Source organism: Paenibacillus wenxiniae (assembly GCF_039822605.1).
GTDB lineage: Bacteria > Bacillota > Bacilli > Paenibacillales > Paenibacillaceae > Saccharibacillus > Saccharibacillus wenxiniae.
The window spans coordinates 1-57671 of sequence record NZ_JBCGUH010000020.1; the positions used below are offsets into that span (position 1 = coordinate 1).

The 57671-nt window shown below is 46.5% G+C and carries 49 protein-coding genes, 4 tRNA genes and 1 other RNA gene (1 of these 54 running past the window's edge); 47 read left to right on the forward strand and 7 right to left on the reverse strand.

The genetic code is table 11. The annotated features are described in order from the left end of the window. The 20 genes from AAHF22_RS21630 to hisJ all read left to right on the forward strand — a co-directional run bounded on the left by AAHF22_RS21630 (position 1) and on the right by hisJ (position 17633). Positions 1 to 73 (forward strand) — tRNA-Phe (locus tag AAHF22_RS21630). An 11-nt stretch (positions 74 to 84) separates the two neighbouring features. After that, positions 85 to 169 (forward strand) — tRNA-Tyr (locus AAHF22_RS21635). Between the two features lie 10 nt (positions 170 to 179). Then, positions 180 to 252: transfer RNA gene (locus tag AAHF22_RS21640), tRNA-Lys, on the forward strand. 712 nt (positions 253 to 964) lie between these two features. Further along, on the forward strand, positions 965 to 1174 hold the full coding sequence (locus AAHF22_RS21645; RefSeq protein WP_347327076.1) for a hypothetical protein: 210 nt from the start codon (positions 965 to 967) through the stop codon (positions 1172 to 1174). Positions 1175 to 1278: 104 nt separating this feature from the next. Further along, positions 1279 to 2610, forward strand: a complete 1332-nt coding sequence (locus AAHF22_RS21650) for a PucR family transcriptional regulator (RefSeq protein WP_347327077.1) — start codon at positions 1279 to 1281, stop codon at positions 2608 to 2610. 364 nt (positions 2611 to 2974) lie between these two features. Further along, positions 2975 to 4111: an ABC transporter ATP-binding protein gene (locus AAHF22_RS21655; RefSeq protein WP_347327078.1), complete on the forward strand. Its 1137-nt coding sequence runs from the start codon at positions 2975 to 2977 to the stop codon at positions 4109 to 4111. 222 nt (positions 4112 to 4333) lie between these two features. Then, positions 4334 to 5272 (forward strand): HPr(Ser) kinase/phosphatase, encoded by a 939-nt coding sequence (gene hprK / locus AAHF22_RS21660; RefSeq protein WP_347327079.1) that lies wholly within the window; start codon positions 4334 to 4336, stop codon positions 5270 to 5272. 14 nt (positions 5273 to 5286) lie between these two features. Next, on the forward strand, positions 5287 to 6315 hold the full coding sequence (lgt, locus tag AAHF22_RS21665; protein ID WP_347327080.1) for a prolipoprotein diacylglyceryl transferase: 1029 nt from the start codon (positions 5287 to 5289) through the stop codon (positions 6313 to 6315). 6 nt (positions 6316 to 6321) lie between these two features. Then, complete coding sequence (ppaX, locus tag AAHF22_RS21670; RefSeq protein ID WP_347327081.1) at positions 6322 to 6963, forward strand: pyrophosphatase PpaX; 642 nt, start codon at positions 6322 to 6324, stop codon at positions 6961 to 6963. Beyond that, on the forward strand, positions 6960 to 7478 hold the full coding sequence (locus AAHF22_RS21675) for an acyltransferase (RefSeq protein WP_347327082.1): 519 nt from the start codon (positions 6960 to 6962) through the stop codon (positions 7476 to 7478). The genes ppaX and AAHF22_RS21675 overlap by 4 nt, the downstream gene beginning before the upstream one ends. A 218-nt stretch (positions 7479 to 7696) precedes the next feature. Next, complete coding sequence (locus AAHF22_RS21680) at positions 7697 to 8905, forward strand: acyltransferase (RefSeq protein WP_347327083.1); 1209 nt, start codon at positions 7697 to 7699, stop codon at positions 8903 to 8905. Positions 8906 to 9526: 621 nt separating this feature from the next. Further along, on the forward strand, positions 9527 to 10711 hold the full coding sequence (locus AAHF22_RS21685; RefSeq protein WP_347327084.1) for an ATP phosphoribosyltransferase regulatory subunit: 1185 nt from the start codon (positions 9527 to 9529) through the stop codon (positions 10709 to 10711). Between the two features lie 63 nt (positions 10712 to 10774). Then, positions 10775 to 11410: an ATP phosphoribosyltransferase gene (gene hisG / locus AAHF22_RS21690; protein WP_347327085.1), complete on the forward strand. Its 636-nt coding sequence runs from the start codon at positions 10775 to 10777 to the stop codon at positions 11408 to 11410. A 117-nt stretch (positions 11411 to 11527) separates the two neighbouring features. After that, positions 11528 to 12814: a histidinol dehydrogenase gene (gene hisD / locus AAHF22_RS21695; RefSeq protein ID WP_347327086.1), complete on the forward strand. Its 1287-nt coding sequence runs from the start codon at positions 11528 to 11530 to the stop codon at positions 12812 to 12814. 71 nt (positions 12815 to 12885) lie between these two features. After that, the gene (gene hisB / locus AAHF22_RS21700; RefSeq protein WP_347327087.1) at positions 12886 to 13491 is read left to right on the forward strand and encodes an imidazoleglycerol-phosphate dehydratase HisB; all 606 of its coding nucleotides are present in this window, start codon (positions 12886 to 12888) and stop codon (positions 13489 to 13491) included. Positions 13492 to 13494: 3 nt separating this feature from the next. Beyond that, complete coding sequence (gene hisH / locus AAHF22_RS21705; protein WP_347327088.1) at positions 13495 to 14124, forward strand: imidazole glycerol phosphate synthase subunit HisH; 630 nt, start codon at positions 13495 to 13497, stop codon at positions 14122 to 14124. A 290-nt stretch (positions 14125 to 14414) separates the two neighbouring features. Beyond that, positions 14415 to 15146: a 1-(5-phosphoribosyl)-5-[(5-phosphoribosylamino)methylideneamino]imidazole-4-carboxamide isomerase gene (gene hisA / locus AAHF22_RS21710; RefSeq protein WP_347327089.1), complete on the forward strand. Its 732-nt coding sequence runs from the start codon at positions 14415 to 14417 to the stop codon at positions 15144 to 15146. 27 nt (positions 15147 to 15173) lie between these two features. Then, positions 15174 to 15932 (forward strand): imidazole glycerol phosphate synthase subunit HisF, encoded by a 759-nt coding sequence (hisF, locus tag AAHF22_RS21715; RefSeq protein WP_347327090.1) that lies wholly within the window; start codon positions 15174 to 15176, stop codon positions 15930 to 15932. Positions 15933 to 15988: 56 nt separating this feature from the next. Further along, complete coding sequence (gene hisIE, locus AAHF22_RS21720) at positions 15989 to 16693, forward strand: bifunctional phosphoribosyl-AMP cyclohydrolase/phosphoribosyl-ATP diphosphatase HisIE (RefSeq protein WP_347327128.1); 705 nt, start codon at positions 15989 to 15991, stop codon at positions 16691 to 16693. 115 nt (positions 16694 to 16808) lie between these two features. Next, positions 16809 to 17633: a histidinol-phosphatase HisJ gene (gene hisJ, locus AAHF22_RS21725; protein ID WP_347327091.1), complete on the forward strand. Its 825-nt coding sequence runs from the start codon at positions 16809 to 16811 to the stop codon at positions 17631 to 17633. Positions 17634 to 17800: 167 nt separating this feature from the next. Here hisJ and AAHF22_RS21730 read toward each other — a convergent pair whose 3' ends face one another. The 3 genes from AAHF22_RS21730 to AAHF22_RS21740 form a co-directional block, all read right to left on the reverse strand. Then, positions 17801 to 19060 (reverse strand): ABC transporter permease, encoded by a 1260-nt coding sequence (locus AAHF22_RS21730; RefSeq protein ID WP_347327092.1) that lies wholly within the window; start codon positions 19058 to 19060, stop codon positions 17801 to 17803. Beyond that, a complete protein-coding gene (locus tag AAHF22_RS21735; RefSeq protein WP_347327093.1) occupies positions 19044 to 20354 on the reverse strand; it encodes an HlyD family secretion protein in 1311 nt (436 codons plus the stop codon). The genes AAHF22_RS21730 and AAHF22_RS21735 overlap by 17 nt, the downstream gene beginning before the upstream one ends. A gap of 119 nt (positions 20355 to 20473) precedes the next feature. After that, on the reverse strand, positions 20474 to 20998 hold the full coding sequence (locus AAHF22_RS21740; RefSeq protein WP_347327094.1) for a MarR family winged helix-turn-helix transcriptional regulator: 525 nt from the start codon (positions 20996 to 20998) through the stop codon (positions 20474 to 20476). 298 nt (positions 20999 to 21296) lie between these two features. Between AAHF22_RS21740 and AAHF22_RS21745 the strand changes: the two genes are divergently transcribed. The 8 genes from AAHF22_RS21745 (at position 21297) to AAHF22_RS21780 (ending at position 29973) form a co-directional block, all read left to right on the forward strand. Further along, a complete protein-coding gene (locus AAHF22_RS21745) occupies positions 21297 to 22244 on the forward strand; it encodes a ribose-phosphate diphosphokinase (RefSeq protein WP_347327095.1) in 948 nt (315 codons plus the stop codon). Between the two features lie 178 nt (positions 22245 to 22422). Next, positions 22423 to 24153 (forward strand): tetratricopeptide repeat protein, encoded by a 1731-nt coding sequence (locus tag AAHF22_RS21750; protein WP_347327096.1) that lies wholly within the window; start codon positions 22423 to 22425, stop codon positions 24151 to 24153. A gap of 181 nt (positions 24154 to 24334) precedes the next feature. Beyond that, entirely contained in the window at positions 24335 to 25288 is a 954-nt protein-coding gene (gene trxB, locus AAHF22_RS21755) for a thioredoxin-disulfide reductase (protein WP_347327097.1), read from the forward strand. A 409-nt stretch (positions 25289 to 25697) separates the two neighbouring features. Further along, the gene (locus tag AAHF22_RS21760) at positions 25698 to 26645 is read left to right on the forward strand and encodes an ROK family glucokinase (protein WP_347327098.1); all 948 of its coding nucleotides are present in this window, start codon (positions 25698 to 25700) and stop codon (positions 26643 to 26645) included. A gap of 64 nt (positions 26646 to 26709) precedes the next feature. Next, positions 26710 to 27603: an RNase adapter RapZ gene (gene rapZ, locus AAHF22_RS21765; RefSeq protein WP_347327099.1), complete on the forward strand. Its 894-nt coding sequence runs from the start codon at positions 26710 to 26712 to the stop codon at positions 27601 to 27603. Positions 27604 to 27615: 12 nt separating this feature from the next. Next, the gene (gene mgfK / locus AAHF22_RS21770; protein ID WP_347327100.1) at positions 27616 to 28608 is read left to right on the forward strand and encodes a gluconeogenesis morphogenetic factor MgfK; all 993 of its coding nucleotides are present in this window, start codon (positions 27616 to 27618) and stop codon (positions 28606 to 28608) included. A 5-nt stretch (positions 28609 to 28613) separates the two neighbouring features. Continuing rightward, positions 28614 to 29552, forward strand: a complete 939-nt coding sequence (gene whiA / locus AAHF22_RS21775) for a DNA-binding protein WhiA (protein WP_347327101.1) — start codon at positions 28614 to 28616, stop codon at positions 29550 to 29552. Positions 29553 to 29703: 151 nt separating this feature from the next. Continuing rightward, entirely contained in the window at positions 29704 to 29973 is a 270-nt protein-coding gene (locus AAHF22_RS21780) for an HPr family phosphocarrier protein (protein WP_188778021.1), read from the forward strand. Between the two features lie 245 nt (positions 29974 to 30218). Here AAHF22_RS21780 and AAHF22_RS21785 read toward each other — a convergent pair whose 3' ends face one another. Next, entirely contained in the window at positions 30219 to 30692 is a 474-nt protein-coding gene (locus AAHF22_RS21785; RefSeq protein WP_347327102.1) for a stalk domain-containing protein, read from the reverse strand. Between the two features lie 281 nt (positions 30693 to 30973). Between AAHF22_RS21785 and AAHF22_RS21790 the strand changes: the two genes are divergently transcribed. From AAHF22_RS21790 to AAHF22_RS21800, 3 genes are all read left to right on the forward strand, one after another. Next, a complete protein-coding gene (locus AAHF22_RS21790; RefSeq protein WP_347327103.1) occupies positions 30974 to 31729 on the forward strand; it encodes an SIMPL domain-containing protein in 756 nt (251 codons plus the stop codon). A gap of 385 nt (positions 31730 to 32114) precedes the next feature. After that, positions 32115 to 33293, forward strand: coding sequence for a PdaC/SigV domain-containing protein (locus AAHF22_RS21795; protein WP_347327104.1), 1179 nt, complete (start codon positions 32115 to 32117; stop codon positions 33291 to 33293). A gap of 307 nt (positions 33294 to 33600) precedes the next feature. Then, a complete protein-coding gene (locus tag AAHF22_RS21800) occupies positions 33601 to 34782 on the forward strand; it encodes a DUF3298 domain-containing protein (RefSeq protein ID WP_347327105.1) in 1182 nt (393 codons plus the stop codon). Positions 34783 to 34971: 189 nt separating this feature from the next. Here the strand turns inward: AAHF22_RS21800 and clpP are convergent, their stop codons facing one another. Both clpP and AAHF22_RS21810 read right to left on the reverse strand, forming a co-directional pair. Continuing rightward, a complete protein-coding gene (gene clpP, locus AAHF22_RS21805; protein WP_347327106.1) occupies positions 34972 to 35568 on the reverse strand; it encodes an ATP-dependent Clp endopeptidase proteolytic subunit ClpP in 597 nt (198 codons plus the stop codon). A gap of 376 nt (positions 35569 to 35944) precedes the next feature. Beyond that, positions 35945 to 36019: transfer RNA gene (locus AAHF22_RS21810), tRNA-Arg, on the reverse strand. Positions 36020 to 36263: 244 nt separating this feature from the next. Here AAHF22_RS21810 and AAHF22_RS21815 point away from each other — a divergent pair. From AAHF22_RS21815 to AAHF22_RS21885, 15 genes are all read left to right on the forward strand, one after another. Next, positions 36264 to 37292 carry a sugar-binding transcriptional regulator gene (locus AAHF22_RS21815; protein ID WP_347327107.1) on the forward strand — a complete coding sequence of 343 codons (1029 nt, stop codon included), beginning with the start codon at positions 36264 to 36266 and terminating at the stop codon, positions 37290 to 37292. A 349-nt stretch (positions 37293 to 37641) separates the two neighbouring features. Next, positions 37642 to 38646, forward strand: coding sequence for a type I glyceraldehyde-3-phosphate dehydrogenase (gap, locus tag AAHF22_RS21820; RefSeq protein WP_347327108.1), 1005 nt, complete (start codon positions 37642 to 37644; stop codon positions 38644 to 38646). Positions 38647 to 38926: 280 nt separating this feature from the next. Beyond that, a complete protein-coding gene (locus AAHF22_RS21825; RefSeq protein ID WP_347327109.1) occupies positions 38927 to 40108 on the forward strand; it encodes a phosphoglycerate kinase in 1182 nt (393 codons plus the stop codon). A gap of 80 nt (positions 40109 to 40188) precedes the next feature. Further along, the gene (gene tpiA / locus AAHF22_RS21830; RefSeq protein WP_188778012.1) at positions 40189 to 40941 is read left to right on the forward strand and encodes a triose-phosphate isomerase; all 753 of its coding nucleotides are present in this window, start codon (positions 40189 to 40191) and stop codon (positions 40939 to 40941) included. Beyond that, on the forward strand, positions 40942 to 42483 hold the full coding sequence (gene gpmI, locus AAHF22_RS21835; RefSeq protein WP_347327110.1) for a 2,3-bisphosphoglycerate-independent phosphoglycerate mutase: 1542 nt from the start codon (positions 40942 to 40944) through the stop codon (positions 42481 to 42483). It abuts the gene before it with no gap. A 205-nt stretch (positions 42484 to 42688) separates the two neighbouring features. Next, entirely contained in the window at positions 42689 to 43993 is a 1305-nt protein-coding gene (gene eno, locus AAHF22_RS21840; protein WP_347327111.1) for a phosphopyruvate hydratase, read from the forward strand. A 125-nt stretch (positions 43994 to 44118) separates the two neighbouring features. Continuing rightward, entirely contained in the window at positions 44119 to 44307 is a 189-nt protein-coding gene (locus tag AAHF22_RS21845) for a hypothetical protein (RefSeq protein WP_347327112.1), read from the forward strand. 203 nt (positions 44308 to 44510) lie between these two features. Then, positions 44511 to 44636 (forward strand): hypothetical protein, encoded by a 126-nt coding sequence (locus tag AAHF22_RS21850; RefSeq protein ID WP_347327113.1) that lies wholly within the window; start codon positions 44511 to 44513, stop codon positions 44634 to 44636. Positions 44637 to 44867: 231 nt separating this feature from the next. Continuing rightward, entirely contained in the window at positions 44868 to 45098 is a 231-nt protein-coding gene (gene secG, locus AAHF22_RS21855) for a preprotein translocase subunit SecG (RefSeq protein WP_188778005.1), read from the forward strand. Between the two features lie 892 nt (positions 45099 to 45990). Next, the gene (gene rnr / locus AAHF22_RS21860; protein ID WP_347327114.1) at positions 45991 to 48828 is read left to right on the forward strand and encodes a ribonuclease R; all 2838 of its coding nucleotides are present in this window, start codon (positions 45991 to 45993) and stop codon (positions 48826 to 48828) included. A gap of 832 nt (positions 48829 to 49660) precedes the next feature. Then, positions 49661 to 50137 (forward strand): SsrA-binding protein SmpB, encoded by a 477-nt coding sequence (gene smpB, locus AAHF22_RS21865; protein ID WP_347327115.1) that lies wholly within the window; start codon positions 49661 to 49663, stop codon positions 50135 to 50137. A 340-nt stretch (positions 50138 to 50477) separates the two neighbouring features. Further along, positions 50478 to 50843, forward strand: a transfer-messenger RNA (tmRNA) gene (gene ssrA, locus AAHF22_RS21870). A gap of 172 nt (positions 50844 to 51015) precedes the next feature. After that, complete coding sequence (locus AAHF22_RS21875; protein ID WP_347327116.1) at positions 51016 to 52152, forward strand: protein kinase family protein; 1137 nt, start codon at positions 51016 to 51018, stop codon at positions 52150 to 52152. Positions 52153 to 52176: 24 nt separating this feature from the next. Continuing rightward, positions 52177 to 52950 carry a hypothetical protein gene (locus tag AAHF22_RS21880; RefSeq protein ID WP_347327117.1) on the forward strand — a complete coding sequence of 258 codons (774 nt, stop codon included), beginning with the start codon at positions 52177 to 52179 and terminating at the stop codon, positions 52948 to 52950. A 267-nt stretch (positions 52951 to 53217) separates the two neighbouring features. Beyond that, a complete protein-coding gene (locus tag AAHF22_RS21885) occupies positions 53218 to 54378 on the forward strand; it encodes a cobalamin-independent methionine synthase II family protein (RefSeq protein ID WP_347327118.1) in 1161 nt (386 codons plus the stop codon). A 1448-nt stretch (positions 54379 to 55826) separates the two neighbouring features. Here the strand turns inward: AAHF22_RS21885 and AAHF22_RS21890 are convergent. Next, entirely contained in the window at positions 55827 to 56393 is a 567-nt protein-coding gene (locus AAHF22_RS21890) for an SMI1/KNR4 family protein (protein WP_347327119.1), read from the reverse strand. A gap of 127 nt (positions 56394 to 56520) precedes the next feature. Between AAHF22_RS21890 and AAHF22_RS21895 the strand changes: the two genes are divergently transcribed. Continuing rightward, positions 56521 to 57671, forward strand: partial view of a mechanosensitive ion channel family protein gene (locus AAHF22_RS21895; protein ID WP_347327120.1) — the 5' portion only. It continues 106 nt past the right edge of the window; 1151 of the gene's 1257 nt are visible here — the first part of the coding sequence; the start codon lies at positions 56521 to 56523; its stop codon lies off the right edge, out of view.

Consider the following 57671-nt stretch of genomic DNA (forward strand, 5'->3'; position numbering starts at 1 on the left):
GGCTCGGTAGCTCAGTCGGTAGAGCAGAGGACTGAAAATCCTCGTGTCGGCGGTTCGATTCCGTCCCGAGCCATCTTTTATTGTGGAGGCTTAGCGAAGTGGCCAAACGCAGCAGACTGTAAATCTGTTCTCTCCGAGTTCGGTGGTTCGAATCCATCAGCCTCCACCAGTTTTATTTTGAGCCATTAGCTCAGTTGGTAGAGCACCTGACTTTTAATCAGGGTGTCGAAGGTTCGAGTCCTTCATGGCTCATCACATCAAAGCATCTTGCCTTAGGGCAGGGTGCTTTTTTTGTTATACGTAGTTACATATTGGAGTTATCCCTTTTGAATGGTAGTATGGTGTCAGGGGGGCATCAGGATTAAAAATTTGCATCTTTAGCTGTCCTTATCGGTTGATTATCAATCGGTTGATTACCAGTTAGATGGGTCTTGAGTTATTGTAGCGGTTGAATAGGTCTTAAGTTATTTTACTAAGGGCGTGTACGCAAACTATTTGGCTGGGATATACACCAGGCTAGGATAAACACCATGCTGGGATAAACATCACTTTGGGAAAGAAGAAGGGGAAAGGCTCCGGTCTCGCACGGAAGTTTATCGATTAGGAGTAAATCCCCAAAAAATAGTAAAACAATATGAAAAGAGCGCAAGAAACCATATGAGCAACTGCATGTTAAGTCATCCGATTAGAGCATTGCACCATAGGATGATCGAATTTGGTAGTGAAAGGATATGTATGATGGATATTAACGAGTTGCGTCAGAGTATTGAGCAGATTATGGGAATCATGATTCGTGAACATCATATGAGTGAAGAAGAGTGGGAGGGTATCCATGCTGCTCATAATGCCGAAGATTCATCGCAAAGAAAGATACAGATCAATCCAGAGCAGGTCAATAAGAAATTAATACCACGATCTGAACCACTACATGAGAATAATGCTGCACCACTATATGAGAGTAATAATGAAAGAAATAGTAGTGAAAGAAACAGTAGTGAGAGAAACAGTAGTGAGAGAAACAGTAGTGAAAGAAACAGTAGTGAAAGAAACAGTAGTGAAAGAAACCATAACGAAAGAAACAATAATGAGAAAAACAATGAGAAAAACAATGATGAAGAAAATGAGCATACTGGTCATTCTTCACGCGAACAAGCATCTAAACCAATATCTATAAAACCACTAGCCAAGCTATCAACTAAAAAACAAACCTTGAGTGAAACAGAATCGAGCAAGCAGGGATTAACAAAGCAAGTCATATCAGGAAATACATTAGGGAATATGAGCGTAAGGGAAACGTTGGGACAAGCTGAGTCGTCAGCCGAATGGCCTACCATAATGCACGATCAAGTGATGATTCCAGTATGGCAAGGGAATGGTAGGGTAGTCGTATGGGAACCGTCTATTCCTGTAGCTTTATCCTCCTCTTCATTTTCATCTACTGAATATTCATCTACTGGATCTTCATCTGCTGAATATTTGTCTGTTGTATCTTCACCTGAATATGACTCTTCGATAGATCATTCTTTGAATGAGCATGCAGATCCTATCGAAGTTGCACACGATAGAGGGATTGGTGAAGAAGAGCTTTACCGTCTTTATCAATTGCTGGAGTTATTATTGCCATCGGTGACCGGGATGCAGCCGATTGTGATGGCGACTCCGGTATCGGGACCAGAGCAGGAAGCTAGAGAGCTGGGACAATGGCTTGTACGGCAGCTGAGTTTACGCAGTCTATCGTCAGATATACCAGAGGACATGGCGATTCGACGCCGACTGCATCGAGCGATGGTACCGTTTGTATTGCTGGCGGATAGTTTGCCGTCAGGCACACTTCATCCGAAACAACTGGGTAAGCTGTTATCGAGCTATTTTGACCGGACGGTGCTATTGATTCCATTGCAGGAAAACGAATGGCTGATTTTGGCTAATCACGGTTTGATTGAGGATGAAGATCATGGGGAGCAACAGCAGCTTGTCTCCTCCAGCAAATCGCGACACTCTTCTATAGAAGAAAAGAGTAGTAAATCATCCCGAACGAGCGGTAGTCACCATAGCAAAGAGGCACGTGAGTCTAGTCGCGATAGCTGGGATGGTAACGGAGAGGGCGAGGATACAGAGGAAGATTTGCTGACAGCGTTTGCGCTTGGTCTGCATGAGCTTGTTGCCAGCGAATGGGTCGGTAGCTTCCATATTAGTGTAGGGTTGCCATTACACCCTCTGCACGAATTGGCGCAGACAGTGAGCCAGTTGCGCGAAACGATTCATTTAGGTCGGTTGTTCCATGTGACCGAGCATATCCATTTACCGTGGGAGTTGCGGCTGGAAAGTTTGCTGTACCGTATACCGGAAGAAGAGCGTCTTCGCTTTGTAGAGGCGGCTGATCGGTACGCTCAGTTATTCGATGATGCGGAGACGGTAGCTACGCTGGAAACCTTTTTCAAAATGGATTGCAATGTGAGTGAAACGGCCAAGCAATTGTATATCCACCGTAATACATTGCTATACCGGTTAGATCGGATCAAACAGGATACGCAATTGGATGTACGGCGATTTGAAGATGCGGTGCTTATGCGTCTGACACTGCTATTGTATAAAGTAACAAAAAGCTAAAACTTTTTTTGTATAGTTTGTCGATAGAGTTCGCAAGCAGATTAGGGTAAGATAGAAACAGATCAAGAAACCGGTTACAAAACAGTGCATATCGCGCTGCTAGGTAATATCGATCTAACATCCATATTCGGCTATATGATGGCTGAATTTACAAGTTTTGGACATGTTGAATCGAGCCGGTCGTTCTGTCTATGACATCTGCTTGCAAGCTTCCTATCATTCCTCGCTGAATGAACAGGTACATAATCGGTAGCGAAATGGGCAACCGGAGCAGTCAGATGACAAGCGTGATGGTCCCAATGAATAGGTGCTTTACCGTGATGAATGAAACAAACCACATTTATATTCAGGGAGGTTTTTTATTATGGCAGGTGTACGCTTAGAGCATATTTTCAAAAAATATCCGGGTTCTGACAAAGCAACAGTAGTTGATGTCAACCTCGACATTAAAGATAAAGAGTTTCTCGTTCTGGTAGGTCCATCCGGTTGTGGTAAATCCACAACACTGCGTATGATCGCAGGTCTGGAAGAAATCTCCGAAGGTAAACTGTACATCGGCGATCGCGTCGTGAATGACGTAGCTCCAAAAGACCGCGATATCGCGATGGTGTTCCAGTCCTACGCCCTGTATCCACACATGGATGTATACTCGAACATGGCATTTGGTCTGAAACTGCGTAAAGTGAAAAAAGACGAAATCGACAAACGCGTTCGCGAAGCAGCGAAGATCCTCGACATCGAGCATTTGCTGGATCGTAAACCAAAAGCACTTTCCGGTGGTCAGCGTCAGCGTGTTGCCCTCGGTCGTGCGATTGTCCGTGATCCACAAGTCTTCCTGATGGATGAGCCGCTGTCCAACTTGGATGCGAAACTGCGCGGTCAGATGCGTGCGGAAATTACAAAACTGGCTAAACGTTTGCAAACTACTGTTATCTACGTAACGCATGATCAGATCGAAGCCATGACAATGGGCGATCGGATCGTCGTTATGAAAGATGGTATTATTCAGCAAGCTGCTTCTCCAGAAGAGCTGTACAACCACCCACGTAACATGTTCGTAGCGGGCTTTATCGGTTCCCCTACAATGAACTTTATCCGTGGTACACTGTCTGAGAAAAACGGCGGTACTGTATTCTCCGCAACAGGTTTGGAACTGAGCTTGCCTGGCGGTAAAGCACAGGTACTGAAAGATCAAGGTTACAGCGGTAAAGAAGTGATTCTGGGTGTTCGTCCTGAGGATATCCACGAAGAACCAGTATTCCTGGAAGCTTCTCCGAACAGTGTGTTCACTGCTAAAGTGGACGTATCTGAGAACCTCGGTCACGAAACATTGCTATACCTGAGCGGTATTAGCTCTGACACCGTTATCGCACGTGTAGACGGCCGTTCGACTACACGCGACAACGCTACAGTAACGATGGCTATCGACATGAACAAAGTTCATATCTTCGATCCAGCATCGGAAGATAACCTGTTCTACGCAGAGCCTGCAACTGTATAATCCACTTGTATGTAAAGCCTGCTGTATCTGGCCGTGTGCCAGAACAGCAGGCTTTTTTGATAGGTGCTCGTATAGAGCAGGTTTCTTTCCAGTAGGATAAAGGCGTTATAATTGATTTTATAGGCGTATTCCATTACCATTGGTACATTGGGAGCAATATGTATAGCAATTCAGACTTACCCGATCAAGACAAGTGACCTACTCAGGGAAAGGAAGAATAGAATGGCCAAACATGTTAAAGTTTCGGAATTAGTACAAATGTTCCAACTTGAAGTAGTATCCGGGGGACTTGGATTAAAACGAAACATTACCGTAGATGATCTGAACCGTCCCGGTCTGGAGATGGCAGGTTATTTTGAGTATTACCCGACAGAACGTGTACAAATTCTAGGTCGTACCGAGCTTGCATTTTTCCAGATGCTCACGCATGAGGAGAAGGCAGAGCGGATGGGCAAAATATGTGATGAAGCAACACCATGTATTGTAGTTACGCGAGGCTTGGAAGTGCCGGAAGAGCTAATCGAAGCAAGTGATTTGCACGGATTGCCTGTATTGCGCAGCAATCTAGCGACAACGATTCTGTCCAGCCGGATTACGAACTTCCTGGAGAAAAAGCTTGCGCCTACCGCAACGATTCATGGTGTGCTGGTGGACATTTACGGCGTAGGGATGCTGATCACAGGTAGCAGCGGTATCGGTAAAAGTGAAACCGCTCTGGAACTCGTCAAACGTGGACATCGTCTGATTGCCGATGATGCGGTTGAAATTCGTCAAACGTCAGACAATCAGCTGCACGGTACAGCGCCTGAGCTGATTCGTCATCTGCTCGAAATTCGCGGCGTTGGTATTATTAACGTGATGACGCTGTTTGGTGCCGGTGCGATTCGTAATAACAAACGGATTACGCTTGTGGTGCGTCTGGAAGCATGGCAGCAGGACAAGCAATATGATCGCATTGGTCTGGATGAGGAAACGACGAAGATTATCGATACCGATGTACCTCTCGTTACGATTCCAGTACGACCAGGTCGAAATCTGGCCGTTATTATTGAAGTAGCAGCGATGAATTTCCGTCTGAAGCGGATGGGTTATAACGCCGCTCTCCAATTCACGCATAAATTGACCGAGACCATTGCTGAAGATCTCGATGAAATGGATTAAGGAGAGGGTAAGGAATGGGGACATCACTAATTAATCCGATCGCTTTTTCGCTTGGACCGCTTCAAGTTCACTGGTATGGTCTGATTTTGGGTCTGGGTGCATTAATGGGCTTGCTGCTTATTATTCGCGAGGGACGACGTTATGGTATTCCGCAGGAGTTTTTTATGGATCTGCTCCTGTTCGGCGTACCGTCGGCGATTATCGCAGCACGGATCTATTATGTCGCTTTCCGTTGGCCAGATTACAAAAATAATTGGGTCGATGTGTTCAAAATATGGAACGGTGGTATTGCGATCTATGGCGCGCTGATCGGCGCGATTATTTGTGCGGTCATTTACACACGCTATAAAGGATATAATTTCTGGCGTATCGCGGATATTTGTGGGCCTGGTTTGCTGATTGGTCAGGCGATTGGGCGCTGGGGGAACTTTGTGAATCAAGAAGCCTATGGTGGGCCGACCGATGAAGCATTCCTGCGCGGTAATTTGCATCTGCCAGACTTTATCGTCAATCAGATGAATGTGAATGGTGTATACCATCATCCAACCTTCCTGTATGAGTCGGTGTGGAATCTGGTCGGAATACTGGTGCTGATGTTTTTCCGCCGCCGTCATTTTGTACGTGCGGGTGAGATTTTTATGGGCTATTTTATCTGGTACGGGATCGGTCGATTCTTTATTGAAGCGCTGCGTACCGATAGTCTGACTTTTGACGGCCCCGCATGGCTCGTTTCGATCGTGAATAGTCTGTGGTCGCCAATGACCTGGTTTGGATTCCAGCAAGGTGCGATTGAGCCAGGCTACGGTAATATTCGCGTATCTCAGCTGTTGTCGCTGGTGCTGATCATTGTGGCGATCATCTTTATTATCGTTCGTCGCAAAACGAAAACAAATCTGGAGCATTATAGCGATCCGATCGTTTCCACTCGTATAGCTGGTAGTGAGCATGTATCTGATCATCACGATCATACTGCACCTCATGCAGGTCATGCGAAAACGGAAGCGGATCATCCGGAAAAGCCTCAGGTGGAACGTAAGGAGTAGTGAAGGATGATAGATACGATTTTGTTCGATCTGGACGGCACGATCGTGGATACGAATGAACTGATTATCGCTTCTTTTATGCATGTGATGAATCATTCGCTCACACGTGAACAGATCATTCCACATATGGGTACAACATTGGAGCAGCAGCTCCGCACCTTTTCCGGGCAGGAGGATGTAGTGCCGCTCGTAAAGGCGTATCGCGAATACAATTCGCTTCATCATGATGAGATGGTGGCGCCTTTTCCAGAAGTAAATGAAGTGCTCGCTCGCTTACAAGCGCAAGGCATTAAGCTTGGCGTAGTGACGACCAAAATTCGCGCAACGACAACGCGTGTACTCGGTCTATTCGACCTTGCCCGGTATATGCAAGTTATTGTTACACTGGACGATGTAGAGCATCCGAAACCTCATGCGGAGCCGATTCGTAAAGCGCTGGCAGCGCTCGGTTCCGATCCCGAACGCACACTGATGGTTGGGGATAGTCCGGCGGATTTGAAGTCGGCAGCAGCGGCAGGTGTGCAATCTGCTGCGGTAGCATGGTCGCTTAAAGGTGAACAGGAGCTAGCTCAGTATGAGCCTACTTTTGTCATTCATCGTATGAGTGATCTGTACAATCTGGTGCTTGCTGATCCGGTTGATCGATGAGAAATCTGGAGCGCTATCCTGTCAAAGGCAAACGTAATGCGCTACGGCAAATTTACAGCACGGTCAGTCCGTGGAAAGGTGTACGCAACTTTATCATTATTCAACTCGCCCGGTATTGTCCCATCCTCGGTTTGAAAAATTGGATGTATCGTCATCTGCTGCGTATGCAGGTAGGTTCGGATACGGCGTTTGGGCTAATGGTCATGGTGGATGTGTTTTTTCCAGAGCGTATTCGGATTGGGGAAAACTCGGTCATTGGCTACAATACGACGATTTTGGCACACGAGTATTTAATTCGGGAATACCGGCTCGGGGATGTGATCATTGGCGATGAAGTGATGATTGGAGCTAACTGTACGATTTTGCCAGGGATTACGATTGGTGATGGAGCGGTCGTTGCCGCAGGTTCGGTTGTGCATCGGGATGTGGCGGCAGGCAGTTTTGTCGGTGGCAATCCACTGCGAGTCATTGCTGAAACGATCGTTACAACGGAACCCGATGACGAAAAAAAGTAGTCAGAATGATGACACATGGGTAATGAAGCATACTATAGATATTATGTATATCGACGATCGGCAGCACTGGCTGGAAAAGTGATTTTTCAGCCAGCAGATTGTCGGACTGACATTATTGTGGCACAAGTTGCATCAGCTCTCTATGGGAAGAAACAAGCCTCGGGAAGATAGGGTAATGATCGGTTGTGCCATTATAGATGTAAGGGGATGTTTGGATCGTGGATCGACTACAAAAGGAGCGGCTTCCACAACTCGATTTTTTTCGTGCGTTAGCGATCATTGGCGTATTACATGTGCATGCTACATCCGATGCGACGATTGATGCTGTCGATACGTCTATTTATTATGTGTTTAATTTTTTGAATTTGATGTTCAAGTATGGTACACCTGCTTTTATTTTTTTGAGCAGTTTTGTGCTGTTTTATAATTATTTTGATCGTCCGTTAACAGGCAAGCTGATTTCGAGTTTTTATAAAAAGCGGATTTTGTATATTTTGTTGCCGTACATTTTGATTTCGGCATTGTATTTATTTTATAAGTTATATACACGTGGGCTGCTGGGTGAGCCTATCCTGTTATTGTTGCGTGACTATGTGGATGCGATATTTAGTGGCACTGCATGGACGCATCTTTATTTTGTGTTTATTAGCGTTCAATTTTATATTTTGTTCCCCTTGATGCTGGTGCTGCTGAAAAACTATCGCTGGATGGCACGCTGGGCGATTGTCATCGGTCTGATTGTGGAGTGGGCCTGGGTAGTTGGGAACAAATATGAATTTCAGTATGCCAATAAGGGCAGTATTGCCTTTTCATATTTTGCCTATTATATGTTGGGGGCATTTGTAGCGATTTATTTCCAGCCGTTCCGACAATGGGTGATGACACGTTGGAAAGATATGGATGGCCGTATGAAGTGGATCACAGCCGTATTATGGACAGGCTGGCTCGTTACAGGTTTGCTGTATGTTCAAATCTGGTACCATTCACGTATGACCGATCGCTGGATGGATTCACTCTGGTATGAACTGATGTGGAATGTATACACCATGCTATCCTGTCTCGTACTATTCCAGGCGGCATTTATCGTAAATCGTATCGCACCGAAAATACTGTTGTCTGTATTGCGGCGACTGGGTGAATTGTCGTTTGCGATTTATTTGGTACATCCATTCGTTTTAGCGTATTATCGCGATACCAAGTCATGGTTTACACTGGGACCACTGGCTTACTTTATATGGGTATATAGTGGACTGATCATTGCGCTTATACTGTCTGCGTTACTCGTACAATTTCTATTCCGCCGCTTTTCGTATTCGTGGGTACTGCTGGGCAGCATTCCATATTCGCTATCCGAGCGTCATCGCAAACGGAAATTGCAGCGTAAGCAGCGCCAACAGCCGAAAGTGGTGCAACGTACAATGCCCTAGTCTATTTGTGTACGTTGCAGGCAAATCGTGAGAAGGTATACGCACATAGCATATGCTGGTACATATGTGTTGCAACCACAAATAGAGTACATGGCAATCGATAACGACATCATGAGGTGCAATGTGCACTGACTGGAGCAAGCCCTGATATTCTCATGGAGAAATATCAGGGCTTGTTTTTATAAGGTGGTGTTGAGGATAATCATTTGTGAAGAGTGAAGAGTGAAGAGTGAAGAGTGAAGAGTGAAGAGTGAAGAGTGAAGAGTGAAGAGTGAAGAGTGAAGAGTGAAGAGTGAAGAGTGAAGAGTGAAGAGTGAAGCGATAGACGATGTAAACGGGAACAGGATTCCGGTCATGAGAAGGCGAATTTATTATAGTGATACGATTGTGGTAGGAGTTAAAAGTGTAAGGAAATGGATACGACCAGATTTGTTGTTTTCGTATAGAGCGTACATAGGAATACGAGTAGCGACTGAATTGACGATGCTGGGCGGGTTATGATAAGATATCCAATATCCTTTACTTTATTAGCAAAGTACCACTTTAATGTGTTAAAATATAAAACGTAAAACATGATGAATGTAAACCGTGAAATTTATAATCCAGTCAGAGGTGAACGTCTTGTCTAAGCCGAAAGGATTTGAAAAGCCGATTGGGGTGCGTGATTATTTACCGCACGTCGTATCGAAATTGCGTTATATCGAACGAAACGTTATTGATTGCATGTCTCGCTGGGGATATCGGCAAATTATTACGCCAACTCTTGAATATTACGATACGGTCGGTGTGGCAAGCTCCACCTCCGATAGCAAGTTATATAAAATGCTGAACAATCGCGGAACGACGATGGTGCTGCGTTCCGACATGACCACACCGATCGCGCGTGTAATGGGTTCTCTGCTTCAGCAGGAGACATTGCCTGTACGCCTTGCGTATCATGCGAATGTGTTCCGCTCGATCGAAGAGGAAGCAGGACGCGAGGCGGAATTTTTCCAAACCGGTGCTGAGCTGGTCGGTGTGGATTCACCAGAAGGTGATGCGGAAGTGATTGCGCTGGCGATTGCTTCACTACAAGCAGCAGGTGTACAAAATTTCCAAATTTCTCTCGGTCATGTGGGATTCCTGAGTGGACTGCTGGATGAAGCTTTACCGGAGCAATCCGACAAGCAGGAAGCGCTTAAAGATCGCTTGCTGAATCGTGACTTTGTCGGTTTCCGTGAGCAGCTGACCAGCTTCAATCTGTCAGCCGAGCAACGTCAGGAGCTGGAAGGACTGCTTCGATTGCGCGGTGCGCAGGATATTTGTGAGCAGGCATTGGAAATTAGCAGCAATCCACAGGCAGCTGAGGCGATTCGTCATCTTTGCAAAGTGTGGGAAGTGCTGGAGGCGTATGGTATGTCCCAGTATGTGATGATCGATCTGACGATGATTGGTAATTTCTCGTACTATACAGGGATGGTATTTGAAGGGTATGCTGCTGAACTGGGATCTCCGGTATGCAGTGGCGGTCGTTACGACAATCTGCTAGCACAGTTTGGACGACCACTGGCGGCAACTGGATTTGCACTGAAAACGAATCGTATTTTGGATGGTGTACAATTGCCTGTGCCAGAGCAGCCACAGCCGGTATTGATCGTTTACGATGAATCCAGCCGACATGAAGCGTTTGCGAGAGCGGCAGCGCTGCGCGGCGAAGGATATATGGTTGTGACCGAGTATGAAGCTACGGCTGATGAGGTTGAAACAGCGCGTATCGGCTATGGAGAAATCATTCGTTTTACTGGCGGCAAGCCAGTGCTGGGCTAAATCACTCCAGCCTGTAGACACTATGCCATCAGGCAAAAATTAGAACAGGGAGATGCGTACCTGATGAGCCAGATTTTAAAAGTAGCGATGCCCAAAGGGCGTATTTATAAAAAAGCAGCCGAGCTATTTCGTGAAGCAGGCATTCCGATTCCGACGGATGTGGATGAGTCACGTAAGCTGATCGTAGAGCTGCCTGAGCTTGGAATGGAATTTATCCTCGCCAAGCCGGTCGATGTGCCGATCTATGTTGAGCACGGTGTAGCGGATATCGGTATCGTTGGCAAAGATGTATTAATGGAAGAAAATCGCGACGTTTACGAGTTGCTTGACCTCGGTATTGCACGGTGCCGGATGTCGGTGATTGGGTTGCCAGACTGGCAGCCAGGGATTCGACAACGTGTGGCGACCAAGTATCCGAATGTCGCTTCACAATATTTCCGTGAGCGCGGGCAGCAGGTAGAAGTGATCAAGCTGAACGGCTCTATCGAGCTGGCGCCGATGATTGGGCTAGCCGATCGTATCGTCGATATGGTCGAAACCGGACAAACGTTGCGTGAAAATGGACTGGTCGAGATGGAGGAACTATTCGGTATTACTAGTCGCCTGATCGCAAACCGAGTCAGCTACCGGATGAAAAATGAAGAAATTCAGCAGTTATGTGATACATTGCAAAAGGTAATCGTACAGCCTTCGCTATAAGTAGATGAATCCAACTGTATTATGGATGTATGCTGGAACCAATAAGAAACGATTGATTCATACACATGTAGAACAGCAATATCATTATAGAGCGGACGGAGTAAAGGAGAGATTAGCTTGAAAATCGTAGCTGCACAGGATTTTGATCTGCGCCGTGAGGTGGAGTACGGTTCACCAGAACAAAATGCCGCTGTAAAGCAAATCGTTCAGGATATTAAAAATGAAGGCGATCCAGCTTTGCTTCGTTATACGGCACAGTTCGATCGCACCGAGCTGACGACCGAGCATCTTCGTGTTACTGAGGAGGAGCTTCAGGCTGCGTATGCACATGTCGAGCCTTCGTTTATTGAAGCCATTACAGGGGCGGCACACAATATTCGTCAATTCCACCAGAAGCAAAAGCGTAATTCATGGATGGATCTACAGCCAGATGGTAGTCTGCTTGGACAGATTATTCGACCGCTCAAGCGAGTTGGCGTATATGTACCAGGTGGTAAAGCTGCCTATCCGTCCTCCGTCCTGATGAATGTCATTCCTGCTCAAGTTGCGGGTGTACCGGAAATCGTCATGGTAACCCCCCCTGCAACAGGCGGAAGTGAAGGGATTGATCCGTATATTCTGGTGACAGCTGCCGAAGCTGGTGTAACGGAAATTTACCGTATTGGTGGCGCGCAAGCGATTGCTGCACTTGCCTATGGCACAGAAACGATTGAGCCAGTTGATAAAATTTGCGGCCCGGGCAATATCTATGTTGCACTTGCCAAGCGTGAAGTGTACGGTATCGTCGATATCGACAGTATTGCAGGTCCAAGTGAGATCGTCGTACTGGCGGATGAGCAGGCGAATCCTGCTTATGTTGCTGCTGATCTGCTGTCACAGGCAGAGCATGATGAGATGGCTTCAGCCATTCTCGTTACGGATTCTCGCGAGCTGGCAGATCGTGTGTCTGCTGAAGTACAGCGTCAGCTGGAAACTTTACCAAGACGCGATATTGCCGCTGCTTCGGTAGAAAGCTATGGTGCGGTTATTCTGACCGAAACATTGGATGAGGGCATTTCAGTGGTGAATCGACTTGCTCCAGAGCATCTGGAAATTATGGTGGAGCAGCCGATGAACATTCTCGGTCGGATCGAAAACGCGGGTGCGATCTTCCTCGGTCCGTATAGTTCAGAGCCGGTAGGTGATTATTTTGCTGGCCCTAACCATATTATTCCGACAAACGGGACGGCACGATTCTCGTCACCGGTCGATGTGGACGATTTTATTAAAAAATCAAGCATGATCTACTATAGCAAAGAAGCCTTACTTGCTAACGGCAAGACGATTATGGAGCTGGCGCGTCATGAAGGATTGGAAGGTCATGCGCGTGCCATTGAGATTCGGCTGGAGCAGGAAGGCAGCTAACGCCATCGCAGTGGAAGCTAACCTACGTCCTACTGGGACATCTATTATAAATAAGCTGGGGGAGTAGCCTGATGACAACGGAAAATGAACAAGTACGCCGCGCGGAAATTAGTCGCAAAACGAACGAAACGAATATTCAGCTCGCTTTACAGGTAGATGGTACAGGACAGGCAGAAATCGAGACGGATGTGCCGTTTTTGAATCATATGCTGGATCTGTTTACCAAGCACGGGCATTTTGATCTGAATGTGAAGGCGCAGGGAGATATCGAGATCGATGATCACCATACGGTGGAAGATATCGGAATCTGTCTTGGACAAACACTGCGTGAAGCGCTCGGAGACAAGCGTGGTATTAAGCGTTATGCCAATGTGTTCATTCCGATGGATGAGGCACTCGCTCAGGTTGTAATTGATGTGAGCAATCGTCCGCATTTTGAATACCGTGCGGAATATCCATCTGCGCAAGTCGGTAGTTTTCAAGTGGAGCTAGTGCATGAGTTTCTGTGGAAACTGGCACTGGAAGCGCGTATTACGCTACATGTAATCGTACATTACGGCAAAAATACACACCATATGATCGAAGCGGTCTTCAAAGCGCTTGGACGTGCGATTGATGAAGCGACGTCGATCGATCCGCGTGTGACAGGAGTACCTTCGACGAAGGGAGTGCTGTAGAGCATGGCGATTGCAATTGTGGACTATGGCATTGGCAATTTGCACAGTGTCAGCAAAGCGATTGAGCGTTTGGGCTATAAATATAGCATCACTGGCGACCGGGAGGAAATTTTGGCGGCAGAAGGTGTGATTTTGCCCGGCGTAGGTGCATTTGGTGATGCGATGAACCATATTCGTGAAGGCGGTATGGATCATATCGTGCACGAAGTGGCAGACAGCGGCAAGCCGCTGCTCGGTATTTGTCTCGGGATGCAGCTATTATTCACTGAAGGCGAGGAATACGGTACGCATCAGGGATTGGATATTTTACCCGGCCGTGTTGTACGCTTTGCCGAAGGGGATTACAAGGTGCCGCATATGGGCTGGAACCAGTTAGAATACAAGCAGCCAGAGCATGCGCTCGTGCGTGATCTGTATGGGGGTCATACGTACTTTGTGCATTCGTATCATGTGTTGCCAGAACACCAGGATGATCTGATCGCGGTGACCGAGTATGGCGGTCAGCAGGTGACCGCGATTGTTGGACGCAATAATGTGTATGGCATGCAGTTTCACCCGGAAAAGAGCGGCGAGCTGGGCAAGCTGCTATTGCGCAATTTCCTCGCTCTCTGTGTAGGCGAACGGGTGAAGTAATAAAGCTGGTAAAGTAATAAAACTAGCAAATTAATAGAATCGGTAAAGTAACGAATAACATAGTGAATGGATCAACTAAATAAAATAAAATGTATCGATATCTGGATACGTTTCAATCTTGCATGCTAATAGTTAGGTAATCTTTGTGTTCGATATGGCTGTTGTGTTCGATATGGCTGGATAGCTGTGCATCATGGATTCACGCCATATTATAGTTGTTATTCAAACTCGTACTTGAAGCGGTCAGAGTGCAGCATAAGCCTGTTCCGCATATATAAGGGGGAAGCACGTTGTCTTCGTTTACAATCTATCCGGCAATTGATATCCGTGGTGGTCGCTGTGTGCGTCTGATCCAGGGTGATTATAATCAGGAAACCGTCTATAACGATGATCCGGTAGCGGTAGCAAAAGGCTTTGTAGAGCAGGGTGCACAGTTTGTGCATCTGGTCGATCTGGATGGAGCGAAGGCGGGGCATCCGGTCAATCATGAACTGATCGGACGTATCGCTAGCAGCGTACAGGTGCCGGTTCAGTTAGGTGGCGGACTACGTACACTGGCGGATGTGGAGCAATTGATCGGTCTTGGCGTAAGCCGCCTTATTATCGGTACAGCGGCAATTGAGGATCGTGCATTTACCGAAGCGGTGCTTGGTACGTATGGTGACCGTGTGGCGATCGGTATTGATGCACGCAATGGTTATGTCGCTACGCGCGGCTGGCTGGAAACGTCTGAAGTCAAAGCAGAAGAGTTAGCTAAAGAACTGGCTGCCAAAGGAGCCGAGACGTTCATTTTTACCGATATTTCGCGTGATGGTATGATGCAGGGACCGAATATTGAAGCGATCGCTTCGATTGCAAAAGCATCCGGCCAAGGCGTGATCGCTTCTGGCGGCGTAACGGTGCTGGACGATCTGATCCGTCTGGCAGAGCGTCAGTCCGAAGGCATTAGCGGTGCGATCGTAGGTAAAGCAATCTATACTGGCAAAATCGATCTACAGGAAGCACTACTCAAGGTGCGTTAATGATCCAGCAGGAGAGGAGGAGCATTCATGCTTGCAAAGCGAATTATTCCGTGTCTGGATGTGAAAGAAGGTCGCGTCGTTAAAGGCGTAAACTTCGTCAATCTGCGCGATGCCGGTGATCCGGTAGAACTGGCGGCCATTTATGATCGTGAAGGTGCGGACGAACTCATATTTCTCGATATTTCGGCATCGGTGGAAGGACGCGAAACGATGGTTGAAGTCGTAAGGCGTACCGCCGAAGAAATTTCGATTCCATTTACAGTCGGTGGAGGAATCTCCTCCGTGGACGATATGAAAAAGATTCTTCGCGCGGGTGCGGACAAAATCGGCATTAACACGGCAGCCGTGCTCAATCCGCAACTGATCAATGACGGCGCGCAGCGCTTTGGCGCGCAATGTATCGTCGTTGCGATCGATGCGCGTTTTAATGAAGAATGGGGCGAGTGGGAAGTGTACACACATGGTGGACGCAAATCGACAGGCATTAAGGCGCTGGACTGGGTAAAAGAGGTGGAGCAGCGCGGTGCAGGTGAGATTTTGCTCACCAGTATGGATGCGGACGGTACGAAAGACGGATTCGATCTGCCGCTGACACGTGCGGTATGTGAGGCGGTACGTATTCCGGTGATCGCTTCCGGTGGAGCAGGTTTGTCTCAGCATTTCCTCGATGTGTTTGAGCAGACAGGAGCCGATGCAGGACTGGCAGCGACCATTTTTCATTACAAAGAAATCTCGATTCCGGCATTGAAAACCGAGCTGCGCTCGGGAGGGGTGGAGATTCGCTAATGAGTGAAGCAAACCGTTATAATAGAACGAATGATCTTGCTACGTTTCAAACGGAGATGTTGCACCAAGCTCATTCATGGACTGAACTGGTCGCTGCAATCAAATGGGATCGCGATGGACTCGTCCCTGCGATTGTGCAGGATGCATCCAGCCGACTCGTACTGATGATGGCGTATATGAATGAAGAATCGCTGCGTCGCTCGTTGGAGTCGGGAGAGACGTGGTTTTGGAGCCGTTCGCGTCAGGAGTTCTGGCATAAAGGCGGTACATCCGGCAATACACAGCGGATAACGTCGCTATATTATGATTGTGATGGAGACACACTGCTCGTATTGGTAGAGGCGAATGGGCCTGCCTGCCATACGGGACGACTAAGCTGCTTTTATAATGAGGTGAATGAAGTGGACAATAAGCCAACCTTTGCATCTTCCGAACATCAGACACCATCCACAGCATCGAACGATCGGTTTGCCATTTTGAGCGAACTGGAGCAAATGATTGCTGAGCGTGATGCCGAGCGTCCGGAAGGCGCATATACCACGTATTTGTTTGAAAAAGGGATCGATAAAATTTTGAAAAAAGTCGGCGAAGAAACCGCCGAAACGATCATCGCTGCCAAAAATGGTGACAATGATGAACTGCGTTATGAAGTGAGCGATCTGATCTATCATTTGCTCGTATTGCTACAGGAACGCAACCTGCCACTGGATGATGTGCTGGCCGAGCTGGATCGTCGTCATGAGCGTCCGCGTAAAGATTAATCGAGCGGTATAGTTGAAAGAACGAAAGAACGTAAGAACGTAAGAACGAAATAGCGTAAGAGCGATATCTGTAACGGTATTTCATAGCTACAATGAATACGAAGGAGCGAGTGGTATGCGAATTGATTATCATACCCATCATGTACGCTGCGGTCATGCGGTAGGTGAGCTGGAGGAATATGTACAGCGCGGAATCGAGATCGGTTTGGATCAACTGGGCCTGTCCGATCATTTACCGCTGATCCATGTCGATCCGGCTACATACTATCCGGAGATGGCGATGCCGATGGATGAACTACCTCGTTATGTGGAGGAAGCTCTCTATCTCCAGCAAAAGTACAGCGATCGCATCGCCATTCGGGTTGGACTGGAAGCGGATTATATCGAAGGCTATGAAGAGACGATTGAGCAGATCATTACGCAATATCCTTTTGATTATGTGATCGGTTCGGTGCATTTTCTAGGTGAATGGGATATTTCGGATTATCGGCAGACCGATGGCTGGAACGGTCGGGATGTGCTGGATGTGTATCGTCAGTATTATGAGGCGATGCAAAAAGCAGCAGCGACCGGATTGTATGATATTGCCGGGCATCTGGATGTGATCAAGCGTTTTGGTTATGTACCGCCTGCCGAGCAGGATGGTGAGCGTGAGGCGCTGGAGGATGCAGCACTGCGGGCTGTGCAGCAGGCCGGTATGACGATGGAACTGAATGCGTCCGGTCTGTACAAAGCCTGTGCAGAGATTTTCCCGGCGCGCCGGATGGTAGAACAGGCGATTGCACTCGGTATTCCACTGACGCTCGGTTCGGATGCGCATGATCCACTGAAGCTAAGCGATGGGCTGGATCAAGCGCGTGCACTGCTGACAGAGCTTGGCGTGGAACAGATTGCGACGTTTGCGAATCGTCAGCGTGCGATGGTTCCGCTAAACGGATAAGACGGTTTTTAAGATTGGCTGGATATCGGTCATAACTGTATATCGTTGATCGTTGTCATCCATAATGAAAATAAGATAGCCCCTGATCCGCAATGCATGCGGCAGGGGCTATTTGGTATATGAGAAATAGACGTATTAGAAATTGATATATGAGAAATTGGCTATATTTACTTCGGTGTACCGGGTTGATTTTTCGTAAGACTCACTTTGATCGGTGCCGATTCAGAAGGTACGGTTTCCGACGTGATCACTTTTGTCGTCGTATCAATCGAATCGGTATGGATATTCCCATCCCGCTCGGCTTTGCGAATTTTACGCATTTCATTGAGCATGAGCAGGAAAATAACGACCAGGAAGCTGGTAATCAGAATGAGGAAACCGCCCAGCTCCTGTCCGAAGTAATGCAGATCGCCGCCACGGAAGCCAAGTCCGCGCAGGAATTTGAAATGCCACGACAATGGCAGCACATGGCTGACCTGTTGCAAAATCGGTGGTAGCAAGGCAACTGGAATTTGCGCACCGCTCAAAATAAACGATGGCAGCAAGATCATTGTAATCCGTCCAGCTGCTTTGGCTGGGCTGCTTGCACTCCAGCCTACGAGCATACAGAGCAGCGATAGCGAGACCGTGTACATTAGGAATGGAATCCATAGCTGGAATACATTCGCTTCAAAGCGCAGTCCGCCAACTTGTTTCAGACAGCCCATCACGACATACATCGAAATCGTAGCGATTATCGCATACGGTACGACACGCAGCACCAGGCTGAGTGGACGGCGTAATGCTTCTGCCAGCAAACCTTGTTCACGCAGACGCGGAACGATGGTCAGCGTAGCGCCACCCAGAATCGACAGAAATACCGTATTCACGAAACCGATAACCGAACTCATCAGCGTATTATTCGTTGGATTGTACAGCAGACGTGTCTGCAAGCTGAGTCCGGTCGTAAAGTTGGCCGCCTGTGCCGAGCTAACACCCATCGCTACCAGTTTGCCTGCTGCTGTGCTGGCATTTTCGGTATTGATGACTTCAGTCACGCCGTTACGCAGGTATGTCGTTGCTGTAGCCAGCGCCGTATCGACATATAGACCGATATTCGTCTGTCCGCCCTGTGTATGGGCTTTTTCCAAACCTGCTGGCAAGTAGATCACACCGAAGTATTCTTCATTGTACAGGAAGCTATTCGGCTCCATGTAGTTGTAGGTAATGTATTTCACGTCGATATACTGATCTGCATCCAGCTTTTCGATCAATTGCTGGCTGTAGGCGCTATGATCCATATCGACAACAGCGACCGGAGCCTCGTTCAGCTGGTTGTTTTTGAACACAAAGCCGAAGGCCGCAGAAATAATCAGCGGCGCAATCAGCATAATCCAAATAAACTTCCCTTGCAGAATCAGTTTAAATTCATCAATTATTGCTTTCATTGGTCGGAACCTCCACCGTCATTCCCGGCAGCAGGTCAGATGTACGGTTCACATCGACACGCACGATAAATGAAGTCGTATCTGCCTGTCCTTTTTCACGGCTCATACGCAGTGCAGCATATTGTGGTGCGGAAGTGATATAACGAACCGTACCTTGAACATTTTTGCCAAGCGATACGATGTTGGAATCCACTTTCGCGCCAGCCTGGAAGCTCTTAATATTTTCTTCGCCTACATACAGATCATAGTACAGTTTGCCTGTTTCGATCATCACCACTGGCGTACCGGCAGAAACGTTTTCGCCTGCTTTGGGTACTACACGAGTCACTTTACCGTCAGCCGATGCAGTCAGCACGCGACGGCTCTTTTGTACAAGCAGATTGTCCATATTGATTTGCAGTGCTTGCTTTTGCTTTTTGAGCAATTCGATATTGTATTGACCATTTTTGATATCTTCTTGACCTTGATCAATTTGTTTCAGTGCTTGCTGTGCTTGTTCGACTTGAACATGTGCCGCCTGGCGATCTTCAGCAGTTGCACCATTTTGCAGCTTTTCCAGTGCGGTTTCTTGCGCGCGTACCTGGTTACCGGCAACTTCAACCTGCTTCTGCGCGCTCACTAGTTGATCTTGCGTGCTTTGCAGCTGTTTTTGCGCAGTGTTCAGCGCGTTTTGTGCCGTATCCAGACTTGCCTGTGTGCCGAGTCCATTATCGAACAGTGATTTGGCACGGTCATAGCTCGTTTGTGCAAAATCGACATTTTGCTGTGCCGTAGCGACTGCCGTTTGTGCAGCGTTCACACCATTGTTAGCTACTTCAACGGATTTTTTGGCGGAGTCGACAGCGATTTCCTGACTTTGAATATCTTCTGGACGTGCGCCAGTCAGCACTTTTTGTTCTGCGACTTGAGCAGCCTGTACGCTCAATTGTGCGCTTGCTTTTTGCTCGGCCAGCTTGTGTGATTGACTCGTCAGCTGACTTTGCGTCTGGTTAATCTGTACATCTAGCTGAGACATTTGTTCTTTAACGGTCTGAATTTGCAGGTTGATGTCCTGTGTATCCAGTGTCATGAGCACCTGTCCCTTTTTCACATGGTCTTCTTCCTTTACCTTAACGGAAGTGACTTTACCGGATTGCCCTTCAAAGGAGCTGTTCACGGTATCAATGGTCAGCACGCCTTCCTTTTTCATGGCAGCCATCGAAACAGCATCCTTGCCGTGCATTGCCAGCAACGTACCTCCTACGCCCAGCGCAACGATCAGAACGATGATTGGAATTAATTTTACGATTTTCACTTTGGTTTGCTCTCCTGTCTCTAGGGAAATCTAATTTAAATGTAAGCTAAAAATGAAGACGTTAGCCGGCGAATAGTTCGGAGCCGTACTATTAGAGCGCAAAAAACGTCTATTGTACTTTATGATTCGGTGTGGTTCGATTCAATACCTGAACGAATCTTGTACAGCAATTGCTTGAGCACTTCACGTTCATCCGTTGTTAAATGGTTCATCACACCAGCCAATTGTGTCGCATATTGCGGTAAAATCTGGCGTACAACCGCTTCGCCTTCTTCGGTTAAATGAATGGCAGTCATCCGGCGATCCTGTTGCGAGCCGCGGCGAATAAAGCCATCTTTTTCAAGACCATTGATCAGTCCGGTCATCGTGGAGCGAGTCACACCAGCCGATTTTGCCATTTCGGACGGCAGCAGCGGCTTTTTGAGCAGCATGAGCGAGATCAAAATGCGAATCTTGCCCGGCGACAGCCCATTTTCCGTAAGTAGAGGCGATACTTCGTGATACAGCTCATGGGAAGTACGAATAAGCAAAAAAGAAGTGAGCATGCAGTCCACATCGATTTGCGGAAACAGCGGTGCTAGATTTTTAAGCCGATCCAGATCCTTGAGGTGCTTTACCATTTCCGACGGTTCAAATTGGGACATGATCTTCACCTTTCTCTAACGTTCTTAATGGAAATATTGTACGGCGCCTAACTACTTGCCGTCAAGAGGAAAAGTATGAATATTTCAACATAATACAAAAGAAAGCGCCACCATCCGACAAAATTTTCTTTGGCTCCACCTAAAGAGCGACAAATGCCTGATTATGCCTTCATTTTGGACGATCGATTAGAAGAACAATTGCAGATTGAAGCAGAATTGTCTTTGCTATCGTTACGCGGCGATATACAATATTTAAAACAGGGTCAAGTAAGCTCGCCATCTAAACTCAGGAGGAATTATGAAAGAACATATGCGAATTTTCTCCGGCTCATCCAGTCCGGAGCTGGCAACGACGATCGCCGAACGTCTTGGTGTCACACTGGGCAAAATTAAACTGTCCCAGTTTAAAAGTGGTGAAACGTATGTACATTATGAAGAAACGATTCGAAATATGGACGTTTTTCTCGTACAATCCTTATCTCACCCGATCAATGAGCTGTTTGTTGAACTGCTTGTGATGATCGACGCAGCCAAGCGCGCATCTGCACGCACGATCAATATTATTGTTCCGTATTATGGATATGCACGTCAGGAACGCAAATCTGCACCAAGAGAGCCTATTTCTGCAAAAATGGTAGCCGATGTACTGACTACAGTTGGCGCAGACAGGGTAATTACTATTGATCTACACGCATCTGCTATTCAGGGCTTCTTTAATATTCCGGTTGACCATCTCACTGCACTCGATCTGATTAGTGGCTATTTACGTAACCAATCGATTGAAGATGCAGTCGTTGTATCACCGGATGCTGGACGCGCTTACATGGCTGAAAAGCTAGCTAATCGTCTGGATTCCCCCTTTGCCATGATGATCAAAAAGCGCCCGGCGCATAATCAATCGGTCATCACTCATGTGATCGGCGATGTGGAAGGTAAAACGCCGATTATTATCGAGGACCTGATCGACACAGGCACGACGATTGTCAATGTCGTTGAAAGCCTGAAAGAGCGTGGCGCTCATGACGCAATCGTTTGCGCAACGCACGGACTATTTTCTGGTGAGGCGCTGAAACGATTGGATCATCCTGCGATTCGCGAGCTGGTGGTGACAGATTCAATCAGTCTTCCATCCTTAAGACCGGATCGCTTGACCGTGCTGTCTGTAGCCCCAATGCTTGCCCATGCGGTACGCATTATTGTGGAGGGTGGTTCGATTGCCACTATGTTTAGCGACGCCGGTATCTAACATCTGCAACGTACATCACGGGTGAGTAGCAGAGCTGGACAAAGGTCGATACGCCTTTAGTCAGTGCCGCTATTGTGGTATACTAAACGGTGCTAGTTACAGGTAACACAGCTCACCTGCTGCACCGAAGCATGGAATAGCAGGTGTGTGAAGTGATAGAAGGAGGTGCCTTGATCCGGTGAATGATTATAAGCGGAAGACGGAAGAGGCGGAACGTAAAGTCATCAGACTACAAATGGATGCCAATTTCTTTTTTGAACGAGCTGTCCGCTCATTAGACCGTTATCGTTATGACAAGGCATTGACCTATTTTCAAAAGGCGGTCGAATACGAGCCTGAAAATCCGGTCAATCATTGCAATCTGGCTGGCATTTTGTCCGAAATGGGCCAATATGATGCATCGAATGAAGTGCTGCAACATATTATGGGACACGTCGATCCGATGATGAGTGAATGTCATTTTTATATGGCAAACAATTATGCGAATATAGAGCAATTTGCGGAGGCTGAGCGCGAGCTGCTTATTTATATGGAAAAAGATGCAAATGGTGCGTTCATCGCTGAGGCGAATGAAATGCTGGACGTGGTGCAGCATGAGCGTGCACGAACGGGAGCACCTCGTCTTGGACTGCCGGACACGAACGAAGAAGCCCCATTGGAACCGCGTGAACAAGGACGGCTATTGCTGGAAGAAGGCGATGTAGAGGCAGCCTGTGATTTGCTGCAACAGGCGCTTGTGAATGAGCCGGATGATGATGCCGCGCGCAACAATCTGGTGGTCGCACTCTATCATCTCGGAAAGCTGGAGCAGGCGGCGTTTGAAGTCGAGGAGTTGCTGCGCCGCGAGCCGCACAATCTGCATGGGCTTTGTAATCAGGCGCTAATTTTGCAGCAAATGGGTCAGCATAGTCTTTTATTACAGCAGATTAGCATATTGCGTCGTATACATCCGATGCATCAGGAACATTTGCTCAAGCTGGCGATTACACTCGCTATGCTCGGTCAGCATGAGGCGGCCTATATCCATTTTGCCCGTCTTATTCGACAGCATGGTGAAAACGCACAACAGGAAATTTATCATTATGCTGCCGTAGCGGCATGCTATGTGGGTAAATATGATCAGAGCGTGCAATGGTGGCGGCGTATATTGCGGCTGGATAGTGAAGCTGAAGTGCCTGCCTTTTATATCGCTCATCTGGAAAAGATTAGAAACGGACAGCTTCAGCCTTCGTATCGTTATGCACTGCCTTATGTGGATGCAGCGGATGCACGATCCTATAGCGCCGAGCGTGTTTCGGAGCCGAGCATGGCAAACGATAGCGAAGCTCAATTGTTGCTTGTGCTGCGTCAGGGAACCGAGCAGCAGCAGCTGCAAGCCCTTCAGACGTATACGCTGGAAGGTAGCGCTGAACTACATCGTGCTTTGCGCGAATATGCGGCTGCTCCGCAAACGTCAGCGCCGCTCAAGCTGGCAGCAGAACGTTTATTACGTCAATGGATATTCGTACACAGGCTAGCGGATGATCGTCTGATCGATGATCTGGAATCGGCGCGTTCCAGTTTGCCGATCTGGGAGGAGCGCTGGCAGCATGTACTGGATATGTTCCGGTTACATTCTCCCATGTATCAGCAGGCAAGTTTTCGCCATGATGTGGAGGCGCTCTGGTTGGAGTTTATCAAGCGTTCTTATCCGGAGTTGCCGCGTTTACAACAACCAGAAGGCTGGGCAGCTGCATTGGAATATTTAATTGCCCGTTTATTTCGTCAGCCGCTCACATATGCAGAAGTAGCCGAGCGATATGACAGTACCATTTCCAGTGTAAGCCGATACGCACGTCGAATCAGTCGCCTCTGTCATATGCAAAGTAAAGTGCAGCGCAGTCTGACAAAAAGCAATCAAGGCTCATAGAGCCAAGCGTAGCGGTGTACAGCAGATTTATTTATAAAAGGGATATACAAAGATTGAACGAATACAGTATGGATAGTCAGACAGACGTTATAGCTTAACGATAAATCAGTCTGCTACCTATGATGTGAGCGATGAATACGATCAACCTATGTGCCATTTCATAAGGAGGTTTCTTATCATTATGTACAAATCAATCATTATCGGAACAGGACCTGCGGGACTGACTGCCGCGATCTATCTAGCGCGTGCCAATATGCAACCACTCATTATCGAAGGTTTGCAACCAGGGGGACAGCTTACGACAACGACGGAGGTTGAAAACTTCCCTGGCTTTACCGATGGTATTATGGGTCCTGAACTAATGGACAATATGCGTAAGCAAGCGGAGCGCTTTGGCGCTGAGTTCAAATCCGGCTGGGTCGAGCAAATCGATCTGTCCAAACGTCCATTCAAAATTAAAGTCGAAGGTGGCGGCGAGCTGGAAGCCGAATCGGTTATCATTTCTACCGGGGCATCTGCACGCTATCTCGGCATTCCGGGTGAGCAGGACAATGTAGGTCGTGGTGTGAGTACATGTGCAACCTGTGACGGCTTCTTTTTCCGTAACAAAAAGCTGATCGTTGTGGGTGGCGGCGACTCTGCTATGGAGGAAGCGAGCTTTCTGACTCGTTTTGCAACTGAAGTCACGGTGGTCAACCGCCGCGAAGAGCTACGTGCTTCCAAAATCATGCAGGATCGTGCGCGTGACAACGAGAAGATCAAGTGGGCGCTTAACCGTAAGCCGCTTGAAGTTGTGGCAGGCGATAACGGTGTGAAAGGCTTGAAAGTGCTCAACAATGAAACCGGACAGGAAGAACTGGTAGAAGCGGACGGCGTGTTCGTAGCGATCGGACATACGCCAAATACCGGCTTCCTGCAAGGACAGATCACGACGGACGATCATGGCTACATCGTGGTCACACCGGGTACAACAGAAACGAATATCCCTGGTGTCTTCGCCTGCGGTGATGTTCAGGATACGCGCTATCGTCAGGCGATTACTGCGGCAGGTAGCGGCTGTATGGCAGCGATGGACGCTGAGAAATACCTGGAAGGTCACATGGTGCATGACTGGAGCGAAGCGCTGGATAAATAAGCAATCGTTCATATAAAAAGGAGCCGTATCGGCTCCTTTTTTGCTTGGAAGGCGCAAGACAACAGACCCGCGGGTTTCGCTTGACCAGATGGTGCGGTTCGCTTATAGTTGGATACGAACGTTTTCATTGCCTCAGCGCGTAGTTTGACTTTGTCTTTTCCTAAATAAGGCGTTGCTGGAACAGGCAATCCTCGTATTTCTTCACCATAAATTTTGTGTATAGTCGCATTTTTAGCAGTATCCGATAGAACGGAAATGGTACAATAGTATGGAATGTACAGCCTGTGTTGCCCATGCCACAGCTCGCTTTGTCCCGATGCGGAAAGAAGCGATATGACGAAGTAGAAGACACAGTTAAAATGCATATGAATATATATCAAATTTTGAGTAGAAAAGGTGGCTCGGTTCTATGTCTGAAAATATTTACGTCGGCGTCGACCTTGGCGGTACTGCCATTAAGGTAGGCATTTGCAATCATGAAGGAGAACTGCTTCACACATACGAAGGTCCAACCGAAAAAGAAAAAGGGACCGATCGCGTGATCGACAATATCGTTAACTATGTACGTCTTATTGTTGAGCAATCGCCATATAGTTGGGATCAACTGGTGGGTGTAGGAGCAGGCGTAGCCGGCTTTACCGATCTTCGCGCAGGGGTCATTCTGCTGGCGCCGAATATCGGATTTCGTGATGTACCGATCCGGGCCATCCTTGAAGAACGTCTCGGAAAAACGATCCGCATCGATAATGATGCGAACGTAGCTGCACTTGGTGAAGCATGGAGCGGCGCAGGCAAAGGCGTGAACGACTGCGTTTGCTACACACTGGGCACCGGTGTAGGCGGTGGTATTATTATTAACGGTAAAATTTATCAAGGTTTCGCTGGATTAGCTGGCGAAATTGGTCATATTTCCGTCGTTCCCGATCTGGAAGCGATTCAATGCGGTTGCGGCAAAATGGGCTGTTTGGAAACGGTATCCTCGGCTACGGGTATTATTCGTATGGCGGTAGAAGCGGTGGAACGCGGTGATCATACAAGTCTGTCTGGCATTGAACAGATTACAGCTAAAGATATTTTTGATGCAGCCAAAGCTGGAGATGAAGTGAGTGTACGTATCGTGAATCGTGCCGCATTTTATCTGGGCAAATCGATGGCAGCTGTAGCAGCTACACTGAATCCAGAACGCTTTATTATCGGTGGCGGTGTGTCCAAAGCCGGTGATATTCTGTTCAGCAAAATTCGCGAGGTGTTTGCAGAACTGACACCGTCTCCACTACAGCAAGGTGTTGAAATCATTCCGGCTAAGCTGGGCAATGATGCAGGTATCGTTGGAGCAGCAGGCTTGCTGCTGCGTTAACATACAAGCGGTTGAAGCGACGAGACGATAGCCACATACAACGGGATAGAGAGGGGACAAAAGCATGAGCACCAGCGACAATTCAACGACGGCCACGATGGTTATCATTACCGGACTGTCTGGCGCAGGCAAGACGATTGCAGTGCAAAGCCTGGAGGATCTTGGTTTTTTCTGTGTAGATAATCTTCCACCTGTGCTAATTCCTAAGTTTGCCGAGCTGATCGAGCAGTCCAATGGCAAAATCGGCAAGGTTGCGCTTGTGATCGATTTGCGCGGCCGTGAATTTTTTGCCGCCCTCTCGGAATCATTGAACTATTTGAAAAATCATCTTACGATTCACTCGGAAATTTTGTTCCTTGAAGCAAGTGACGAAGTGCTTGTACAGCGTTATAAAGAAAGTCGTCGTCGGCATCCACTTGCACCAGAAGGAATGCCGCTCGATGGCATCCGCCTGGAGCGCAAAATGCTGGACGATCTACGAAATGCGGCGACTCAGGTGATCGATACGAGCACGACCAAGCCAGCCAAGCTGAAACAAACGATCATTGCGCATTTTTCACATCTGGAGACGAATCGGCTGTCGGTGAATATTACGTCATTTGGTTTCAAATATGGCATTCCAATCGATGCGGATCTGATCTTTGATGTACGTTTCCTACCGAATCCGCATTATATTGATACGCTGCGTCCGCATACCGGACAGGACAGCGATGTGTACGAATATGTGATGAAGTGGCCAGAAACGCAGGCGTTTTTGACGAAGCTGCTCGATATGCTTCATTTTCTCATTCCGCAATACCGTAATGAAGGCAAAAGTCAGGTCATTATCGGAATCGGTTGTACAGGCGGTAAGCACCGTTCGGTTGCCATTTCGGAATATCTTGGCCGTATGCTAGGCACCAGTGAAACCGAAACCGTGCGTGTCAGTCATCGTGATGCTGATCGTGATCGGCATTAAGGAGTGGAACCTATGTCAATTTCACAGCCGGACTTGCCCGTGCTGCGCCCACGCATCGTTGTGATGGGTGGCGGCACCGGTCTGTCTGTTATGCTGAGAGGTCTGAAAAAAAAGCCGCTCGATATTACAGCAATCGTAACGGTTGCTGATGATGGAGGAAGCTCAGGCATTCTCCGCGACGAGCTGAAAATGCCGCCCCCGGGCGACATTCGTAACGTGCTGACCGCGCTTGCAGATGTAGAGCCGCTTATGTCGGACATGCTCAAGTACCGTTTTCAAAAAGGGGAAGGGCTGGCTGGACATAGTCTGGGCAATCTCATTCTGGCGGCGATGACCGATATTTCAGGTGACTTTGTCACTGCTGTGCGTGAACTCAGTCGTGTGTTTGCTGTTCGTGGTGAAGTGTTGCCTGCCGCAGAGCAGGCGGTTATCCTGCATGCCGAAATGGAAGATGGCGAGATCGTCACCGGCGAGTCCAAGATTCCGGAAGCGGGCAAGCGGATCAAACGTATTTTCCTTGAACCGGATCACGTGGAGCCGTTGCCAGAGGCGGTGCAGGCGATTCAGCAGGCGGACGCGATTCTAATCGGTCCGGGTAGCCTGTATACGAGTCTATTGCCGAATTTGCTTGTGCCCAAGCTGGCGGATGCGATTCTAGCGTCTAATGCGTTGCGGTTGTTCATCTGTAATGTGATGACACAGCCCGGCGAAACTGACAACTACGCGGTCAGTGACCATTTAAATGCGATCTATGAACATGTTGGACATCGGCTGTTCGACTATGTACTCGTGAATAATGAGCCGATTCCGCTGCGCGTGCAAAAGCGTTATGCAGAGCAAGGTGCCAAGCCGGTCAAGCTGGACCAGGATGAGGTGGAAGCGATGGGCTATCGGATCATCGCTGACAAAATGGTGATGTACGGCACGTACCTGCGACATGACGCAGAGATGCTCAGCCATCACATTTATGAACAGGTGAAGAAACATATTTTATCGAAAGGGTGAGTCCATTGTCATTTGCGGCGCAAACCAAAAAAGAATTGACTATGATCGAAGCGGATGACTGCTGTGAGCAGGCAGAGCTGTCGGCCTTAATTCGGATGAACGGTTCCGTGCAGGTGTCCAACAAAAAGATTATACTGGACATTTCCACGGAGAATGCCGCAATTGCAAGACGGATTTATTCCCTGATCAAAAAGCATTTTGCGGTCCATACCGAGCTGCTTGTACGCAAAAAAATGCGGCTGAAAAAGAACAATGTATACATCGTCCGGATTCCGGCAGGTGTACAGGAAATTTTGAGTCAATTAAAAATTGTGTCCGAAGGTTTTATGTTCACCCCTGGCATTAATAAGCAGATGGTGAGTAAAACATGTTGCAAGCGTGCTTACCTGCGTGGTGCTTTTATGGCAGGTGGCTCGGTGAATAACCCGGAAGGCTCCTCCTATCATCTGGAGATTGCATCCATGTATGAAGAGCAGTGCCAGGCACTTGTTGATCTGGCGAATGAATTCGATCTGAATGCGCGTTGTATCGAACGCAAAAAAGGCTTTATTTTATACATTAAGGAAGGCGAGAAAATTATCGAATTTCTGAGCATTATCGGAGCGCATCAAGCGTTGTTTAAATTTGAAGACGTGCGTATTATGCGTGATATGCGTAATTCGGTTAATCGGATCGTCAATTGTGAGACGGCAAACTTAAACAAAACGATCGGGGCGGCGGTACGCCAGATCGATAATATTCGTCTGATCCAGCGTCATCTGGGTTTGGAGCAGTTGCCAGACAAGCTGCGCGAAGTTGCAGAAATTCGCTTAGCTCATCCCGACATGAACTTGAAGGAAGTGGGCGAAATGCTCAAAGGCGGCGTGAGCAAGTCCGGCGTCAATCACCGACTGCGTAAAATTGACGAGCTGGCGGAAAAGGTACGTAACGAGCATCTGGTATAAAATATCTACTATGCGTAATGATGCTTTATTTTTTTCTGATAAAGCGCATGTTATAATAATGTAGTATGATGAATAAGTGTCAATATTGAAGGCATCAGTGTAATACACTTATAAATTGCAATGAATACGTATTTTAGGGGGTAATTGTCACATGATCAAACACCCGGTAGTGGTTCGCTTGAAAACGGGATTACACGCAAGACCTGCGGCACTTTTTGTACAGGAAGCGAATAAATATTCTTCTGAGATTTTCGTGGAAAAAGACGACAAAAAAGTTAACGCTAAAAGTATTATGGGGATTATGAGCCTTGCGATCAGCTCGGGTACTGAAGTGTACATCAGTGCTGAAGGTGCGGATGCAGAATCTGCTGTAAACGCTTTAGTTGGCCTGGTAAGCAAAGAAGAACTGGAAAACCAATAAAAAAAGCCCTTCATCCGTTGTTGAAAGGCCGGGACCGTCACCATAGGGTGGCGGTTTTTTTGGTATTTGTATTTGATTGGGTCTGTTGTATTTGAATGAAACGCCAGTCCATATTTGCTTATAGGGTAAGACCGGACATACAAAGAATTCGAGCTAAACAGCGGATGCATCATGTCGTCAGGTCTAATTTTTCGCAGAAATTAGCAGAAATCATTTAAAGAGATTAAGAGGACATAAAAAGTTACCTACTCCTCTAAGAAAATTCCCTTTTTCGCAAAATTAAGCTTCACCTGAGTCGCATTCCACGAGCTTTGATAGCCGAAGCCATCGCGCAGCACGGTAAACGGCACATACATACGGCCATTGATGACCTGTGCATCCGGGCCTTTCCACTGATGATTGTTCAGACGGATTTTTACGCCATCCGTACTCATAATCATATCGATCTGATCATCATTTTGCAGTAGTGTATACGTTTTAACTGTCGGCTCATAGCGGAGTGTCACTCCGATCGAGTCGCGCAGTAACACAACAGGAATCATCGTGCTGCCTTCAATGAGCAGACCATTTTGCGGAAGACGAGTACCGTTCCACTCCAGCTTGACTTCGCGTGGTGTAGCGGTAACAGGTGCTGCACTTGCTGCTGGAATCAGGCTACAGAGCAGTAGTACACTTGCCAGGAGTAGGATGGAACTCCGTACAAATTTCTTTTTTAACATGGTGACGCTCCCCTCTTTGTGTTATCCCTGTCTCCTGTGGTACAAGCGTGGCGCTATTCACCGGGCGGGATTATTTGTGATGATACTGGAATCATGTGCCTTTTGATGTGTGCGATAATCTGTGCCGAGTCTGGGACAAGCCTTGCTACATCTAGCCTGTGGGCATCCGAATTAGCAATCAAGCCCTTTTACTATATATACCCTAAATTAACGGGATATGTTGCAACATTCGCTTTTACCTAAGCGTTTACTAGGTATAAAGACGAAAGGGTGAAGCGATAATGAAAAAAACTAAATCTATAGCCTCCCTGTTGCTCGCAGTCACATTGCTTACAGGTGTGATGATGAGTGTTGCCTTGCCAGGAGCAAGCTCAGCGTATGCGGCGGAGACTACACAGGCTGCACCAGCTACAGGAGTCATCAATGTAAGCGGAAATGGCAAGCTGTCTGTAAAGCCTGACATTGCGTATGTATCGATTGGCGCACAAACTACGGCAACTACAGCTGCTAAGGCACAAGCATCCAATGCACAGAAAATGAGTAAGCTGACCGCATTGCTCAAAAAATGGTCGATTCCACAGGCAGATATTCAAACCGTGCAATTCTATGTTCAGCCTAACTACAACTATAACGACAAGGACGGGCAAAAAGTTACAGGTTATACGGCATATCATACGCTGGAAGTAAAATATCGTGATCTGGATAAGATCGGTGAGCTGCTGGATGACGCATCTGCTGCGGGCGCAAACAATGTCGGCTCTGTAAACTTCGATGTCGAAAACCCACAAACCTATGAAGATCAAGTCATTGCCAAAGCGATGAAAGATGCAGCATCCAAAGCGGGTTCGATCGCCAAAGCAGCGAATCGCACACTTGGCGAATTGCTGTCCGTAAGCGATTCCGGATCGGTTACGCCTCCAATCGTGATGCAACGTGCCGAAGCAACAATGGATGGTGCTAAAAGCTCCGGTACTTCGATTCAGCCAGGTATGATTGAGTTGAATACGACGCTGACTGTACAATACGCAATGAAATAAACAGTTACAGCAGGAGATGTCAATTTCGTAAAATGCAAGTACGATCTGCACAGTCATAACAGTCGTCCGAATTCGGATGCTGGTTGTGGCTGTGCATTTTTGTTTCAATGCTTGAACGGTAAAGGTAATACGTAGCATTACTCACATCGTTTCAGTATAATCCCTGTTTGCCAAACCGGACATATCTGAAAAATGGAAACTTTATTACGCCTTCGTATACGATTTGAATCAGCTGTTTTATTTACAATTTTCTTACTTTTAGCAATATGCGCATGTCGATGTTGTCACTCTGTTTTAAGCAGTTTGTAAATCAAGTGCGCAGCAATTTAGTTATACTGGGCAATGTTGAGACGAACTTTGAATGAATGAACAGGAGAGATGGATAATGGACAAGCAATATACGCTGAAAAACACCAACTACCTCAAAAAAATATCTGCACTGGTGCTGGCAACTACGATGGCAGCGGCAGGTACAATCGCTATTTTACCTGGCAGCACAGCTTCCGTATACGCTGCAACGACAAGCCAGAAAGTGAATAAATCGGTTGTGAATGTACAGGTCGAAGGCAAAGCTGTAGCAACACAGGGCATGCTCAGTAAAGCCGGCAAAACGCTGGTGCCGCTGAAAGACGCCGCGAAGGCGCTGGGTGCTACGGTTACTTATGATGCCAAAACACATAATGTTATCGTTACAAAGGGCAAGCAAACTTCTTCTTATACGATCTACAGTGATGCCCATACCGACAATGTGTTTGTCACATTTAATGGCGGTATGCTGGGGGAAAGTTATGACGGTCAGGTTGTAAAAGGGGTATCCTACGTGGAAGCGAAAGCATTATCGGAGCCATTTGGCTACCGTACCGTATGGAACAAAGCGACCAACACGGTGAACTTTACTACCGTAGGCATCAATAACGTCACGGTAACCCCAACAAAGCTGGCTGATCCGATCCAAAATAAATACACAACTGTCAATGTGATCTATCCAGTTGTATCTGGTCTGGACAACGAAGCTGCGCAAACGGCGATCAACAAAGCGCTCAAAGCACATTTTGATCAGTATCTGGCAGGCATGAAAAAGCAAGTGGAAGAAGCAGGTGCTCCTTACTCCAAAGACTTGAGCTATGAAATTGATGGCGGTTACCGAGTAACATACAATCAGAACGGTGTGATCAGCTTCCTGCTGACCGATTATCAGTTCCTCGGTGGTGCTCATGGCGATGATCTACTGACAGGTATGACCTTCTCACTTAAAGATGGTAAAGCAATCAAACTGGATGATCTGCTGAAATCGAACGCTTCGTACCGTCAAGATATCAAAAAATTGCTGCAAGCCGATATTAAAAAACAGAGCGATACAATGGGCTATTCACTGGAACAATTTAACGAGTTGAGCAAAAACTCCAGCAGCTACCTGAACAACTATTACCTGAACGACAGTGGCTTCACGGTTTTCTTCCAAAAATATGATATCGCACCAGGCGTATCCGGTAGCCCAGAGTTTAACTTTACTTTCGGTCAGCTATTGAAGTCAGGTATGAATCCACTGAAAGATTTTAAATAAAAGCTTTTGCTATAAAGTACAACTCGTATGATGAGTTATACATGCATACAAAAAGCTGCAACTATCTTATTTCGTTGCAGCTTTTGCATGTCTGTAATTCGTTTGTCAATGCCATGTATATGCTGATTCGGCTTGTTGGCAGATCGTTTCGTACGCAATCTTGAAAATGAATCTATAGTTAGCGTTTCAGTACAGGTCATGACGTTTGCATGTCGATCGTATGACATACATTGTGGGTGACTGATCCATCCTGGGCGTGTCAACTTGCTTTGCTTATACGCATCCCCAGTAAAAAAATACTAAAGAAATGAACACACCAGATCCAATGAACAATACGACCCGTCTCCCCAAAATGGCTGCGCTGGTCTTAGCAGCAACGCTGGCGACAACAGGTACAATCGCTATTTTGCCTGGAAATACAGGGTCTGTCTATGCAGCAACGACCAGTCATAACATGAACACGTCTATTGTGCATGTACAGGTAGAAGGGAAAGCGATCTCGACACAGGGCATTCTCGGCAAAACAGGTAAAACGCTTATACCGTTAAAAGAAGCAGCGAAAGCGCTAGGTGCCACCGTTACATATGATGCGAAAACACGGACCGTGATCGTAACGAAAGGCAAGCAAATTTCCACATACCTCCTATATACCGATGGAGGCGCAAAAGATAATCTGTTCGTTACATTCAACAGCAGCGAACTGGGCGATACGTATGATAGTCAGGTTATTAAAGGCACAACCTATGTGGAAACGAAAGCATTGTCTGAGCCATTCGGTTATCGTACTGTATGGGACAAAGCGACGAATACGGTGATTGTGACGACAGCGGGTATGAACGCCATCACGATCACACCGACAACGTTGGCTCATTCGATCAACAATACATATACAAATGTAAACTTCACGTATCCGGTCATCTCTGGTTTAACAAATGAAGCTGCTCAAACGAAGATCAATAACGCATTGAAAGCGCATGTTGAGCAATGGATGGCTACAATGGACAAGCAGATTCAGGAAGCGGGTAAGCCCGTTTCGCCAAGCATGCAATATGAAGGGGATAGCGGCTATAAAGTCAGCTATAACCAGAATGGTGTGATCAGCTTCCTGCTGTATGACTATGGATATCTCGGCGGTGCACATGGTGGAGAGACGTTAACAGGTATGACGTTCTCACTCCAGGACGGTAAAGCGCTGAAATTGAATGATCTGCTGAAGTCGAATGCTTCGTATCGTCAGGATCTCAAACAGCTGCTGCAAAATGAAATTAAAAAGCAAGATGGCGCGGAAGACGGTACACTGGATTCGTTTAACGAACTGTCCAAAAATTCTAGTGCTTATCTGGATGATTACTACCTGACGGACAGTGGCTTTACGATCTTCTTCCAGCAATATGCGATTGCGCCGTATGCAGCAGGTACTCCAGAATTTCATTTTACTTTTAATCAGCTACTGAAAGCCGGTACGAATCCGCTAAAAGCGTATCAATAACGATATAGGAGATGCTATTTGATCATCATATATACCTGTACGATGAATAGATTGCATATAACAGCATACAAAATAGAATACACGCAACATCGTAAATACAATATACACAACATCATAAATACAAAAAAGCTGCAACGGCTCATTCCGTTGCAGCTTTTTCCTGTTATTCTACCTGTGCAGAGGTCGTTATTACACGCCCTGTGGAGGTGTTTTTTCGATGACTTTATCGATCAGACCATAATCAGCAGCTTCAGCAGCCGTCATAAAATAGTCACGATCGGTATCGCGCTCGATACGTTCCAGCGGTTGACCGGTACGATCAGCCAGGATTTTGTTCAGCTTATCGCGCATTTTCAGAATGCGACGTGCTCTGATTTCGATATCGGTCGCTTGACCTTGTGCACCACCGAGTGGTTGGTGAATCATCACTTCACTGTTTGGCAATGCAAAGCGCTTGCCTTTGGCACCAGCATTCAGCAGGAACGCGCCCATGCTTGCTGCCATACCGACACAGATCGTGGACACATCGGCTTTGATGAATTGCATTGTATCATAAATGGCCATCCCTGCCGTGATTGAACCACCAGGGCTGTTAATGTAAAGGTGAATATCTTTTTCCGGGTCTTCGGCTTCCAGGAACAGCATTTGTGCAATAATCGCATTCGCTACAACATCATTAACTTCCGAACCTAGAAAGATGATGCGGTCTTTCAGCAAACGGGAATAAATATCGTAAGCGCGTTCGCCTCGACTGCTCTGTTCTACGACCATAGGGATATAACTCACTAGAAACCCTCCTCAAATTACGATCATCGTAAATGTCATTATATAGTGGAATCTCTGGTCAAACAATGACAAGAATCAATTGTTCTTACCACATTATAGGGCAGTTCAAACTAAAAGTCAAAGAAAGTCAAACTATCCGCCCTAAAAATGCCTAATTTACTGGAAATTGGGTTAATAGAAGAAGGAGCCTGCTTATTTTGCATCTACAGCCACATATAAAAATAACCAGCATCTGCTGGTTAACGTGCGTTTCCACGATTCATACATGGAAATAATATGTATTTAACAAATATCTGGTATAACTAATACTGGAACACTGTGCGACAGGATGATTATTCTTTTCCGAATATCTTCTCCATCATGTTGTGAAACTAAGTGGCGCGCCCGCCAAGAATCGAACTTGGATCTCAGGCTTCGGAGGCCTACGTCATATCCATTGGACCACGGGCGCAAATAAGCAACAGCAAGAATGATTATAGATGAAAGAACTTTAAAAAGCAAGGTAGCCCTTACAAAATGTATTACGCCAACCTTCCACAAATAGTTGTCATCTATACTTGCTTCTGCATCGAAAATTGGTTAATATAGATGTGGGACTTAAAAAGTTATGCTGGGACATTTTGAGTCCAAATACCAAAGCCTGGTTAAATGAAATGAGATTACACTGAGCGAGATAAGTTGCAGGAGTGGAAAGCATGCGCAAATTATTGGAAATACAAAAGCAGCTTCTGCCCGATCTCACTGACGTACTAAAAAAAAGATACGCGATTTTACATCAGGTTATGATGACGGGGTTAGTTGGACGCAGATCACTTGCCGCTTCGCTCAACATGACGGAGCGTGTGCTGCGCGCTGAAACTGATCTACTCAAGGCGCAGGGACTGCTGGAGATTGAGAGCACGGGAATGCGTGTTAGCGATGCAGGCAGACAACTGCTTGAAGAGCTTGAGCCATTAATGGAAGAGCTACTTGGTTTATCCGTTCTGGAAGATCGTATCCGCGAGGCTTACGGACTACAGCAGGTCACCATTGTGCCTGGAGACAGCGACACTTCGGTTAGTACGAAGCAGAATCTGGGACGAGCAGGCGCACGAGCACTGCTCAGTGTGATGCGCGACGATGATATTGTGGCTGTAACCGGCGGTTTTACGCTGGCTGAGGTGGCGGAGCAATTGAATCCAACCTTACCAGCTCCGCTCAGGGATGCCTGGTTCGTTCCGGCAAGAGGCGGACTTGGCGAAAATATGGAATACCAGGCGAATTCCATCGTATCCACGATGGCGAAGCGGGTTGGCGCGCAGTACCGGCTGCTGCATGTACCTGACCTGCTACGAAGAGACGCTTATGAGCTGCTGTACGAGGATGAGAATGTACGAGAGATTGTCGAATTCATCCGCCGTGCACGTATTATTATTCATGGCATCGGTGATGCGATGGAGATGGTACGCCGTCGTCGCCTTGATCCACAGCTTGTCGAAGAGATTCGCGAAGCAGGCGCAGTAGCGGAATCGTTTGGGCATTATTTTAATGCCGAAGGGCAAACCGTGCATCACATGTTGACGCTCGGTTTGCAGCTGGAAGATATCGCTAATGCGGAAGTGGTGATCGGTATCGCTGGCGGACGCAGCAAAGCACAATCGATTCACGCTGTACTTAAATTCGGCCAGGAAGATATTCTGGTCATCGACGAGGCTGCTGCACGGGAGATCGTGAAGGAGTTGTAAGCTACGGCTACATTCCTGTTTCCGGCAGCCGCCCGCAGAAACATGTACTGTTATAGTGTTAGTGAATTTCGAACACGGGGTTCAATGAAAAATGATTTTTGCGATAGCAAAATATCTTACTGTTTCAGTGTTAGTGAATTTCTAACGTGAGGATCAGTAAAGAGTGATTTTTGCCAAGCAAAATATTTTACTGTTCTAGTGTTAGCGAATTTCGAACACGGGTGAACGGAAAAAGGATTTTTGCGATAGCAAAATATCGTACTATTATTATCACTGTCTCGACAGGCTCATGTAGCCTTGTCTTGATTGCATAAATTTCAACAAACTTATTTCTAGGAGGAATTAACTCATGGTTAAAGTTGGTATTAATGGTTTTGGACGTATTGGACGCCTTGCTTTCCGTCGTATTCAAGACGTAGCAGGTATTGAAGTTGTAGCAATTAACGATTTGACAGATGCTAAAATGCTGGCACATCTTTTGAAATATGATACAACACAAGGTAAATTCAACGGTGACGTTGAAGTACATGACGGTTTCTTCAAAGTAAACGGTAAAGAAGTTAAAGTTCTGGCTAACCGTAACCCTGAAGAACTGCCGTGGGGCGAGCTGGGCGTAGACATCGTTCTGGAATGTACTGGTTTCTTCACAACAAAAGAAAGTGCTGAGCTTCACCTGAAAGCTGGCGCTAAACGTGTTGTTATCTCCGCTCCAGCAACTGGCGACATGAAAACAATCGTTTACAACGTTAACCACGAAATTCTGGATGGTACAGAAACAGTTATCTCCGGCGCATCTTGCACAACAAACTGCCTGGCACCTATGGCAAAAACACTGCAAGACAAATTCGGCGTTGTTGAAGGCCTGATGACTACAATTCACGCTTACACTGGCGACCAAAACACACTGGATGCACCACACGCTAAAGGTGACTTCCGTCGTGCTCGCGCAGCAGCTGAAAACATCATCCCTAACTCCACTGGTGCTGCTAAAGCAATCGGTCTGGTTATCCCTGAATTGCAAGGTAAACTGGATGGTGGCGCACAACGCGTTCCAGTAGCAACTGGTTCCCTGACTGAGCTGGTAACGGTTCTGGAGAAACACGTAACAGTTGACGAAGTAAACGCAGCAATGAAAGAAGCTTCTGACCCAGAAACTTACGGCTACACAGAAGACGAAATCGTATCTTCCGATATTAAAGGTATGACTTTCGGTTCCCTGTTCGATGCTACACAAACTCGCGTTCTGACTGTTGGCGACAAGCAACTGGTTAAAACTGTAGCTTGGTATGACAATGAAATGTCTTACACTGCACAACTCGTTCGCACGCTGGAATACTTCGCAAACAAAGGCTGATCCAGCCCTCTAGCTGAAATAAATATTAATTCCATAAAGCGGAAACAGAGCTCATTTGTTTCCGCTTTTTCTAAGTTGAATACTCACCGGGAGTGTTTGACCGTCTGAAAGGCGATGCCTGACGGATGCCGGGGTGAATGGAATATCGGCATGATGCCGGCGGCGAAGATGGTGCAGAATCAGCAGTAGCACAGGGATATTGTTTCCCTGTCTGCTGTACATATCGGCGGCTATTTTCGCCCGGCGCATGCTCCAAACTATGGGCATGGAGGAACGACTAATGAACAAAAAAAGTGTACGTGATGTAGAAGTAGCTGGCAAAGTGGTATTTGTACGTGTGGATTTTAACGTACCGATGGAAGATGGCAAAATTACAGATGACAAGCGTATTCGTGAAACGCTGCCAACGATCAATTTCCTGATCGAAAAAGGCGCGAAAGTGCTGCTGGCAAGTCACCTGGGTCGTCCAAAAGGCGAAGTCGTTGAATCGATGAGATTGACTGCTCCAGCGGAGCGTCTGTCCGAACTGCTGGGTAAACCGGTAGCCAAAGCTGACGAATCAACTGGTGATGCAGTAAAAGCACAAATCGCTGACATGAACGATGGCGATGTACTTGTACTGGAAAACGTTCGTTTCCATGCAGGCGAAGAGAAAAACGATCCAGAACTGGCAAAAGCATTTGCTGAGCTGGCAGATCTGTTCGTTAACGATGCCTTTGGCGCGGCTCACCGTGCACATGCTTCGACAGAAGGTATCGCGCATCACCTGCCAGCAGTAGCTGGTCTGCTGATGGAGAAAGAACTGGATGTACTCGGTAAAGCGCTGAACAATCCAGAGCGTCCTTTCACAGCGATCGTTGGTGGTTCCAAAGTAAAAGACAAAATCGATGTGATCGACAACCTGCTGAACCTGGCAGACAACGTCATTATCGGTGGCGGTCTGTCCTACACATTCATGAAAGCTCAAGGTCATGAAGTAGGTCAATCCCTGCTGGACGAAAGCAAGCTGGACGTAGCTCTGGGCTTCATCGAAAAAGCAAAACAACTGGGCAAAAACTTCTATCTGCCAGTTGATATCGTGATCTCTGACGATTTCAGCGCAGATGCGAACACTCGTATCGTTGAAGTTGGCGACATCCCTGCGGATTGGGAAGGCATCGACATCGGTCCAAAAACACGTGAGATCTACGCTGACGTGATCAAAAACTCCAAACTGGTCGTTTGGAACGGACCAATGGGCGTATTTGAAATCGAGCCATTCTCCCACGGTACACGTGCGGTAGCAGAAGCTTGCGCAACAACAGACGCTTACACTGTCATCGGTGGTGGCGATTCCGCAGCAGCAGCTGAGAAATTCCACCTGGCTGACAAAATGGATCATATTTCCACAGGTGGCGGCGCTTCGCTGGAATTCATGGAAGGTAAGGCACTTCCAGGCGTTGTGGCACTGAACGATAAATAAGTTTACAATAAAAGCAGTATGCACGCCGCACACCATCGTGAGGCGGCGTGCAAGTATGGAATAGAAGGAGTGATACTTCAGTGAGAACACCAATCATTGCCGGCAACTGGAAAATGTTCAAAACCGTTCCGGAAGCTCAAGCATTCATCGAAGGCATCAAGGGCAAAGCAGAAGTAGAAGGCGTAGAGAGTGTAATCTGTGCACCATTTACAAACCTGCCTGCACTGGTTGAAGCTGTAAAAGGCACCTCCATCAAAATCGGCGCGCAAAACCTTCATTTTGAAGACAACGGCGCATTCACAGGTGAAATCAGCGGCGTGATGCTGAAAGACCTGGGTGTGGACTATGTGATCATCGGTCACTCCGAGCGTCGTCAATATTTTGCTGAAACGGACGAAATCGTGAACAAGAAAGCACATGCTGCCTTCCGTCACGGCCTGACTCCAATCGTATGTGTTGGCGAAAAGCTGGAAGAGCGCGAAGCTGACCAAACGAAAGATGTATGTAAAGTACAAACCGAAGGCGCACTGGCTGGCCTGAGCGAAGAGCAAGCGAAAGCAACGGTTATCGCTTACGAGCCAATCTGGGCAATCGGAACAGGCAAATCTTCTACTTCCGCTGATGCGAATGAAGTAATCTCTTACATTCGTGGCGTAGTCAAAGACCTGTACAACGAAGAAGTAGCTAACGCGGTTCGTATTCAATACGGCGGTAGCGTAAAACCGGAGAACGTGAAGGAGTACATGGGACAAAGCGACATCGACGGAGCACTCGTTGGCGGCGCAAGTCTACAGCCTGAATCTTACATCGCGCTCGTTGAGGGGGCGAAGTAAATGGCTGTACCAAAACCAGTAGCTCTGATCATTATGGACGGTTTCGGTCTGCGTGCAGAAGTCGAAGGCAACGGTGTTGCTCAGGCGAAAAAGCCGAACTATGACCGTTACATGTCACAATACCCCCATACAACACTGACAGCTTGCGGCGAAGCGGTAGGTCTGCCAGATGGCCAAATGGGTAACTCCGAAGTGGGTCACTTGAATATCGGCGCAGGTCGCACGGTATATCAAGATTTGACTCGCATCTCCAAATCGATCCGTGACGGCGAATACTTCCAAAACGAAGCAATCGTCGGCGCATTCGAAAATGCCAAAACAAACGGCAAAAAGCTGCATTTGTTTGCACTGTTGTCCGATGGTGGCGTACACAGCCATATCGAGCACCTATTTGCTACGTTGGAAATGGCGAAAAAGCAAGACTTTCACGATGTGCTGATCCACGTATTCCTGGACGGTCGCGATGTAGCACCAGATAGCGGTAAAGGCTTTATGGAGCAATTGATCGAAAAGATCAGCTCCATCGGCGTTGGTACAATTGCCAGCGTACAGGGTCGTTACTATGCAATGGATCGCGACAAGCGTTGGGAACGTGTAGAGAAAGCATTCCGTGCGATCGCTTATGGCGAAGGCCCGCAGTTTGTTGATCCACTGGGCGTTGTTACCGCTTCTTATAAAGAAGAAGTATACGATGAGTTCGTGGTTCCGGCTGTGATTGTGGATGGCGAAAGCCAGCCGGTAGGTACCGTGAACGACGGTGACTCTATCGTGTTCCTGAACTTCCGTCCTGACCGTGCTATTCAGCTGTCTCAAGCATTTACACAACCGGATTTTGCCGGCTTTGAGCGCGGCAGCTATCCGAAAAACCTGTATTATGTTTGTCTGACCACTTATAGCGCAACGGTACAAGGCCATATTGCCTTCGGACCGAAAAGTCTCGACAATACGCTGGGCGAAGTGCTTGTACAGCACGGTAAAAAGCAACTGCGTATTGCTGAAACGGAAAAATATCCGCACGTTACGTTCTTCTTTAGCGGCGGACGCGATGTAGAGCTGGAAGGCGAAACTCGTATTCTGATCAACTCACCAAAAGTGGCAACGTATGATCTGCAACCGGAGATGAGCGCATACGAAGTAGCCGATGCCTGCGTAGCGGAGATCGAAGCGGAAAGACAGGATGTGATTATCCTGAACTTCGCTAACCCGGATATGGTAGGTCACTCCGGTAAGCTGGAGCCGACGATCAAAGCCGTGGAAACCACTGACGAATGTGTTGGACGTGTCGTTGAAGCGATCCTGGCCAAAGGCGGCGTGGCGCTGATTACAGCTGACCACGGTAACGCTGAAACCGAGATCGACGAAGACGGTCGCCCGCAAACGTCGCACACAACGAACCCGGTTCCGTTTATCGTAACCGATCCTAATGTTGTGCTGCGTGAAGGCGGCATCCTGGGTGATATCGCCCCTACGATTCTCGACCTGCTCAGCATTGATAAACCACAGGAAATGACCGGTACATCGATCATTTCCAGTCGCAAATAAGTACGCTTCTGCATACGACTGCGATTTGCGCAGAAGTAGTGAATTCGTTATGAACGAACCGTGTAGCTGGCATGCGATTAACATGCTCGTCATGTTCCGCTGAAATCGCCTGTCTGCTGCTATGGCGCGTTCCACATATAAGGATGGACGGCAGTCTCTGTCCCCATCCGCTCAAACTTATCCAAGTGAAGGAGACTTTTGAATCATGACAACTATTGAGAATGTATATGCTCGCGAAGTCCTGGACTCCCGCGGTAACCCGACTGTTGAAGTAGAAGTATATTTGGAATCCGGCGTTGTAGCTAGCGCAATCGTACCTTCCGGTGCTTCCACTGGTGCACACGAAGCGGTTGAACTGCGTGACGGCGACAAATCCCGTTACCTCGGTAAAGGCGTTCTGAAAGCTGTTGACAACGTAAACGAAATCATCGCTCCAGAAGTAATCGGTATGGACGCGACAGACCAAATGGCAATCGACCGCAAAATGATCGAGCTGGATGGTACACCTAACAAAGGTAAACTGGGCGCTAATGCAATTCTGGCTGTTTCTATGGCTGTAGCACGTGCTGCTGCTGAAGCTCTAGGTCTGCCACTGTACTCTTACCTGGGCGGATTCAATGCAAAACAACTGCCAGTACCAATGATGAACATCATCAACGGTGGTGAGCACGCGGACAACAACGTAGACGTGCAAGAGTTTATGGTTATCCCAGCTGGCGCGAAAAGCTTCAAAGAAGCTCTGCGTACAGGCGCTGAGATTTTCCACAACCTGAAATCCGTACTGAGCAGCAAAGGTCTGAACACAGCTGTTGGTGACGAGGGTGGTTTCGCACCTAACTTCGCTTCGAACGAAGAAGCGCTGACTGCCATCATCGAAGCGATCGAAAAAGCAGGTTACAAACCAGGCGTTGACGTATTCCTGGGTATGGACGTTGCTTCCACTGAGTTCTACAAAGATGGTAAATACGTACTGGAAGGCGAAGGCAAATCCTTCACTTCTGCTGAGTTCGTAGACCTGCTGGCTTCCTGGGTAGAAAAATACCCAATCATCACAATCGAAGACGGTTGCTCCGAAGACGATTGGGAAGGTTGGAAACTGCTGACTGAGAAACTGGGCAACAAAGTTCAACTCGTAGGTGACGATCTGTTCGTAACGAACACTGAGCGTCTGGGCCGTGGTATCGAAGAAGGTATCGGTAACTCGATCCTGATCAAAGTAAACCAAATCGGTACGCTGACTGAAACATTCGAAGCGATCGAAATGGCGAAACGCGCTGGTTACACAGCAGTTATCTCCCACCGTTCCGGTGAGTCCGAAGATAACACAATCGCTGATATCGCAGTAGCAACTAATGCAGGTCAGATCAAAACGGGTGCTCCTTCCCGTACCGACCGTATCGCGAAATACAACCAACTGCTTCGCATCGAAGATCGTCTGGGCGAAGTTGCTAAATATGACGGCCTGAAATCCTTCTACAACCTGACTGAGTACAGAGGTTTGACGAAGTAATTCTGTTTGATCGGAATCGTTCATTCCGGTAGTTATGGAGAGGACGTAATGCATGGAGATCGAGATAAGCAGATAACATCCAAAGTTTCAAAATCGCTCAGGCTAAGTGAACGAGCTTGCCCTAAGTGAATGATTCGGATATATCGCTTACAACTAAAGCTCGCCCTGTATCGATTATCGCTATGGTGATTCGAATGGGCTGGGGACGAGCAATCGGTATCTCGGTATGCTGCACCGGGCAGCCAGCGGATCTTGCCGCCTGTCGGCAAACGAGGGCTGCCCTGGAGAGGGACGACACGGAGCTGTTCATATGAAGGGTAATAGGAGATATGCCTTGCATCGGGTATTCTTTTATCGTTAGCATTCATTGCTGGTAGTCGCTTTGCGATTGCTGGCAGGTGAGGTGGTACACAGTAGATCGAACGCAACATGCCAGTTCAGCTACTCGTACTACGATGACAGCTTCGGGGATCGTCTTCCCGTTATACAATTAATCTGGTGACTGGATTATCGACGTTTGAGCGGCTTGGCTCAAGCGTGTCGGTATCCGTCAGAGCTGCACAGCATGGTTTCATGCTGCCTGCCATCCGTTACAGGAATGGGCGTTGCGGCTGACCGTACATTTCTGGCACAGGCGGCTTGAGCCGCTACTTATGTCGCTCTAGCCAGCCATGTACCGGACAGCAGCCATCCGTTTCAGCGGATGGCTATTTTTTTATGCAAAAACGGTAGGTTGCTTCACCAGGAAATCATTGCTATTGCAGCCTACGGTATGATAAACTATAGATGCTGTTTCTATAGAATGATATGGTTGTGCAACCTGTACATATACATTTATAGAGGCTCGGCGTAACCCTTCAAGGAGGTGGAAATTATGCAATTAACTTTTCAGATTCTGCTTACAATCGTCTCAGTTGCTTTGATTATTGTTGTGCTGCTGCAAAAAGGTAAAAGTGCTGGTCTTTCCGGTGCCATCTCCGGCGGCGCCGAGCATCTTTTCGGTAAAACTAAAGCACGCGGTATGGACCTGGTGCTGCAACGTACCACTGCTGGTCTGGGTGCTGCATTTTTCGTATTCGCAATCCTCGTTGCTGTGTTCAAGTAATTGAACGGTAGTGATCTAAGGGTAGCACAAACAGCCCGGTATGGAGACTCTGAGGAGTCTGCGTACCGGGCTGTTTGTTGTTGGAGAGGTTGTTTGTTGTTGGAGAGGTTGTTTGTTGGAAAGAATGGAAGGGGTTTTCAGGAATAGCGGTTTGTTTATAGGTGAACAAGCGAGTGCTGTGACCATTTTACATCTTCCTTTTATCAGGTGCTGGTGCTCTGCTACTCTTATCAACAATACGTAGCTTCAATCCACTTTGAAAATTCAATGTAACATTGTCAACGGACTGGATCATTCGTTGTGAATGCTGTTGTAAATGTTAGGATTTCGTATGAATTATTGAATTAATAATTATTGATTATTGGAGCTAAAGAAATTGTTTTATGCGTTCATCTCGTGCATTGCATTTACTCTAGCCTTTTATATTTTCGCCATTGTTGCCTGTTCATATAGAGTTCATATTGCCGTTTTATAATAGGAACTGTTCCCGAGCTTGTCCATTGTTCCCATGCAAGTTGAAGCAAGACTGAAGTCCATGATGTGCAAGATCCTTTGCGGCGATTCACCACTCTCAACCAAGGAGAGAGTGGCGGATGTGCCGCCTTTTTTTGTATACGGGATAGGAAGTAGATAGGAAGTGGCTCGATTGCTTACGAATTTCGCCGAGAACTACAGGCTCTCGATTAAATTAGTGTATACTAGGGTATGTGTATACTACATGAAGCATGATCGTTCGACTCGTTCAACACGCAGACGTCCAGCAGATCATGGACCGATCTGCGTTCTATCATCCATCACCGACACAGATCAGCGTATAAAGCACATCAAACTGCAATTACATATGAGCCGGATGAGCGTGAGCGCTGCTGAAGGTGGGCCGAGGTGAATTTTTATGATTACAGAAGAACAACTATTAACATTTATGCGGGCAACCGCTTATAAACCGATGACATACCAGGAGCTGGAAGAGCATTTTGGAATTGAAGATGCTACCGATTTTAAGGAACTGGTTAAGCTGCTCAACCGATTGGAAGAGACAGGCGATATCGTGATTAACAGCGCCAATCGTTATGGCGTACCAGAACGGATGGATCTGGTCAAAGGGCGCATTCAGGCGCATGCGAAAGGCTTTGCGTTTCTGATCCCTGAAGATCGTGAGCATGGAGATGTGTACATCCATGCCAATGACCTGAACACTGCCATGAACGGGGACACCGTACTGGTAAAAGTTACATCGCGTAACGCTTCCGGTGGACGGATGGAAGGTGTTGTCGTGCGTGTTGTTGTACGTAAAAATACGCGCATCGTCGGCGTGTTCCAGGGACTGGACACGTATGGCTTTGTGCTGCCAGATGATAAGCGGATTAACCGCGATATTTTCATCCCGAAAGAATCGTTTGGCAATGCAGTCGACGGCGAGAAAGTCGTTGCTGAAATTGTCAGTTACCCGGAAGGACGTGCTGCTGCGGAAGGTCGCATCGTCGAGGTGCTTGGACATAAAGATGATCCGGGCGTAGATATCCTGTCGATCATTCGCAAACATCAGCTGCCGGAAGCATTCCCGGATGAAGTAATGGACGAGGCGCAGGGCGCGCCGGATGCGATCACCGAAGAAGAGATCGTACAACAGGGACGCCGCGATCTGCGTGGCAAAAACATCGTGACGATCGATGGTGAAGATGCGAAGGATCTGGATGATGCCGTTAACGTCGAGCGTCTGCCAAACGGCAACTATCGCCTGGGCGTTCATATCGCCGATGTCGGCTATTATGTGCGTGAAGGCTCCAAGCTGGATGAGGAAGCATACAATCGTGGTTGTAGCGTGTATCTCGTCGACCGTGTGATTCCAATGCTGCCACATCGCCTGTCTAACGGGATCTGTAGCTTGAATCCACAGGTAGATCGCCTGACGCTGAGCTGTGAAATGGAATTCGATGAGCATATGAAAGTCGTGCAGCACGATATTTTCACCAGTGTGATCAAAACGAAAGAACGGATGACGTACAAAAATGTACGCCGTATTTTGGAAGATGAAGATCCTGAACTGATGGAGCGTTATGCACCGCTAGTCGACGACTTTAAATTAATGCGTGAGCTGGCGATGAAGCTGCGTGGCAACCGGATGCGCCGTGGTGCGGTCGATTTTGACTTTGAAGAATCGAAAATTCTGCTGGACGAAAGTGGCAAACCGATCGATATCGTCAAACGCGAGCGTTCGATCGCTGAGCAGATTATTGAGGAATTCATGCTGGCTGCTAACGAAACGGTAGCCGAGCATTTCCACTGGCTTAAAGTGCCATTCCTATACCGTATTCACGAAAACCCGGATCAAGAGAAGCTGCAAAGCTTCCTCGGCTTTGTGCAGAATTTCGGATATGCCGTTAAAGGCACCGGTAACCTGATTCACCCGCGTGCGCTTCAGCAATTGCTGGAGGAGATCAAGGGTGAGAAGGAAGAAACGGTTATCAGTACGATGATGCTAAGATCGATGAAGCAGGCAAAATATTCCGCCGACAGCTCCGGCCATTTCGGACTTGCCGCGGAATACTATAGCCACTTCACCTCGCCGATTCGTCGTTATCCCGATCTGGTCATCCACCGCGTTATTCGCGAAGTGATCGAAAATGGTGGCGGCGGACTCTCTCCAGAACGCCAGGCATATTTGGAATCCCGTATGCCGGATATCGCCCAGCAATCGTCTGAGCGTGAGCGCGTCGCTGTAGATGCCGAGCGCGATACAGATCAGCTTAAAAAAGCCGAGTATATGCTCGACAAAGTGGGCGAAGAATTCGAAGGAATCATCAGCAGCGTAACCGGCTTCGGTATGTTTATCGAGCTGGAAAATACCGTAGAGGGCTTGATTCGCCTCGGTATGCTGACCGATGATTACTATCATTTCGACGATAAGCAAATGATCCTGCTCGGTGAGCGCACATCGCGCATCTTCCGCATCGGGGATACGATCACGATCCGCGTCGCTGGTGTGAATATGGACGATCATACGATCGACTTTGAATTGACGGATATGCCTAAATCGAATCGTCGCCCTTCCGACCGCGGAGATCGTAGCGGACGTGGGGAAAGCGAACGTCGCGGCGGCCGCGGAGCACGTACAGATAGTAGTAACGGCGAGCGCCCTGCTGGAACAGGACGCAGAAGCAAAAACAAAAACGCGAAAAAAGCCGAGCGCTTCGGACGCGCTGCGAAAAAGGCAAAATCGAATGCTGGCGGTAACAACAGTACAGCAGCAAGTACACCCAATGGACGCGCTGGAGATCATAGTGTTGCCACAGGCAATGCAAATGGTAATAGTAATAGCAGCAGCACTAGCGGCGATTCCGTCCGCTATCCTACAGGCGGACGCAGCAAACGTAAAAGAGGCTCCGCAGGAGCAGCTACATCTGCACAAGCAGCATCAACAGTAAACGGAAGCGAAAATAGCAGTGCCGGCTCCAATTCCAGTGCTAATAAGAAAAAGCGCAAAAAGGACAGCGGCATTAACTTCTCTAGCTCGTCTAATGGCAAAGAAAGTAGCTCGCGCAGCTTCGCCTTTGGCTCCGGCAAAGGTGGCTACAGCAGCCCAGTAGAATCGAGCAAAAAGAAGAAAAACAAATCCCGTAAACCTGCTGATGCTTCCTCTTCAGTAACGAACAGCGCTCCGGCAGAGGCAACGAAGCCGCCGAAACGTAAGTTTAAGAAGAAAAAGGATAAGCCGCAGGGTACGGAATAAGATATAGACTGTAGAAGATGGATGAAGTTGAACGATGCAAGCTACGTTGTATAACAGTATGGATCGGGTTAAAAGATGCCAGCTGCGCTATGCAATAGTATGGCTATCATCGAAAGGTAAAGAATACGTTATGTAAAGAGTGTAGGCATCATCGAGGGATACAGAATACGCTAGTATAGAAGCAGAGATATCATCGAAGGATGCAGATTGAGCTATATAGGAGCATGAGTATCATCGAAGGATACAGATTACGTTATATAGGAGCATGAGTATTATCGAAGGATACAGTATGTGCTATATAGGAGCATGAGTATTATCGAAGGATACAGATTACGTTATATAGGAGCATGAGTATCATGGAAGGGTACAGATTGCGCTATATAGGAGCATGAGTATTATCGAAGGATACAGATTGCGCTATATAGGAGCATGAGTACTATCGAAGGATACAGATTACGCTATATAGGAGCATGAGTATTATCGAAGGATACAGTATGCGCTATATAAGAGTATAAGTATCATTCAAAGATATAGATTACTCTATATAAAAGTGTGGTTATTCCTAGTTTCTTATTTGGCCTACTCATCTTGAAAGAGAGATATGGCGTTTATTTATACCCTATCTCCTAATTACATGTATTTTCATAATTTTCATTTTATGTAGTCTATGAATAGTCGCTGGAGCAGTTTTTCTTTTTTTCACATACAGGTATGTGCATGATGCTATGGCGACTGATGAATGAAGCACGGTATAATTGACTTCGATCGAATCTATACCTGAATCTACTCCGTAACTCCCTGCGCGGGAACACAAGCGGAAGGAGGACCCCAGATGGCAACCAAAAAAAGCGAAAACAAAGTACTCGCTCAAAATAAAAAAGCGTCCCACGATTATTTTATCGAGGACACGTATGAAGCAGGTATGGTACTAACCGGAACCGAGATCAAATCGCTGCGCCGTGCACGCGCCAATATCGGCGATGCTTTTTCTACGATTCGTAACGGCGAAGTATTCCTGCACAATATGCACATCAGTCCGTTTGAGGAAGGGAACCGCAGCAATCCTTCGGACCCGACTCGTACACGGAAGCTGCTACTGCACAAGGAACAGATCCGCAAGCTGATCGGCGCTTCTAAGCGTGATGGCTACACGATTGTGCCACTCAAGGTATACATTCGTAACGGCTACGCCAAGCTGCTGATCGGACTGGGTAAAGGTAAGAAGCAGCATGATAAACGCGCGACTGCGGCGAAACGGGATGCACAGCGCGATATCCAGCGCGCATTGCGTGAGAATCAGAAGCATTGATCTAACATACAGACGAGGATGCGGTGGTTCATCGTATCCTCTATGTGGTAACGAATAGAATAGGCAGTTAGTCAGCCAGGTGAGTGGGAGCAGACGATACAGGGTATATACCCTATTCGTATATCCCGAGCCATCCCATCTGCACCGCTACCATTTTGTAGTGAAATGTAGTATAATCAAAGTCTGTGAGGAAACGTATAACCATCTGCTCCACTCGGAGTGAATGGCGAGTTCGGTTCCACGGTAGCCCTTTCTATGGAGGGAAAGGCTGCTTGAAGCAGACACTTCGGAAGACGAGACTCATGCGCTCGTCCCGTACTAATCCATCCCTTTTTATTAAGGGGGCGTTCTTGGATTCGACGGGGGTAGGTCGGGCATGAGTAGCGGGTAGTGGGGACGCGTCCGCTTTATCAACGCTAAAGCCTATTAAATGGCAAACAACAAAACAACTACGCTTTCGCAGCCTAAGAAACTGTGAATCGTGCTCTCGCCTCGCATCGCCCATGTGCCAGGATGAGGGCCCAACTCTAAGTGGGCTACGCTGTCACATCTCCGCCTGAGGTGTGCTGAAGAAGACAACCAGGCTGACCCGAAGGGAATCCGGTTACAGGGAGTCTCTAGGGTGACATCAAAGCTGTAACTACACCCGTAGAAGCTTATGTTGCGTTACCTTCGGACAGGGGTTCGACTCCCCTCGCCTCCATATGTAGTATGGAAACGCCCACCAATTAATTGGTGGGCGTTTTTGTGTTTTGTATATTAAAATAGGTGGATTTAAGACATGAAAATACAACATTGTAAGTTACAAAATTACTTAATTGACATTTTATATATAATCGTGAGAATATATCTTCTAAGTTGATACTAGGAGGATTTCAATGTTAGTACCGGGAGAGTCCGTCAAATTTGATAGTATGAGAAACTTTAAATATATTGCTTCACTAGGTTCTGGAGGAACTGGAGATGCTCATCTTCTAAAAGATGAGATTATGGATATGTTATTTGCGTTCAAAAAATATGCTCCTAAAGGCGACAACAACTCAGATGATACATATAGACGATTTGTTGAGGAAATTGAGATTTTATTTAATATATCTCACCACAGTATTGTAAGGATATTTAATTATTACTTATATCCTGAATTTCAGACGGGTTACTTACAAATGGAGTATGTGGAAGGACAAGCTATCGATCAGTATGAACCATTTTTCGAAGATTGGTGGGAAGATGTATTTAAAGAAGTAATCTATGCATTTGAATATTTGGAAGAAAAGAAAATATTACATAGAGACATTCGTCCTGCAAATATAATGATAGATAAAAATGAAAAAGTTAAAATTATAGATTTTGGCTTTGGTAAAAAGTTGAATTTGGAAGAAACTGGGGCAGGAAGTATATTTCTTAATTGGCCAGTTACTCAATTACCAAATGAAATTCAATTAGAAGGTGTGTACAATCATCAATCTGAGATTTATTTTATCGGTAAATTATTTCAGAATATACTTGTAGAAAGAGGATTAGTAGAAAGATTTAAACTATATCATATTATCGAGACAATGACTAAATTAGATCCAGATAAACGTTACGCTTCTTTTCATAATATTTCTCAAGCGATTTCTCAAGGAGTTTTAAGCGAAATTGATTTTACAATTTCAGAAAAGACTACTTATCAGAATTTTGCTGATGCTTTAGTAGATCATATTTCTTATTTTCGTGATAAGTATGATCCAATAAATGATATTGATATAGTACTTAACAGGTTAGGGGCTTTGATTCGTAGCAGTTCTCTTGAAACATTTATACAAGATAATTCACAATTTATTAAGTGTTTTATTAAAAGTGCTTTTGCTTACAAAAGTAGTCAGGATATACAGGTAAAACACATAAAGAGTTTTTATCAATTATTAGCGAGCTTAGACTCTTACAAACAAAAAATTGTTCTTGATAATATTCAAACACGCTTAGGTAATATAGATATTAGTTATAACATCAATGAAGATGATTTACCTTTCTAAAATTAATTAAAAGGGGCAATAATCTTGAATCTAATAAATTTTATTCGAAATTTCTCTTTTGAAGAAGATAAAACGACTGAATATTATATCGAAAAGTTAAGGAATGTTCTTCAAATTCATAAGAATGAGTCAGAAGACTATAAAAGAGCCTTAATCAGACGTATGATTTCTACATTAAATAGCATTACGTTATTGAGAAGTAACAATCTATTTTTGGAAACGCCAACATTATTAAGGGTTACATTCGAAAGTGCATCTAGATTATACCAATACACTTATCATAAGAATTCAGTTACACGAAAACATGTTGATGCTTATAAGATTTTGGGAGTGAGTCCGACTCCTAAATACACTATTGATAAAATGGGAGAGGCTAAAGAAGTTTTAAATTATACTTACCGTTTTTTATGTGGTTTTGCGCATCCAGATGTTTTATCTTTAATTCTTTCTTTGGAGGATGAAGAAAACAATAAAGCTCTTATTGATATGATTTCAAAATACAGTATAGTTGGGATTCTTTATATAATAGCTAAAATTTATCCAAATGATGTAGACGAAAGTGATTTTGTTTCGATGATAGCTAGTTTAGGAGGATTTATTTTTGAAAAAACTATAGAGGAGACGCAGCAAGAGGGGAAGCTTGAAGCATTTATGCAGCTGTTAAAAGAAGAAAATAATTTATTTGCTGATATCCAAATGAATGAAATATTGCAGGACTTAAATACAGAGTTTGATAATATGAATGATATTAGTGAAGTAGAAGATATAATCAAACGATATTTGAATAAATTAATATAGAGGTACAATTCAATCAATAATGTGAGCAATTCTATTCTTTCGATTATGTTATAGAGCAAACTTGAACTCTACAATGTCATTGTTAATTTTTAAACATAATTATTTTGTGAGTTTAAGATTTTTCGCCATAGCCCCTCCCTATAACCAGCCATACCTTTTCAGCTTACATACACCCCTCCCACTCATGCTAAAATTAACCCATACAACAACCGACGGTAAGCAAGACCCCATCCAACCACAAAACTACCCAACCAGGAGGATTCCCACATGAGTGATAAATTCCAAATCGTAGGCAGCCTGCTTCGTCCGGCTGAACTGTTAGAATACAAAACCCAGATCGAACACCGCGATGACATCCAATACCCGTTCTACCAGGAATTCGATGGCTACCAACAATGCGAAGACCGTGCCATCCAATCTGTAATCGAAAAAGAAATCCAAAACGATCTCTCCATCATCACCGATGGTGAATATTCCAAATCGATGTGGCATCTGGACTTTGTTTGGGGGTTTGACGGTGTCGAACGATATATTGCAGATCATGGCTACTTTTTCCGTGATACGGACGGTAGCTCAAAGTATGAGACGCGCAAAGATATCGGTCTACGCATTACAGGCGAGCTGAGCGGCAAAAACCACCATTTTATCGAAGTGTACAAAAAGCTGCAAGAGCGTGCAGGCGATCGTGAGACAAAGCTGTGCGTGCCTTCGCCATCTCATATTTTCGGCGAGCTGTCCTGGTCGGATAATATCGGCGGCAAGGACTCCGTATACAAGGATACAAAGGAACTAAAGGCTGGTCTGGTGAAAGCATATAAGGAATTTGTAGACGATTTTGCGGCTGCGGGCGGTAAAATTTTGCAATTCGACGATTGCTTGTGGGAGCTGTTTGCGGATGACAATCCGAACTCTCCGTATACAGGCGAGCATATTAATCAGGAGGAAGTACAGGCGCTGGCGACGGAGTTTATCGATATTAGCAACATCATTATCGACTACGGTCACAGTCTCGGTCTGAAAATGTGGACGCATAATTGCCGCGGTAACTACGATTCGCGCAATATGGGTGGCGGCTCGTATGTGAAGATTGCGAATCTGTTTCTGAAGCAGCTCAAATACGATCGTTTCTTCCTTGAATGGGATGATGATCGTGCCGGTTCGCTGGAAGCGCTGGCTGTGTTTAAAGACAAGCCGAATACCGAAGTGGTGTTGGGACTGTTGTCTTCCAAAACAGGTACATTGGACGATGAAGAGCGTGTACTGCGTTTGCTGGATGAGGCTTCCACGATTATTGAGAAAGATCGTTTGCTGTTGTCTCATCAGTGCGGCTTTGCTTCCTGCGATGGTGGTAATGAACTGACGGAAGAACAGCAGTGGGCGAAGATTAATCAGGGGCAGCGGATTGCGGAGCAGTATTGGGCGAAGTGATCTTCATGATGGGTAAGTGATTGGATTAGAATCAAATGCTCAGATGGAGCTATGTATTCGTACTGTTTATATGAGAAGTTGAGAAATATTGAGAAATAACGAACGGACACCATAAGGTGTCCGTTTGTTATTGGGGAGCTAGCTTATACATAACATGAGTTTACAATATCTGCGTAGGTAAAGTTTATAACAGAGCCAGAAAAGCGATAACGTTATTTATCTGCATTCCCTTACCGCAACGACCAAGCATGGTGGTCGTGGACAGAACAGAGCGTCACTTTGGCTAGAGCGTGTACGCAAACTTTTGTGGATGTAAGCAGCACTTTACTGCGGAGAGGAGATAAGGACAATCTATAGTGTTAGTGATCTCCTAACACGTGGTTCAATGAAAAGGATTTTGCAAAGCAAAATATCTTACCTGTTCAGTGTTAGCGATCTTTTAACGCGAGGTGCAATGAGAAAGGATTTTTGCAAAGCGAAATATCGTACCTCTACAGTGTTAGCGATCTTCTAACGCGAGGTGCGATGAGAAAGGGATTTTTGCAAAGCGAAATATCGTATCTCTTACAAAGTTAGCGATCTCCTAACACGAAGTGCGATGAGAAAGGATTTTTGCGAAGCGAAATATCGTACCTCTACAGTGTTAGTGATCTTCTAACGCGAGGTGCAATGAGAAAGGGATTTTTGCAAAGCGAAATATCGTACCTCTACAGAGTTAGCGATCTTCTAACACGAAGTGCGATGAGAAAGGGATTTTTGCAAAGCGAAATATCGTACCTCTTACAAAGTTAGCGATCTCCTAACACGAAGTGCGATGAGAAAGGATTTTTGCGAAGCGAAATATCGTACCTCTACAGTGTTAGTGATCTTCTAACGCGAGGTGCGATGAGAAAGGGATTTTTGCAAAGCGAAATATCGTACCTGTACAGTGTTAGCGATCTCCTAACACGAAGTGCGATGAGAAAGGATTTTTGCGAAGCGAAATATCGTACCTCTACAGTGTTAGTGATCTTTTAACGCGAGGTGCAATGAGAAAGGATTTTTGCAAAGCGAAATATCGTACCTCTACAGTGTTAGCGATCTTCTAACGCGAGGTGCGATGAGAAAGGGATTTTTGCAAAGCGAAATATCGTACCTCTACAGTATTAGTGATCTCCTGGTACGGAAATCTGCCGTGTGCTCCCAATCCGCAGATTCCTTTACGAAACCAGAGTCAGGTCTCTTATTCTTTGTCACAGTAGTGTCTATTTTCAGCCAAAACAGTTTGCGTACACGCCGTATTTAGTGGTTGTTTGCGATACTGTACCATAACTTATATAGATGCTATAACAGAACACAACCCCAAATCACAAACCCAGAACACAAACCCAGAACACAAACCCAGAACACAAACCCAGAACACAAACCCAAATCATTAACCCTATCATCTCATTAACTCCATCTAAAGCCTAAATCGGTCGATCCAAATCAAGCCAAAACTCGATCGGCTTAATAGACGCAAAGTCCATATTCGGATAAGATTTCCTGTTAAATTCAATTTGAAAATAATCCTCTACATTCGCCCCATAGACAATGACATCGACCTGATGGACGGATAATACAGGGTTTCCGGCTTCATACGGTTCAGTAGGCAGATAACGATGGTTATACACGGGTATAAGGGGTGGCACGTTAGCGTATTGCTGCCTGGCGATTTCCAGTGCGGCTTTATTGTCTTCCGGACGCTCCCCCCATGCTGGGTACCAGAATTGATTGTACTCAATACCAAATAAGATGCCTTCCAGTGGTGCATTTAAATACTGTCGTATTAAAGCAATATTACGTTGAGATCGGTCACGCCATATCGGGAATCCCTTTGCAATCGGCAACATATGGGATAACATCTCGCGAAGATCAGGAGGAAAACGCAGACTATAGGTCTGTTCGATTTGTTGGAATTCTTCGTTTGTTAGCCCGCGAGTGAAGGACAAGCTGTTCATTTTGAACAATTGCTTTATTTCAGAAATGTTTAACATTTATATACGCTCCTTATGGATATGTAATCGTTACAAGTATGTATTTTCTCCCTCAAACTTGGTTTCCTCCAGTTCTCTCCTTTATAATAAACCCGTACATCTACAGCAAGGAGGAACTCATACCATAATGGATGTTATCAAAAACCAGCTCCAACAGTGGGGGATGAACGAAGCGATTACCGGCTATGCCGCAAATATCATCATGATTGGGTTTATCGCGGTCATCTGTATTCTAGCCAACTGGATTACGCAGAAAATTGTACTCAGGACGATTATACACATCGTCAATAACAATCGATATACATGGGATAATATCATTGTAGAGAAACGGGTATTTCATAAGTTATCTCAGCTTGTACCGGCAATTATTATTTACTTTTCCGCGCCTGTCTTTCCAGCCTATCAGGGGCTAATTGAGAAGGCGGCGATGACGTATACGATTATTGTGGCGATTCTGGTACTGGATGCGCTGCTGAATGCGTTTGATGCGATCTATCGGTCATTTGAAGTGGCCAAAATCCGTCCGATTCGCGGTTATATTCAGGTGGCGAAGATCGTGCTGTTTATTATCGGCGGCATTATCATCATTTCGAATCTGATCGGGCAAAATCCGCTCATTATTTTAAGTGGGCTTGGGGCGTTGTCGGCGGTGTTGATGCTGATTTTCAAGGATTCTATTCTTGGTCTGGTCGCAGGCATTCAGCTATCTTCTAATGATATGGTGCGTGTCGGCGACTGGATTGAGATGCCGAAGTATGATGCCAATGGCGATGTGATCGATATTACGCTGAATACGGTCAAAGTGATGAATTTTGATAAAACGATTACGATGATTCCGAGCTATGCGCTAATCTCGGATTCGTTTAAAAACTGGCGCGGCATGCAGGCAGCCGGGGGTAGACGTATTAAACGCAGCATTCGGATCGATACGAGCAGCATTCGCTTTTGTACACCGGCGATGATTGAAGAGTTTCGCAAAATCCACTATATTTCTGATTATGTATCTGCTCGATTGGACGAGATTGAAGCGTATAATGCACAGCACCAGATTAATCGGGAGAGCAATGTGAACGGTCGGCAGCTGACAAATATTGGGGTGTTCCGTGAATATATTCATCAGTATTTGAGCCATCATCCGCAAATTCATAAAGGGATGACGTTGATCGTGCGACAGCTGGAGCCAGGCGATAACGGGCTACCGCTGGAGATTTACGCGTTTAGTAACGATATTACTTGGGCGGTATATGAGGGGATTCAGGCGGATATTTTTGATCATAT

Coding starts and splice junctions, on each gene's coding strand:
- hisIE (WP_347327128.1), top strand. CDS start 15,989: ATGTTGCACCAAGCTCATTCATGGACTGAACTGGTCGCTGCAATCAAA.
- AAHF22_RS21650 (WP_347327077.1), top strand. CDS start 1,279: ATGAGCGTAAGGGAAACGTTGGGACAAGCTGAGTCGTCAGCCGAATGG.
- hisB (WP_347327087.1), top strand. CDS start 12,886: ATGACAACGGAAAATGAACAAGTACGCCGCGCGGAAATTAGTCGCAAA.
- AAHF22_RS21790 (WP_347327103.1), top strand. CDS start 30,974: ATGAAAAAAACTAAATCTATAGCCTCCCTGTTGCTCGCAGTCACATTG.
- mgfK (WP_347327100.1), top strand. CDS start 27,616: ATGTCAATTTCACAGCCGGACTTGCCCGTGCTGCGCCCACGCATCGTT.
- AAHF22_RS21890 (WP_347327119.1), bottom strand. CDS start 56,393: ATGTTAAACATTTCTGAAATAAAGCAATTGTTCAAAATGAACAGCTTG.
- secG (WP_188778005.1), top strand. CDS start 44,868: ATGCAATTAACTTTTCAGATTCTGCTTACAATCGTCTCAGTTGCTTTG.
- AAHF22_RS21740 (WP_347327094.1), bottom strand. CDS start 20,998: ATGTCCCAATTTGAACCGTCGGAAATGGTAAAGCACCTCAAGGATCTG.
- eno (WP_347327111.1), top strand. CDS start 42,689: ATGACAACTATTGAGAATGTATATGCTCGCGAAGTCCTGGACTCCCGC.
- gap (WP_347327108.1), top strand. CDS start 37,642: ATGGTTAAAGTTGGTATTAATGGTTTTGGACGTATTGGACGCCTTGCT.
- AAHF22_RS21875 (WP_347327116.1), top strand. CDS start 51,016: ATGTTAGTACCGGGAGAGTCCGTCAAATTTGATAGTATGAGAAACTTT.
- AAHF22_RS21815 (WP_347327107.1), top strand. CDS start 36,264: ATGCGCAAATTATTGGAAATACAAAAGCAGCTTCTGCCCGATCTCACT.
- AAHF22_RS21800 (WP_347327105.1), top strand. CDS start 33,601: ATGAACACACCAGATCCAATGAACAATACGACCCGTCTCCCCAAAATG.
- hisH (WP_347327088.1), top strand. CDS start 13,495: ATGGCGATTGCAATTGTGGACTATGGCATTGGCAATTTGCACAGTGTC.
- rnr (WP_347327114.1), top strand. CDS start 45,991: ATGATTACAGAAGAACAACTATTAACATTTATGCGGGCAACCGCTTAT.
- AAHF22_RS21825 (WP_347327109.1), top strand. CDS start 38,927: ATGAACAAAAAAAGTGTACGTGATGTAGAAGTAGCTGGCAAAGTGGTA.
- AAHF22_RS21885 (WP_347327118.1), top strand. CDS start 53,218: ATGAGTGATAAATTCCAAATCGTAGGCAGCCTGCTTCGTCCGGCTGAA.
- AAHF22_RS21795 (WP_347327104.1), top strand. CDS start 32,115: ATGGACAAGCAATATACGCTGAAAAACACCAACTACCTCAAAAAAATA.
- rapZ (WP_347327099.1), top strand. CDS start 26,710: ATGAGCACCAGCGACAATTCAACGACGGCCACGATGGTTATCATTACC.
- ppaX (WP_347327081.1), top strand. CDS start 6,322: ATGATAGATACGATTTTGTTCGATCTGGACGGCACGATCGTGGATACG.
- hisG (WP_347327085.1), top strand. CDS start 10,775: ATGAGCCAGATTTTAAAAGTAGCGATGCCCAAAGGGCGTATTTATAAA.
- AAHF22_RS21745 (WP_347327095.1), top strand. CDS start 21,297: ATGAAAGAACATATGCGAATTTTCTCCGGCTCATCCAGTCCGGAGCTG.
- AAHF22_RS21645 (WP_347327076.1), top strand. CDS start 965: ATGAAAGAAATAGTAGTGAAAGAAACAGTAGTGAGAGAAACAGTAGTG.
- AAHF22_RS21655 (WP_347327078.1), top strand. CDS start 2,975: ATGGCAGGTGTACGCTTAGAGCATATTTTCAAAAAATATCCGGGTTCT.
- hisF (WP_347327090.1), top strand. CDS start 15,174: ATGCTTGCAAAGCGAATTATTCCGTGTCTGGATGTGAAAGAAGGTCGC.
- hisJ (WP_347327091.1), top strand. CDS start 16,809: ATGCGAATTGATTATCATACCCATCATGTACGCTGCGGTCATGCGGTA.
- AAHF22_RS21780 (WP_188778021.1), top strand. CDS start 29,704: ATGATCAAACACCCGGTAGTGGTTCGCTTGAAAACGGGATTACACGCA.
- AAHF22_RS21675 (WP_347327082.1), top strand. CDS start 6,960: ATGAGAAATCTGGAGCGCTATCCTGTCAAAGGCAAACGTAATGCGCTA.
- AAHF22_RS21730 (WP_347327092.1), bottom strand. CDS start 19,060: ATGAAAGCAATAATTGATGAATTTAAACTGATTCTGCAAGGGAAGTTT.
- AAHF22_RS21785 (WP_347327102.1), bottom strand. CDS start 30,692: ATGTTAAAAAAGAAATTTGTACGGAGTTCCATCCTACTCCTGGCAAGT.
- lgt (WP_347327080.1), top strand. CDS start 5,287: ATGGGGACATCACTAATTAATCCGATCGCTTTTTCGCTTGGACCGCTT.
- gpmI (WP_347327110.1), top strand. CDS start 40,942: ATGGCTGTACCAAAACCAGTAGCTCTGATCATTATGGACGGTTTCGGT.
- AAHF22_RS21760 (WP_347327098.1), top strand. CDS start 25,698: ATGTCTGAAAATATTTACGTCGGCGTCGACCTTGGCGGTACTGCCATT.
- trxB (WP_347327097.1), top strand. CDS start 24,335: ATGTACAAATCAATCATTATCGGAACAGGACCTGCGGGACTGACTGCC.
- smpB (WP_347327115.1), top strand. CDS start 49,661: ATGGCAACCAAAAAAAGCGAAAACAAAGTACTCGCTCAAAATAAAAAA.
- hprK (WP_347327079.1), top strand. CDS start 4,334: ATGGCCAAACATGTTAAAGTTTCGGAATTAGTACAAATGTTCCAACTT.